Source organism: Chachezhania antarctica (assembly GCF_003646465.1).
In the GTDB taxonomy this organism is placed as follows: Bacteria; Pseudomonadota; Alphaproteobacteria; order Rhodobacterales; family Rhodobacteraceae; genus Chachezhania; species Chachezhania antarctica.
The window spans coordinates 1-55,801 of the sequence record NZ_QZEX01000016.1; the positions used below are offsets into that span (position 1 = coordinate 1).

The 55,801-nt window shown below is 65.7% G+C and carries 58 protein-coding genes (1 of these 58 cut by a window edge); 39 read left to right on the forward strand and 19 right to left on the reverse strand.

What is annotated here, in order from left to right; translation table 11 throughout:
* Positions 1–402: 402 nt before the first annotated feature.
* Positions 403–1,209 (reverse strand): phytanoyl-CoA dioxygenase family protein, encoded by an 807-nt coding sequence (locus D4754_RS21275; protein ID WP_121067873.1) that lies wholly within the window; start codon positions 1,207–1,209, stop codon positions 403–405.
* Positions 1,210–1,235: 26 nt separating this feature from the next.
* Entirely contained in the window at positions 1,236–1,655 is a 420-nt protein-coding gene (gene irrA / locus D4754_RS21280; protein WP_205589688.1) for an iron response transcriptional regulator IrrA, read from the reverse strand.
* A 578-nt stretch (positions 1,656–2,233) separates the two neighbouring features.
* On the opposite strand from irrA, the gene fabA reads away from it, so the two are divergent.
* From fabA to D4754_RS21365, 17 genes are all read left to right on the forward strand, one after another.
* Positions 2,234–2,749, forward strand: a complete 516-nt coding sequence (gene fabA, locus D4754_RS21285; protein ID WP_121067877.1) for a bifunctional 3-hydroxydecanoyl-ACP dehydratase/trans-2-decenoyl-ACP isomerase — start codon at positions 2,234–2,236, stop codon at positions 2,747–2,749.
* An 86-nt stretch (positions 2,750–2,835) separates the two neighbouring features.
* Positions 2,836–4,065, forward strand: coding sequence for a beta-ketoacyl-ACP synthase I (fabB, locus tag D4754_RS21290; protein WP_121067879.1), 1,230 nt, complete (start codon positions 2,836–2,838; stop codon positions 4,063–4,065).
* A 7-nt stretch (positions 4,066–4,072) separates the two neighbouring features.
* Positions 4,073–4,864, forward strand: a complete 792-nt coding sequence (locus D4754_RS21295; RefSeq protein ID WP_121067882.1) for an enoyl-ACP reductase FabI — start codon at positions 4,073–4,075, stop codon at positions 4,862–4,864.
* Between the two features lie 341 nt (positions 4,865–5,205).
* On the forward strand, positions 5,206–5,892 hold the full coding sequence (locus tag D4754_RS21300) for a haloacid dehalogenase type II (protein WP_121067884.1): 687 nt from the start codon (positions 5,206–5,208) through the stop codon (positions 5,890–5,892).
* Positions 5,893–5,907: 15 nt separating this feature from the next.
* Positions 5,908–6,738: an alpha/beta fold hydrolase gene (locus D4754_RS21305; RefSeq protein ID WP_121067886.1), complete on the forward strand. Its 831-nt coding sequence runs from the start codon at positions 5,908–5,910 to the stop codon at positions 6,736–6,738.
* Complete coding sequence (locus tag D4754_RS21310) at positions 6,735–7,712, forward strand: threonine ammonia-lyase (RefSeq protein ID WP_121067888.1); 978 nt, start codon at positions 6,735–6,737, stop codon at positions 7,710–7,712. The genes D4754_RS21305 and D4754_RS21310 overlap by 4 nt, the downstream gene beginning before the upstream one ends.
* Before the next feature lie 112 nt (positions 7,713–7,824).
* Positions 7,825–8,613, forward strand: a complete 789-nt coding sequence (gene pcaD / locus D4754_RS21315; RefSeq protein ID WP_121067890.1) for a 3-oxoadipate enol-lactonase — start codon at positions 7,825–7,827, stop codon at positions 8,611–8,613.
* Entirely contained in the window at positions 8,606–8,986 is a 381-nt protein-coding gene (gene pcaC / locus D4754_RS21320; protein WP_121067892.1) for a 4-carboxymuconolactone decarboxylase, read from the forward strand. Before pcaD ends, pcaC begins: the two co-directional genes overlap by 8 nt.
* Entirely contained in the window at positions 8,983–9,693 is a 711-nt protein-coding gene (pcaH, locus tag D4754_RS21325) for a protocatechuate 3,4-dioxygenase subunit beta (protein WP_121067894.1), read from the forward strand. Before pcaC ends, pcaH begins: the two co-directional genes overlap by 4 nt.
* A 1-nt stretch (position 9,694) precedes the next feature.
* Positions 9,695–10,261 (forward strand): protocatechuate 3,4-dioxygenase subunit alpha, encoded by a 567-nt coding sequence (gene pcaG, locus D4754_RS21330; protein WP_121067895.1) that lies wholly within the window; start codon positions 9,695–9,697, stop codon positions 10,259–10,261.
* Between the two features lie 32 nt (positions 10,262–10,293).
* Positions 10,294–11,010 (forward strand): alpha/beta fold hydrolase, encoded by a 717-nt coding sequence (locus tag D4754_RS21335; RefSeq protein WP_121067896.1) that lies wholly within the window; start codon positions 10,294–10,296, stop codon positions 11,008–11,010.
* Positions 11,007–12,338 carry a class-II fumarase/aspartase family protein gene (locus D4754_RS21340; protein ID WP_121067897.1) on the forward strand — a complete coding sequence of 444 codons (1,332 nt, stop codon included), beginning with the start codon at positions 11,007–11,009 and terminating at the stop codon, positions 12,336–12,338. Before D4754_RS21335 ends, D4754_RS21340 begins: the two co-directional genes overlap by 4 nt.
* Positions 12,339–12,353: 15 nt before the next feature.
* Complete coding sequence (locus D4754_RS21345; protein ID WP_121067899.1) at positions 12,354–13,562, forward strand: TCR/Tet family MFS transporter; 1,209 nt, start codon at positions 12,354–12,356, stop codon at positions 13,560–13,562.
* A gap of 77 nt (positions 13,563–13,639) precedes the next feature.
* Positions 13,640–14,725, forward strand: coding sequence for a Zn-dependent alcohol dehydrogenase (locus tag D4754_RS21350; protein ID WP_121067901.1), 1,086 nt, complete (start codon positions 13,640–13,642; stop codon positions 14,723–14,725).
* A 172-nt stretch (positions 14,726–14,897) separates the two neighbouring features.
* Positions 14,898–16,130 (forward strand): mandelate racemase/muconate lactonizing enzyme family protein, encoded by a 1,233-nt coding sequence (locus D4754_RS21355; RefSeq protein WP_121067902.1) that lies wholly within the window; start codon positions 14,898–14,900, stop codon positions 16,128–16,130.
* Positions 16,131–16,231: 101 nt separating this feature from the next.
* Positions 16,232–16,540 carry an ArsR/SmtB family transcription factor gene (locus D4754_RS21360; protein WP_121067904.1) on the forward strand — a complete coding sequence of 103 codons (309 nt, stop codon included), beginning with the start codon at positions 16,232–16,234 and terminating at the stop codon, positions 16,538–16,540.
* Complete coding sequence (locus tag D4754_RS21365; RefSeq protein ID WP_121067906.1) at positions 16,537–17,988, forward strand: amidase; 1,452 nt, start codon at positions 16,537–16,539, stop codon at positions 17,986–17,988. Before D4754_RS21360 ends, D4754_RS21365 begins: the two co-directional genes overlap by 4 nt.
* Before the next feature lie 157 nt (positions 17,989–18,145).
* Here D4754_RS21365 and D4754_RS21370 read toward each other — a convergent pair whose 3' ends face one another.
* The gene (locus tag D4754_RS21370) at positions 18,146–21,079 is read right to left on the reverse strand and encodes an ABC transporter transmembrane domain-containing protein (RefSeq protein WP_121067908.1); all 2,934 of its coding nucleotides are present in this window, start codon (positions 21,077–21,079) and stop codon (positions 18,146–18,148) included.
* 273 nt (positions 21,080–21,352) lie between these two features.
* Between D4754_RS21370 and D4754_RS21375 the strand changes: the two genes are divergently transcribed.
* Entirely contained in the window at positions 21,353–21,742 is a 390-nt protein-coding gene (locus tag D4754_RS21375) for a DUF3307 domain-containing protein (protein WP_121067910.1), read from the forward strand.
* Between the two features lie 171 nt (positions 21,743–21,913).
* Here the strand turns inward: D4754_RS21375 and D4754_RS21380 are convergent, their stop codons facing one another.
* The 4 genes from D4754_RS21380 to D4754_RS21395 form a co-directional block, all read right to left on the reverse strand.
* On the reverse strand, positions 21,914–22,120 hold the full coding sequence (locus tag D4754_RS21380; protein WP_121067912.1) for an FAD-dependent oxidoreductase: 207 nt from the start codon (positions 22,118–22,120) through the stop codon (positions 21,914–21,916).
* Between the two features lie 15 nt (positions 22,121–22,135).
* Positions 22,136–22,768 (reverse strand): glutathione S-transferase family protein, encoded by a 633-nt coding sequence (locus D4754_RS21385; protein WP_121067914.1) that lies wholly within the window; start codon positions 22,766–22,768, stop codon positions 22,136–22,138.
* Positions 22,769–23,038: 270 nt separating this feature from the next.
* Positions 23,039–24,181 carry an acetate/propionate family kinase gene (locus D4754_RS21390; RefSeq protein WP_121067916.1) on the reverse strand — a complete coding sequence of 381 codons (1,143 nt, stop codon included), beginning with the start codon at positions 24,179–24,181 and terminating at the stop codon, positions 23,039–23,041.
* Positions 24,178–25,554: a bifunctional enoyl-CoA hydratase/phosphate acetyltransferase gene (locus D4754_RS21395; RefSeq protein WP_121067918.1), complete on the reverse strand. Its 1,377-nt coding sequence runs from the start codon at positions 25,552–25,554 to the stop codon at positions 24,178–24,180. The genes D4754_RS21390 and D4754_RS21395 overlap by 4 nt, the downstream gene beginning before the upstream one ends.
* A gap of 276 nt (positions 25,555–25,830) precedes the next feature.
* Between D4754_RS21395 and D4754_RS21400 the strand changes: the two genes are divergently transcribed.
* Positions 25,831–26,193, forward strand: a complete 363-nt coding sequence (locus tag D4754_RS21400; RefSeq protein WP_121067920.1) for a lysozyme inhibitor LprI family protein — start codon at positions 25,831–25,833, stop codon at positions 26,191–26,193.
* 63 nt (positions 26,194–26,256) lie between these two features.
* Here the strand turns inward: D4754_RS21400 and D4754_RS21405 are convergent, their stop codons facing one another.
* A complete protein-coding gene (locus D4754_RS21405; protein ID WP_121067922.1) occupies positions 26,257–26,742 on the reverse strand; it encodes a class I SAM-dependent methyltransferase in 486 nt (161 codons plus the stop codon).
* Between the two features lie 231 nt (positions 26,743–26,973).
* Here D4754_RS21405 and D4754_RS21410 point away from each other — a divergent pair, with 231 nt between their 5' ends.
* The 6 genes from D4754_RS21410 to D4754_RS21435 all read left to right on the forward strand — a co-directional run bounded on the left by D4754_RS21410 (position 26,974) and on the right by D4754_RS21435 (position 34,737).
* Positions 26,974–28,746 carry an ABC transporter ATP-binding protein gene (locus D4754_RS21410; protein ID WP_121067924.1) on the forward strand — a complete coding sequence of 591 codons (1,773 nt, stop codon included), beginning with the start codon at positions 26,974–26,976 and terminating at the stop codon, positions 28,744–28,746.
* Positions 28,739–30,661, forward strand: coding sequence for an ABC transporter substrate-binding protein (locus D4754_RS21415; RefSeq protein WP_121067926.1), 1,923 nt, complete (start codon positions 28,739–28,741; stop codon positions 30,659–30,661). Before D4754_RS21410 ends, D4754_RS21415 begins: the two co-directional genes overlap by 8 nt.
* Positions 30,662–30,688: 27 nt before the next feature.
* Positions 30,689–31,717: an ABC transporter permease gene (locus D4754_RS21420; RefSeq protein WP_121067928.1), complete on the forward strand. Its 1,029-nt coding sequence runs from the start codon at positions 30,689–30,691 to the stop codon at positions 31,715–31,717.
* Positions 31,714–32,868: an ABC transporter permease gene (locus D4754_RS21425; RefSeq protein ID WP_121067930.1), complete on the forward strand. Its 1,155-nt coding sequence runs from the start codon at positions 31,714–31,716 to the stop codon at positions 32,866–32,868. The genes D4754_RS21420 and D4754_RS21425 overlap by 4 nt, the downstream gene beginning before the upstream one ends.
* 60 nt (positions 32,869–32,928) lie before the next feature.
* Positions 32,929–33,798: a glutathione-dependent disulfide-bond oxidoreductase gene (yghU, locus tag D4754_RS21430; protein ID WP_121067932.1), complete on the forward strand. Its 870-nt coding sequence runs from the start codon at positions 32,929–32,931 to the stop codon at positions 33,796–33,798.
* Positions 33,799–34,038: 240 nt separating this feature from the next.
* Positions 34,039–34,737: a PAS domain S-box protein gene (locus tag D4754_RS21435; protein ID WP_163026019.1), complete on the forward strand. Its 699-nt coding sequence runs from the start codon at positions 34,039–34,041 to the stop codon at positions 34,735–34,737.
* Between the two features lie 9 nt (positions 34,738–34,746).
* Here D4754_RS21435 and D4754_RS21440 read toward each other — a convergent pair whose 3' ends face one another.
* A complete protein-coding gene (locus D4754_RS21440; RefSeq protein ID WP_121067936.1) occupies positions 34,747–35,379 on the reverse strand; it encodes an alpha/beta family hydrolase in 633 nt (210 codons plus the stop codon).
* A 13-nt stretch (positions 35,380–35,392) separates the two neighbouring features.
* Positions 35,393–36,085, reverse strand: coding sequence for a ribulose-phosphate 3-epimerase (gene rpe / locus D4754_RS21445; RefSeq protein ID WP_121067938.1), 693 nt, complete (start codon positions 36,083–36,085; stop codon positions 35,393–35,395).
* Between the two features lie 226 nt (positions 36,086–36,311).
* On the opposite strand from rpe, the gene phnC reads away from it, so the two are divergent.
* The 5 genes from phnC (at position 36,312) to D4754_RS21470 (ending at position 41,196) form a co-directional block, all read left to right on the forward strand.
* On the forward strand, positions 36,312–37,151 hold the full coding sequence (gene phnC, locus D4754_RS21450) for a phosphonate ABC transporter ATP-binding protein (protein WP_121067940.1): 840 nt from the start codon (positions 36,312–36,314) through the stop codon (positions 37,149–37,151).
* 62 nt (positions 37,152–37,213) lie between these two features.
* The gene (gene phnD / locus D4754_RS21455; protein WP_121067942.1) at positions 37,214–38,119 is read left to right on the forward strand and encodes a phosphonate ABC transporter substrate-binding protein; all 906 of its coding nucleotides are present in this window, start codon (positions 37,214–37,216) and stop codon (positions 38,117–38,119) included.
* Between the two features lie 66 nt (positions 38,120–38,185).
* Complete coding sequence (gene phnE, locus D4754_RS21460; RefSeq protein WP_121067944.1) at positions 38,186–39,070, forward strand: phosphonate ABC transporter, permease protein PhnE; 885 nt, start codon at positions 38,186–38,188, stop codon at positions 39,068–39,070.
* Positions 39,067–40,383, forward strand: a complete 1,317-nt coding sequence (gene phnE / locus D4754_RS21465; RefSeq protein WP_121067946.1) for a phosphonate ABC transporter, permease protein PhnE — start codon at positions 39,067–39,069, stop codon at positions 40,381–40,383. The genes phnE (D4754_RS21460) and phnE (D4754_RS21465) overlap by 4 nt, the downstream gene beginning before the upstream one ends.
* Positions 40,384–40,572: 189 nt before the next feature.
* On the forward strand, positions 40,573–41,196 hold the full coding sequence (locus D4754_RS21470; RefSeq protein ID WP_121067948.1) for an LbetaH domain-containing protein: 624 nt from the start codon (positions 40,573–40,575) through the stop codon (positions 41,194–41,196).
* 3 nt (positions 41,197–41,199) lie between these two features.
* Here the strand turns inward: D4754_RS21470 and phnF are convergent, their stop codons facing one another.
* On the reverse strand, positions 41,200–41,934 hold the full coding sequence (gene phnF, locus D4754_RS21475; protein ID WP_121067950.1) for a phosphonate metabolism transcriptional regulator PhnF: 735 nt from the start codon (positions 41,932–41,934) through the stop codon (positions 41,200–41,202).
* A gap of 172 nt (positions 41,935–42,106) precedes the next feature.
* Here phnF and phnG point away from each other — a divergent pair, with 172 nt between their 5' ends.
* The 8 genes from phnG to phnN all read left to right on the forward strand — a co-directional run bounded on the left by phnG (position 42,107) and on the right by phnN (position 48,333).
* Positions 42,107–42,562 (forward strand): phosphonate C-P lyase system protein PhnG, encoded by a 456-nt coding sequence (gene phnG / locus D4754_RS21480; RefSeq protein WP_121067952.1) that lies wholly within the window; start codon positions 42,107–42,109, stop codon positions 42,560–42,562.
* The gene (phnH, locus tag D4754_RS21485; protein ID WP_121067954.1) at positions 42,559–43,155 is read left to right on the forward strand and encodes a phosphonate C-P lyase system protein PhnH; all 597 of its coding nucleotides are present in this window, start codon (positions 42,559–42,561) and stop codon (positions 43,153–43,155) included. The genes phnG and phnH overlap by 4 nt, the downstream gene beginning before the upstream one ends.
* Positions 43,146–44,270: a carbon-phosphorus lyase complex subunit gene (locus D4754_RS21490; protein WP_121067956.1), complete on the forward strand. Its 1,125-nt coding sequence runs from the start codon at positions 43,146–43,148 to the stop codon at positions 44,268–44,270. The genes phnH and D4754_RS21490 overlap by 10 nt, the downstream gene beginning before the upstream one ends.
* Complete coding sequence (locus D4754_RS21495; RefSeq protein ID WP_121067959.1) at positions 44,267–45,103, forward strand: alpha-D-ribose 1-methylphosphonate 5-phosphate C-P-lyase PhnJ; 837 nt, start codon at positions 44,267–44,269, stop codon at positions 45,101–45,103. The genes D4754_RS21490 and D4754_RS21495 overlap by 4 nt, the downstream gene beginning before the upstream one ends.
* Positions 45,100–45,870 (forward strand): phosphonate C-P lyase system protein PhnK, encoded by a 771-nt coding sequence (phnK, locus tag D4754_RS21500; RefSeq protein ID WP_121067961.1) that lies wholly within the window; start codon positions 45,100–45,102, stop codon positions 45,868–45,870. Before D4754_RS21495 ends, phnK begins: the two co-directional genes overlap by 4 nt.
* A gap of 4 nt (positions 45,871–45,874) precedes the next feature.
* Positions 45,875–46,831, forward strand: a complete 957-nt coding sequence (locus D4754_RS21505; protein ID WP_121067963.1) for a CorA family divalent cation transporter — start codon at positions 45,875–45,877, stop codon at positions 46,829–46,831.
* 264 nt (positions 46,832–47,095) lie between these two features.
* Entirely contained in the window at positions 47,096–47,779 is a 684-nt protein-coding gene (gene phnL / locus D4754_RS21510; RefSeq protein WP_121067965.1) for a phosphonate C-P lyase system protein PhnL, read from the forward strand.
* Complete coding sequence (gene phnN, locus D4754_RS21515) at positions 47,776–48,333, forward strand: phosphonate metabolism protein/1,5-bisphosphokinase (PRPP-forming) PhnN (RefSeq protein ID WP_121067967.1); 558 nt, start codon at positions 47,776–47,778, stop codon at positions 48,331–48,333. The genes phnL and phnN overlap by 4 nt, the downstream gene beginning before the upstream one ends.
* Here phnN and D4754_RS21520 read toward each other — a convergent pair.
* A complete protein-coding gene (locus D4754_RS21520) occupies positions 48,315–49,013 on the reverse strand; it encodes a DUF1045 domain-containing protein (protein WP_121067970.1) in 699 nt (232 codons plus the stop codon). The genes phnN and D4754_RS21520 overlap by 19 nt on opposite strands.
* A 95-nt stretch (positions 49,014–49,108) precedes the next feature.
* Between D4754_RS21520 and D4754_RS21525 the strand changes: the two genes are divergently transcribed.
* Positions 49,109–50,251 (forward strand): alpha-D-ribose 1-methylphosphonate 5-triphosphate diphosphatase, encoded by a 1,143-nt coding sequence (locus D4754_RS21525; RefSeq protein WP_121067972.1) that lies wholly within the window; start codon positions 49,109–49,111, stop codon positions 50,249–50,251.
* 55 nt (positions 50,252–50,306) lie between these two features.
* Here the strand turns inward: D4754_RS21525 and D4754_RS21530 are convergent, their stop codons facing one another.
* The 7 genes in view from D4754_RS21530 to D4754_RS21560 are tightly spaced (at most 8 nt apart) and all read right to left on the reverse strand, a layout consistent with a single transcriptional unit that may run on beyond the window.
* Positions 50,307–50,786 (reverse strand): class I SAM-dependent methyltransferase, encoded by a 480-nt coding sequence (locus tag D4754_RS21530; RefSeq protein ID WP_121067974.1) that lies wholly within the window; start codon positions 50,784–50,786, stop codon positions 50,307–50,309.
* The gene (locus tag D4754_RS21535; RefSeq protein ID WP_121067976.1) at positions 50,773–51,558 is read right to left on the reverse strand and encodes a polysaccharide deacetylase family protein; all 786 of its coding nucleotides are present in this window, start codon (positions 51,556–51,558) and stop codon (positions 50,773–50,775) included. The genes D4754_RS21530 and D4754_RS21535 overlap by 14 nt, the downstream gene beginning before the upstream one ends.
* A complete protein-coding gene (locus tag D4754_RS21540) occupies positions 51,555–52,682 on the reverse strand; it encodes a glycosyltransferase family protein (protein WP_121067978.1) in 1,128 nt (375 codons plus the stop codon). The genes D4754_RS21535 and D4754_RS21540 overlap by 4 nt, the downstream gene beginning before the upstream one ends.
* The gene (locus D4754_RS21545) at positions 52,679–53,269 is read right to left on the reverse strand and encodes a histidine phosphatase family protein (protein WP_121067980.1); all 591 of its coding nucleotides are present in this window, start codon (positions 53,267–53,269) and stop codon (positions 52,679–52,681) included. Before D4754_RS21545 ends, D4754_RS21540 begins: the two co-directional genes overlap by 4 nt.
* On the reverse strand, positions 53,266–54,351 hold the full coding sequence (locus D4754_RS21550) for a glycosyltransferase family 4 protein (RefSeq protein WP_121067982.1): 1,086 nt from the start codon (positions 54,349–54,351) through the stop codon (positions 53,266–53,268). Before D4754_RS21550 ends, D4754_RS21545 begins: the two co-directional genes overlap by 4 nt.
* On the reverse strand, positions 54,348–55,610 hold the full coding sequence (locus D4754_RS21555) for a glycosyltransferase family 4 protein (protein WP_240453972.1): 1,263 nt from the start codon (positions 55,608–55,610) through the stop codon (positions 54,348–54,350). Before D4754_RS21555 ends, D4754_RS21550 begins: the two co-directional genes overlap by 4 nt.
* Before the next feature lie 8 nt (positions 55,611–55,618).
* A protein-coding gene (locus tag D4754_RS21560; protein ID WP_121068014.1) for a glycosyltransferase family protein crosses the window boundary here: on the reverse strand, positions 55,619–55,801 show its final stretch. Its footprint extends 1,014 nt past the window's final position; 183 of the gene's 1,197 nt are visible here — the last part of the coding sequence; its start codon lies beyond the right edge, outside the window; it ends in the stop codon at positions 55,619–55,621.

The window sequence follows — 55,801 nt, forward strand, 5'->3', positions numbered from 1 at the left end:
CCCCGCCCGAAATGCCTCAAAATTCTCTCGCCAGAACCTCCCGAACTCCCGTCCGTTCCGCTCTGGCCGCCCCGTCGTGCGCCTCAGCGCCGCCGGTGAGGGGCTATCTACGGATTGGGGTCAGTACTCGCAAGTGCTTTTTTTCGGAATCGACGATTTTTTCGACCTTACCTTTGGGCAACCGCCCCGGATGGCCCCTTTTGGCCGGAAAATGGCCTTTTTCCGCGATGTTATCCACATGGCCTCCGGCGTTTTGCAGGTCCCAAGGGCAAAAAAGCGGGCGCGCAAAGGGAATCGCACGGGCTTCAATCGTATCGATTCCCCTGAAAGGACAGCCACGGGCGCAGATTCCCTGCTAGAAGGCTCCGAGTCCCGGTCGAATACCCTCCCGGGCCCGTCAGGTCAGGAATCGGTGCGTTCGAAGATCGTCGGGAACCAGTCTTCGCGCAGACGGTCGCCAGGTTTGTGACCGTGACCCGGGAACGGGGGTGAGGTCCGACCGGGGCGTTCGACATAGGTTGCGTCGTCGCCCACGAAGCGGACAGAGAACGCCCGGCGCCGCGTGGCGCTGGTATTGCCCCGCGCGCCATGGAGCGTGCGGAAGTGGAAGGCCACCGCATCGCCCGGCGCCATGGGATAGGAAAGCACATCCATGCCTTCCGCGTCCGGGTCCGGCACCGGGCGGTAGAGGTCGGGATCGGGGAAGAACGAGTCCTCGGACACCCAGCGGGTGGGCATCACGTCCTTGTTCCACAGATGGGAGCCCGCGACGCAGCGGAGGGATGCCTCGTCCACAGGATCCAGCGGGCACCAGAAGCTGATCGTCTGGCGGCCGGCGACAAAGTAGTAGGGGCCGTCCTGATGCCATGGCGTGGCCATCGAGGTGCCGGGCTCCTTCACCAGGACATGATCGTGGAAGATCTGGACGCGGGACGATCCCATGAGGTCGGCGGCCACTTCGGCCGCGGGGCTGTTCAGGATCGCGCTTGAGAATTCGGGGATGCGGGTCCAGTTGCAGTAGTCGTCGAAGAAGCGTCCGGTTTCGCCGGCGCGTTCATTTTCGGATGCGTAGGGACCGGGATGGCGCAGGTTGCGTTCGATGCCCGCGCGCAAGCCTTCCACATGTTCGGCGAACAGACCGCGGATCATCACCGCGCCGTCGCGTTGGAAATTGTCGATATCGGCCTGTGTGAGGAGCGGATGCGGCATGGACGGTTCTGCCCTGCCCTGTTCTACTATTTGCGCCGAAGACGGATAACGACGTCGACCGAGGCGATCTCGGCCCCGTCGGGGGCATCGGGCAGGCGGGCGATCACCAGCTGGTCGGACGGAGCGTCCGTCAGCCGTGCCTGATCCTCCCAGTAGAAGTGCGGGTGATCGTGCGTATTGGTGTCGAAATAGCTCTTGGACCCGTCGACCGTGACTTCCTGCATCAGGCCCGCATCGCAGAAGGCCCTTAGAGTATTGTATACGGTCGCCAGTGAAACGGCGGCGCCGGCGGTCTTCACGGCCTCGAAAAGGCTTTCGGCGGTGACGTGACGGTGATGGCCGTCCCCGATCAGAAGCCGGGCCAGTGCAAGCCTCTGGCGCGTGGGCCTGAGCCCGACCTTGCCAAGCCAGGCGGTGGCGCGTTCTTCTTCGGTGACGCTCGCCACATCACCGTCGATACCGTGTTCGCGGTCGAAGTCGGGTTCGTGGCAAGGGGTGTCCTTCAGGTCGACCTCGTAGACGTTCGTTGCCACATCCTGGCGGGATGCAGCATGCGCCTGCGTGGCCGTGTTCGCCCTGGTATCCTTCGCGGTCATATGTCCGACCTGTTTGCTCCGGTTCCGGCATCTGCGCACCGGACGTGGCTTGCAGAGAAATCTCTCTGGTTTCTCCACACTATAAAAACCTCCGGGCCAGAGTTTCAATGCATATTCAAGGGATATTCCTGCCTCTGCCTGCACAGTGACGCGGCGCAACACTGTCGCTGCCCAAGTTTGCATCCCCCGGACAACCTGTGCGGGCGGCTGATCGGGATACTGGGCGCGGAACGGGCGGCAGGGGTGCCCGGCACCCTTGCAGGCCCCCGACAGCCGGTGCTAGAGGAAGGGCAATCGAGAAACCGGGTGCGCGCTATGGCAGACAGCCGCCGCATAACACCCGGAAAAGACGGGACGACAGCGACGTTCCCGACGGCGACTGGCATCGCCGACCCGGGCCGCTGCCGCAGAGAGGAGACGCGCCGAATATGGGTCAGTTCCCCGACAGTTTCGACAAGGACGCCCTGCTGGCCTGTGCCCGCGGCGAGTTGTTCGGCCCCGGCAATGCGCAATTGCCCGAACCCCCGATGCTGATGATGGATCGCATCACCGAAGTGTCCGCCGACGCGGGCGAAAACGGCAAGGGCCATATCGTGGCCGAGCTGGATATCACCCCCGATCTGTGGTTCTTCCCCTGCCATTTCCCCGGGAACGAGGTCATGCCGGGCTGCCTGATGGTGGATGGCCTGTGGCAGCTGACCGGCTTCAACCTTGGCTGGCGCGGCTGGCAGGGACAGGGCTTTGCCCTGGGCGCGGGCGAGGTGAAGCTTTCGGGCATGATCCGTCCCGACCGCAAGCTGGTCACCTACGAGGTCAACTTCACCCGCGTGATCGACCGCCGCCTGAAGATGGGCGTGGCCGACGGGCGCGTGCTGGCCGACGGCGAAACGGTCTGCCAGGTCAAGGACATGAAAGTCGGCCTGTCCGCGCCGGAATCTTCCTGATAGACACGGGTCACGCTTCGCCGTCTTGACGGAACCGAACGGGTTCCGATCTGACAAGGTATTCGAGAAGGACAAGGGAGGCGCCAATGCGCCGTGTCGTGGTAACCGGGCTGGGCATCGTCTCGTCCATTGGCAACAATGCCGGGGAAGTTCTGGAGTCGCTCCGTTCCGGGTTCAGCGGCATCCGTGCCAGCGAAGAGATGACGGAACACGGGTTCCGCAGCCGTGTGGCCGGTGCGCTGAACATCGACCTCGCCGATCATATCGAAAAACGCCTGATGCGCTTCATGGGACCGGGGGCGGGCTATGCCTACCTCGCCATGCAGCAGGCCATCACCGATGCAGGGCTGGACGACAGCGATGTCGTGAACCCACGCACCGGGCTGGTGGCGGGCTCCGGCGGGCCGTCGACCTCGGCCATGTTGCAGGCGCACCAGACGGTGCTGGAAAAGGGATCGCCCAAGCGGATCGGGCCCTTCGCGGTACCAAAATGCATGTCCTCCACGATCTCGGCCAACCTTGCGACGGCTTACAAGATCAAGGGCCTGAACTATTCCATCACCTCGGCCTGCTCGACCTCGCTGCATTGCATCGGCAACGCGGCCGAACAGATCATGATGGGCAAGCAGGACGTGATGTTCGCCGGCGGCGGCGAGGAACTGGACTGGACGCTGTCCTGCCTCTTCGACGCGATGGGCGCGATGTCGTCCAAGTACAACGACACCCCCGAACGGGCGAGCCGCGCCTTCGACGCCGATCGCGACGGGTTCGTTATCTCGGGCGGCGGCGGGATCGTCGTGCTGGAAGACCTGGAACACGCCAAGGCGCGCGGCGCCAGGATCTATGCCGAGGTCACGGGCTATGCCGCGACGTCCGATGGCCACGACATGGTCGCGCCTTCCGGTGAAGGCGGCGAGCGGGCGATGCGCGTTGCGCTGTCGACCCTGCCCGAGGACCGCAAGGTCAGCTACATCAACGCGCACGGCACATCGACGCCCGTAGGCGACGTGGGCGAAGTGGAAGCGGTGCGCCGGATCTTCGGCCAGGGCTCCACCCCGCCGATCAGTTCGACCAAGTCGATGACGGGCCATGCCCAAGGCGCGGCCGGCGCGCTCGAGGCGATCTTCTGCCTCCTGATGCTGCAGAACGATTTCATCACGCCGTCGATCAATGTCGAAAACCTGGACCCGGCGCTCGATCCGGCCGAGATCGCGACGACCCGCAAGGACGACGCCGGACTCGATTCCGTGATGACGAACAGCTTCGGCTTCGGCGGCACCAACGGATCGATGATCCTTTCCAATTACAGGGACTGACGGCGACATGACGGACAGCTTGAAGGGAAAGCGCGGCCTGGTCATGGGCGTCGCAAATGAAAAGTCGATCGCCTGGGGGATCGCGCGGGCGCTCCACCAGGAAGGGGCGGAGCTGGCCTTCACCTTCCAGGGCGACGCTTTCGGCAAGCGGGTGGAGCCGCTGGCCGCGTCGGTCGGATCGGACCTGCTGGTGGATGTCGACGTCACGGATGACGCGTCGCTCGACCGCGCCTTCGCGGCACTGGCCGAGAAGTGGGAGACGATCGATTTCCTTGTCCACGCCATCGCCTATTCCGACAAGTCGGAACTGACGGGCCGCTTCCTGAATACCAGCAGGACCAACTTCAAGCATTCGCTGGAAATCAGTGCCTACTCGTTCATCGACGTGGCCCGGCGCGCCTACCCTCTGATGAAGGACAATGGCGGTTCGCTTGTAACGCTGACCTACCAGGGTTCGAACCGCGTGGTTCCGAATTACAACGTAATGGGCGTGGCCAAGGCCGCGCTGGAATCCGCCACGCGCTACCTTGCCAACGATCTGGGCCCGGACGGGATCCGCGTGAACGCGATCTCTCCCGGCCCGATGCGGACGCTGGCGGGTGCCGCCATCGGCGGCGCGCGCAAGACCTACAAGCACACCGACCAGAACGCCCCTCTGCGCAGCAACGCGACGCTGGAAGCCGTGGGCGGGACCGCCGTCTATCTCGTGTCCGACGCCGGCGCCTCGACCACGGGCGAGATCATCCGCGTTGACGGCGGGTTCCACGTGCTGGGCATGCCGCAGGCCGAACACCTGTAGTCTTCGGCGCGGGGTGAACGTCGCCTGCCCTGCGGGCATTGCGACGCGCTGACGCGCGCCGGCATTGGCGAACTGCCGATGCTGCCACCACCATTCCTTGTCGTCGGAACAATGCACCGTCGGTCTGCCTCCGGCGGAGGTATTTGGGGGCCAAAGACGTCAGGGCGAGCGCCCCTGCATTCTTCTCTTCCCAAAATACTCCGGGGGAGTCCGAGCCGCAGGCTCGGGCGGGGGCAGAGCCCCCTCGCGCACATGGGCGGCCTTGTGCCCGGCGGCGCGCTTGGGCACTGTCCTTGACAGGGAGGAGCCGTGCGGTTCCGGTCCAACAGGGGAGACCCGGCATGGCGATCACCACTTGCGTTTTCGACGCCTACGGCACGCTGTTCGATGTTGCTGCCGCCGCGCGGCAAGCCGCGGACGAACCTGATTTCCCGACGCTGAAGAAGAAGTGGGCGGCCGTGGCGACCCATTGGCGTCTGAAGCAGCTTCAGTACTCCTGGCTGCGCGCGGTCACCGGCGCGCATACCGATTTCTGGGAGGTCACGCAGAATGGGCTCGATTGGGCGCTGGAGGCGCAGGGGCTGGGCGATCAGCCTGCCCTGCGTCAGCGGCTGCTGGATCTGTATTGGGAGCTGTCCGCCTTCCCGGAAGTGCCCGACATGCTAGCCGCGCTGAAGACGGCCGGGTTTCAGACCGCGATCCTGTCCAACGGCTCGCCCGAGATGCTGGCCGGTGCTGTCGAGTCCGCCGGGATCGGGCCTTTGCTCGACGATGTGCTGTCCGTCGAAACCGTCGGAATCTTCAAGCCCGACTCGAAGGTGTACGATCTCGTCGGCGCGCGGTTCGGATGCGCTACGGACGAAGTGCTGTTCGTGTCCTCGAACGGATGGGATGCCGCGGCGGCCTCCGGGTACGGGTTTTCGACCGTCTGGGTGAACCGTGCAGGCGAACCGGTGGACCGGCTTCCATGGAAACCGACCCGGATCCTGGACGATTTGCGGGCGATCCCGGACATCGCCAAGGGCTGAAGACAAGGATTACCGATGGCCGAGTTCACGACTTCCGACGGGCTGAGGCTCTACTACGAAACCCGGGGGGAGGGCGCGCCGATCCTGTGCCTGCCGGGGCTGACCCGCAATGTGCGGGATTTCGACTTCGTGGCGCCGCATCTGGACGGGTACCGGATGATCGCGCTGGATCTGCGGGGGCGTGGGCTGTCGGCGCATGATCCCGACTACATGACCTACAACATCTTCCGCGAAGGCGAAGACGTGGTCGACCTGCTGGACCATCTCGGTCTGGACAGGGCAACCTTCCTCGGCACCTCTCGTGGCGGGCTCGTGACCATGGCGGTGGCCGCATCGCGCCCCGAACGGCTGGCAGGCGCAATCCTGAACGATGTGGGGCCCGAGGTGGGCCCCGCAGGCATCGCGCGGATCATGGGCTACCTTGGCGCCACGCCAGAGGAGCCCACCCACGACGCATGGGCCAGGGCCGCGATGGAGGCCAACGCGCCGGAATTTCCCGGCGTTCCCCTGTCGGTTTGGCGCCAGCAAGCCGAGGCGCAGTTCATCGAGACGGGTGACGGTCTGGCCCTGCGCTATGACCCGCATCTGCGCACGGCGATCCTTGAACAGGCGGCGGCCGGGGACGCCCCGGACCTGTGGCAGTTCTTCGACAACTTGCGCGGTATCCCCACTGGCGTGATCCGCGGCGCGAACTCGGACATCCTGACGCCCGAGACGCTGGCGAAGATGCGGGAGCGTCGCCCCGATTTGATGGTGGCCGAGGTGCCCGATCGCGGTCATCCTCCGTTCCTTGACGAGCGCGAGTCGCTCTCCATGATCCGCGCCGTACTGGAGGCCGCCACGTGACATCCCTTGCCCTGATCGAAGCCGCCGCCGAACGGTTGCGCGGCCATGCCCGCCACACGCCGCTTCTGTCCTCGCCCTTCCTGGACGAGATCGCGGGCCGCCCGGTCTTCGTAAAGCCCGAATGCCTGCAGCATACCGGCAGCTTCAAGTTCCGCGGAGGTTGGTCGGCGGTGTCGGCGTTGGAGCCCGAAACGCGCATGCGAGGCGTGATCGCCTATTCCAGCGGCAACCACGCACAGGGCGTGGCGGCAGCGGCGAAGGGGCATGGCATCCCGGCGGTGATCATCATGCCGGAAGACGCCCCGGCGCTGAAGATCGCCAACACGCGGGCCCTTGGCGCCGAGGTCGTGCTGTACGACCGCGCCAATGAAAGCCGCGAGGAGATCGGCGCCCGTCTGGCGGAAGAACGCGGGCTGACCCTGATCCGACCCTATGACGAACCGCAGGTCATCGCCGGCCAGGGCACGACGGGGCTGGAGATCGCCGCGCAGGCGGCCGAGGCAGGTGTGACCGAGGCCGACGTGATGGTCTGTTGCGGTGGTGGCGGGCTGACGTCGGGCATTGCGCTTGCGCTGGACGCCAAGGCGCCCGGCCTGAAGGTGCGGCCGGTGGAACCGGAGGGGTTCGACGATGTCACACGCTCGCTGGCCACGGGGCAGATTCAGTCGAACCCGTCGATGGCGGGCGGGCTGTGCGACGCGATCCTGACGCCGGCGCCCGGTGACATCACCTTCCCGATCATGCACCGCCTGTGCGGCCTTGGCATCGTCGTGAGCGATGAGGAGGCGCTGCGGGCCATGGCGCAGGCCTTCCTGCGGCTGAAGCTGGTGGCCGAACCCGGCGGTGCCGTGGCGCTGGCCGCCGCGCTCTACCACGGGGCGGAAAGCGACGCGCCGGCGGTCATCGCCGTGATCTCGGGCGGGAATGTGGATCCCGCGATCTTTGCCCGCGCGCTCGGCGCACTGGATGTGTAGCACCGGCGGGCAATAAGGTTGACGGCTCAACCATTTTCTGCGCGAAATTGGACAGCGCCGGACCAACCGGCGAGCCTGTGGCCAAGATGAGAATCAGATTGGGGAGGGAAGGATGAACATCGTCGATCTGGGCGACGTGCGCCTGCATTACCGTGTCGATGGCGATCTGGATGGCGCGCCGGTGGTCTTTGCCAATTCGCTGGGAACGGATCTGCGGCTTTGGGACCAGGTCCTGCCGCTGCTGCCTTCGGGGCTGAAGATCATCCGATACGACAAGCGCGGGCACGGGTTGTCGTCCCTGCCGCCTGGTCCCTACAAGATGGGCCAGCTAGTGACCGATGTCGAAAAACTGATGGATCATCTGGGCGTGGCGGACGCGCTGTTCGTGGGCCTCTCCATCGGCGGCATGATCGCGCAGGGGATCGCCGTCAAACGGCCCGATCTGGTGCGCGCCGTGGTCCTGTCGAACACCGGCGCCAAGATCGGCACGAAAGACATGTGGGATGATCGCGTCGCCGCGGTGAAGGCATCGGGCATCGAACCCATGGCCGACGCGGTGATGGAACGATGGTTCTCTCCCGCCTTCCGCGCCAGCCCCGAATTGGAAGCCTGGCGCAACATGCTGGTCCGCCAGCCGGCTGAAGGCTACGCCGGCTGTTCGGCGGCCATTTCCGGCACCGATTTCTACACGCCCACGTCCGGCCTGCGAATCCCCGCGCTGGGGATCGCGGGCGATGTCGACGGCTCCACCCCGCCGGATCTGGTGCGGGAGACGATTGACCTGATCCCGGGTTCGAAATTCGAGATCATACGCGGCACCGGCCACCTTCCTTGCGTGGAAGCGCCGGAGCGTTACGCGGAAATCCTGACTGCCTTCATCAAAGGAACCGGCCATGTCTGACACGTTCGAACGCGGCATGAAAACCCGGCGCGAGGTTCTGGGCGATGCCCATGTCGACCGCGCCGAAGCCGCCAAGACGGATTTCGACCTGCCCTTCCAGACGCTGATCACCGAAGGGGCATGGGGCACGGTCTGGTCGTCCGACGCGATTTCGCGCCGGGAACGGTCGATGCTGACGCTGGCCTTGCTGGCGGCGACGGGCAATTTCGAAGAAATCCCGATGCACATCCGCGCCACCGCCAACACAGGCGCGACGAAGGAAGACGTGATGGAAGTGTTCCAGCACGTCGCGATCTACGCAGGCGTGCCCAAGGCCAATCACGCGATCAAGCTGGCCAAGGCAACCTACGCCGAGATGGAGGACACCGCATGACCCTGATCCCCCGCGCCCGCGCGCAGCACCCCCTGGCCTATGCGCCCGGCTACAAGACCAGCGTACCGCGCAGCCCCAAGCTTGCGCTGATCTCGATGCCGGCCACGCCGACCGAAGATACGGGCCCGGTGTTCGGGCAATCGATGCTGGGAGAGCTCGACAACAACCTGGTCCTGAACCTGACGGGCGATCCGGCCATCGGCGAACGGGTTCTGGTCCATGGCCGCGTTCTGGACCAGTCGGGCCGCGGCGTTCCGGGAGCCTTGGTCGAAGTCTGGCAAGCCAATGCCGGCGGACGCTACCGGCACAAGAAGGATGGCTACCTTGCCCCGCTCGACCCCAATTTCGGCGGTTGCGGGCGCGCGATCACGGGGGAGGCCGGGACCTACCAGTTCCTGACCATCAAGCCCGGCGCCTATCCGTGGCCCAACGGCCCCAACGACTGGCGGCCGGCGCATATCCATTTTTCCGTCTTCGGCCATGCGTTCGGCCAGCGGCTGATCACCCAGATGTATTTCGAAGGCGATCCGCTGATCCCGCGCTGCCCGATCGTGAACACGATCCCCGATCAAAGCGCCATCGACCGGCTGGTCGCGCCCCTGGACATGAACGGCTCGAAACCGCACGATTTCCTGGCCTACAAGTTCGATATCGTCCTGCGTGGCACCCGCCAGACCCTGTTCGAAAACAAGAAGGAGGGGATGTGAGATGGTCCAGAAACTCGACACACTGGAAGAAACCCCGTCGCAGACCGCAGGGCCTTACGTCCATATCGGTGCCACGCCGAACTTCGCGGGCATCGGCGGGATCTACCCGGAAGACCTTGGGCTGAAACCCTTTCCCGACGACGCCGAAGGCGAACGCATCACGATCCGCGGCATTGTCCACGACGGCACCGGCACGCCGATGCGCGACGTGCTGGTGGAAAGCTGGCAGGCGAACGCCGATGGCCAGTACGGCCCCGGCACGCAGGGCTGGGCGCGGCTGCCCGCGGATCAGGAGAACGGCATCTGGACGCTGGAGACGATCAAACCCGGCGCCGTGGGCGCCATGGCACCGCATATCGCGCTGTGGATCGTGTCCCGGGGGATCAATATCGGGCTGCAGACCCGGATCTATTTCGACGGGGACGACCTGTCGGCCGATCCGGTGCTGGCCCGCGTCGAACACCGCAACCGCCTGCCCACGCTGATCGCGAAAAGCGACGGTCCGGGCAGCTGGCGGTTCGACATCCACCTGCAGGGCGATGCCGAGACCATCTTCTTCGACATGTAGACCGGACCCGCCCCGCGGGATAGACGGGTGCCATGACTGACTTTCTTCTCGTTCATGGCGCCTGTCACGGCGCATGGTGCTGGGCCGATCTGCTGCCCGAGCTTCTCCGGTTGGGCCACACAGCCCGCGCCATCGACCTGCCCGGCATGGGCGAGGACACGACCCCGATCGACGACATCACGCTGGCCTCGTCCGCGCAGGCCGTTGTGAGCGTCTGTTCGCCCAAGACGCTGGTCGTCGGCCACAGCTGGGGCGGGCTTGTCGCCGCCGAAGCGGCCGGGATGGCGCCGGGTTGCATGACGGGGCTCGTGCTGCTGGCAACCTACGTGCCCCTGCCCGGCCACTCGCTGGCAGATCTGCGACAGGGCAGCCCGCGGCCCGCGTCTTCGGCCGCGCTCAGGCGGTCCGAAGACAAACGGACGGTCTACGTCGGACGGGAAGACGGGCGGACACTGTTTTACAACACCTGCCGGCCCTCGGCGCAGGACTACGCGCTGGACCGGCTGTGCCCGCAGCCCGTAGTCCCGCAGCTGGAGAAGGCGGCATTGGGCGAAGGCTATGACGCCGTCCCCAAGAGCTTCATCCTGACGAAACGGGATCACACGATCCTGCCCGATTACCAGCGCCAGATGGCCGAAAGCTGGCCACCTGAACGGATGTACGAAATGGACACCGACCACTCGCCCTTCCTGTCAGATCCCGCGGGTCTCGCCGCGATCCTGCACCGCATCGCGGGGGAAGAAGCATGAGCGCATCCGTCTTCGACAGCGCGCTTTACGCGGGCCTCTTCCCGACGGGCGCAGTGCATGAACATTTCACCGAACGCGCCGAACTGGCCGCGATGCTGCGCGTCGAAGGCGCGCTGGCTGCCGCGCAGGGCGAACTGGGGATCATCCCGGCGGAAAGTGCCTCTGCCATCGCTGATGCCGCGGCCAGCGTGACGCTGGATGCCGACGCGCTGTCACCCGCCACGGGACGGAATGGCGTCGTCGTGCCCGCACTGGTCGCCGATTTCCGCGCGGCTGTCGGTCGGGCGGAGCATGCGCAATACGTCCATTGGGGCGCGACCTCTCAGGACATCATCGACACCGGGCTGATGCTGCGGATGCGCGGCGCGCTGACCGCCATCGAAACCGACCTGAAGGCCCTCCTGTCCCGCCTGGCCGACCTGGCGGCCGAACATGCCGAAACGCCCATGGCGGCGCGCACCTATGGTCAGCACGCCACGCCCACGACCTTCGGCGCCGTGGTCGCAAGCTGGGGAATGCCGCTGGTCGGGCTGCTGAATGAACTGCCGTCCTTGCGTGAAAGCTGCCTGCTGGTCTCGCTGTCCGGCGCTGCCGGGACCTCCGCCGCGCTGGGTTCGCAGGCGCCGCAGGTCCGGGCCTCCATGGCCGCCTCGCTGGGCCTCGCCGATCCGGGGCGCAGCTGGCACACCGACCGGACCCCGGTCCTGCGGCTGGCCGACTGGCTGAGCCGCATGTCCATCGCGATGGCCAAGATGGGTGAGGACGTGATCGCCCATATGCAATCGGGGTTTCAGGAGGTCCGCCTGGGTGGCGCCGGAAGTTCCTCCACCATGCCGCAGAAGCAGAACCCGGTCGCGGCATCCGTGCTGGTCGCCCTGTCCCATCAACAGACAGCCATGGAAGCCGCCCTGCGTGGAAGCGCGGCAGTCCACCGGCATCAACGGGACGGCGGCGCCTGGTTCACCGAATGGATGTGCCTGCCGCAGATCGTGCTGGGCGCGGCATCGTCGGCGCAGACGGGCCTGCACCTTGCCCGTGGGCTGGAACCCGATCCCGCACGGATGCTCGAAATGCTGAACGAAACGCTCGACCTGATCCATGCCGAGGCGCTCAGCTTCGCGCTGACCCGTTTCCTGCCCCGGCCCGAGGCGCAATCGGCGGTCAAGGTCCTGTCCCGCGAGGCGATGGAAACCGGCGTGCCGCTTCGCCAACTGGCCGCGCGGGACTGGCCCGATCTTGACACGGATAAGCTCTTCGATCCTCTGGGCCAGACCGGTACCGCGCCACAGGACGCTCGCGCCTTCGTGGACGCTGCAACCGGCCGCTGACACGAAGGACCGCCGGTGCGCCTGCCGATACTTTTCATCCTGATCACGGTGATCATCGACGCCATGGGCATCGGACTGATCATGCCGGTGATGCCCGAACTGATACAGGAGGTTCAGGGCGGCGGCCTTGGCACGGCGGCCCTCTGGGGCGGGCTGCTGGCGTCGGGCTTTGCGGTGATGCAGTTCCTGTGCGGACCCATGATCGGCGCGCTGTCGGATTCGGTCGGGCGGCGGCCGGTGCTCCTGATCTCTCTCGCCGCGATGGCGGTGGATTACCTTGTCATGGCGGTCGCCGGGTCGATCTGGCTGCTGCTGGCAGGGCGGATCTTCGGCGGGATCACGGCATCGACCTATGCCACCGCCGGGGCCTACATGGCCGACATCTCGAAACCCGAAGAGAAGGCCGCCAATTTCGGCCTGATCGGCGCGGCCTTCGGGGTGGGCTTCGTACTGGGCCCTATCGTGGGCGGATTGCTAGGCGCCTACGGCACCCGCGCGCCGTTCTATGCGGCGGCGGCACTGGCGGCGATGAATACCATCTTCGGCGCAGTGGTCATGCGCGAAACCGTGACCGACCGCATCCGCCGCGCCTTCACCTGGCGCAGGGCCAACCCGCTGGGCGCGTTCCGGTATCTTGTCGGCCTGCCCGAAATCCGGGTGCTGATGCTGGGCTTCTTCCTGTTCTCGGTCGCCTTCCATGTCTACCCCGCCGTCTGGGCCTTCTTCGCGGAAGAGCGTTTCGGCTGGGGCCCCGGCATGATCGGGCTGTCGCTGACGCTTTACGGGCTGGCGGCGGCGCTGGTGCAGGGGCTGCTGATCCGGCCGATCCTGCGGGCCGTCGGCGACTGGCGCGCCGTGCTTTACGGGCTGGCCTTCGACATGGTGGTCTTCGCGATTCTCGCCTTCGTCACCAATGGCGCGGCCGCCTTGGTGCTGACGCCCCTCACAGCGCTCGGCGGTGTGGCGATGCCCGCGTTGCAAGGGATCATGTCACGCGCGACACCGGACGACGCGCAGGGCGAGCTGCAAGGCCTGATGGCCAGTGCCACGGCGCTTGCCACCATCGTGTCACCGCTTGCGATGACAAGCGTGTTCGCCGCCTTCACCGCACCAGACACGCCCATCTACCTGCCGGGGGCTCCGTTCCTGGTCTCGCTGGTGCTCGTGGTCGCCGCGCTGGCAATATTCCGGAAAGCAACGCCCCTATCGGCGCAAGAAAAATAGGCCAGCGACCATTAGACCCTTTGAAGCCTGACGTTCATCAGGTAACGCTTCGGAAAACCACCGCGGGAGGCTTAGACATGCAAACCATCAAGGCGGCCGTGTGCCGTGAATTCGGCAAACCGCTGACCATCGAAGAGATCCAGATCGACGAACCCGGCCCCGGCCAGGTGGCCGTCGACATCGATGCCGTGGCGATCTGCCATTCCGACATCTCGCTGGCCGAAGGCGCGTGGGGCGGGCCTTTGCCGGCCGTGTTCGGCCATGAAGGCGCGGGCCGCGTGACGGCCGTGGGCGAAGGCGTGCGGACGGTCAAGCCGGGCGACAGCGTCTGCGTGACCCTGCTGGCCACCTGCGGCGAATGCCCGACCTGTTCGGCGGGTCGCCCGGCGCTGTGCGCCAACAAGGTAACGGGCGCGGGAGGGCCGGTCTACGACACCGATGGCGGCCCGATGCTGCAGGGCCTGTCCTGCGGTGCCTTTGCGCAGAAGGTCGTGGCCGTCGAGCGGCAGGTCGTGAAGATCCCCGACGATGTGCCGAAGGACAGCGCCAGCCTGATCTCGTGCGGCGTGATCACCGGCGTGGGCGCGGCCGTCGTGTCGGCCAATATCCGCCCCGGTCAGGATGTCGTTGTGATCGGTGCCGGCGGCGTCGGCCTGAACGCGATCCAGGGTGCGCGGATTGCCGGCGCACGCCGGATCGTAGCCGTCGACATGCTGCCCGAGAAGCTGGAGGTCGCCAAGGAATTCGGCGCCACGGACGGCGTGCTGGCAAGCGACGAAAAACCGTGGCGCGCGGCGATGCAGGCAATGGGCAAGGGCGCGGACGCGGTGCTGGTCACCGTCGGCGTCATCCCGGCCTACCAGACCGCGCATCGCTACCTGGATCGCGGCGGCAAGGTCTACATGGTGGGCATGCCCCATGGCGGCGCCAAGGCGGAATACGAACCCGTCGTGCTGGCCGCCACCGCGCAGGGCATGATCGGATCGTTCATGGGCGATGTCGTGATCCAGCGGGATATCCCGTGGATGGTCGACCTCTACAAGCAGGGCCGGCTGAAACTGGACGAGCTGATCTCGAAGCGCTGGAAGCTGGAAGAGATCAACGAGGCCATCGCCGACACCAACTCTGGCGCGGCCCGCCGGAACGTGATCGTCTTCGACTGACGACATCCACAGACCGGGAGCGGCTTTCGGGCCGCCCTGCGCCGACAGTGTCCACAGTCCGCCCGCCCGCGGCGCCCGACCGGTGACCCAGGGTCACCTACGCCAAGCCACGCCTTGGTGCATCGATCGCAATCCGCTACGAGTTGAACAAAGTCCCAGCGGAGACCGCGTCATGAAGCTTCAGGATCTCGACATCATCGTCACCGCGCCGCCGGCGCCCGGCTGGGGCGGGCGCTACTGGATCCTGGTGAAGGTCACCACCGATACAGGGATCACGGGCTGGGGCGAATGCTATGCCGCCGGCGTCGGGCCTGACGCGATGGCCCATGTCATCCGTGATGTCTTTTCCCGCCACATGGAGGGCGAACGCCCGGAAAACATCGAACGCATGTTCCGCCGGGCCTATTCCTCGGGCTTCACCCAGCGGCCGGATCCGACCGTGATCGGCGCCTTCTCGGGGCTGGAGATCGCCTGCTGGGACATCCTGGGCAAGGATCGCGACTGCCCGGTCCATGCGCTGCTGGGCGGGGTGATGAACGATCGCGTGCGCGCCTACAGCTATCTCTACCCCCTGCCGCAGCACGATCTGACCGAGTTCTGGACCTCTCCCGAACAGGCCGGCGAAAGCGCGGCCGATCTCGTGGCCCGTGGCTACACCGCCGTCAAGTTCGACCCGGCCGGCCCCTACACCATGCGAGGCGGACACATGCCGGCGATGTCGGACATCTCGGCCTCGGTCGCGTTCTGCAAGGCGATCCGCGAGGCGGTGGGCGACCGGGCCGACCTGCTCTTCGGGACCCACGGCCAGTTCAACGTGGCCGGCGCCATCCGGCTTGGGCAGGCGCTGGAGCCCTATTCCCCGCTGTGGTTCGAAGAGCCGATTCCGCCCGACAGCCCCGAAGACATGGCCCGCGTCGCCCGCGCGGTGCGCATTCCCATAGCGACCGGCGAGCGGCTGACGACCATGGCCGAATTCGCCGCCGTCCTGCGCAGTGGCGCGGCCGAGATCCTGCAACCCGCCCTGGGCCGCGCGGGTGGCATCTGGGAGGCGCGCAAGATCGCCGTTCTGGCCCAGGCCTTCACGGCCCAGATGGCACCGCATCTTTATGCCGGGCCGGTGGAATGGGCCGCAAACATCCAGCTGGCCGTGTCGATCCCGAATCTACTGATGGCCGAGACCATCGAGACCCCATTCCACAACGATCTGATCCGGGGCTCGATCACCGTCGAGAACGGCTTCATCCCCGCTCCCACCGCGCCGGGCCTTGGCATCGATGTCGACGAGGATCTGGCCCGCGCGCATCCCTACACGGGCAACGGCCTGCACCTCGAAATGCAGGAAGCGCCCTGCGATTACGCCAATGGGAACACCTTTCAGGGCGGCGCCCCGGCGGGCGAATCCTGACCCACGCCGAGGGGGTGACAGGCACAGCAACCTTGACGCATAGTATGTCAGCCCTACTTACCCGAGATTTTCGAACCGTGAGCCGACCGCCCGACCACCCCATGTCTCCCGCACAGCCGTCAGCCATGGCCGTGCGGGCCGCCGATGCCGCATCCTACCTGAAGACACTGGCCCATGAAGGTCGCCTGATGATACTGTGCCATCTGGGCACGGGCGAACGGTCGGTCGGCGAACTGGAGGAGCTTCTGGGCACGCGCCAGGCTGCCGTCAGCCAGATGCTGGCCCGGCTGCGCGACGAAGGCCTGGTGGACACGCGGCGCGACGGCAAGACGATCTACTATTCCCTTGCCGACCGGAACACGGAACAAGTGATCGGGCTTCTTTATTCCCTATTTTGCAGACCCGAATGACACGCCCCAGCACGACCTTCACAGGCCCCGACCTCTGCGCCCTTTCCGCCCGCGAGGCGGTGGAGCTTCTGCGCAGGGGAGACGTTTCCCCCACCGAAATGCTCGACGCCAGCGAGGCGCGGCGCGCATCAGTCGAGCCGGTGATCAATGCGATGCCCACCGCCTGCTATGATCGGGCGCGCGCCGACATGGCGAACCTGCCGGCCCGGGCCGAAGCCAATAGCGGACACCCCGCCTGGCTGGCCGGCCTGCCGCTGGCGATCAAGGACCTGACGCCGGTCAAGGGCGTGCGCACCACGATGGGCAACCCGTACTACGCCGACTGGGTGCCCGAGGCGTCGGACCTGATGGTCGAACGCCTGGAAGATCGCGGAGGGCTGGTCGTGGGCAAGACCAACACGCCGGAATTCGGTGCCGGCGGCAATTCCACCAACCGGGTGCTGGGCGCCACGCGTAACCCCTGGGACACGCGGATGAATGCGGGCGGTTCGTCGGGCGGCGCCGCGGCATCGCTCGCGGCGGGCGAGGTATGGCTGGCCCACGGATCCGACCTGATGGGCTCTCTCCGGACCCCGGCGGCGCATTGTTCCGTCCTTGGCTTGCGCGCCGCGCCGGGGCGCTGCAGCGGCGGATCGAAGAACGCGCTGCACCAGGCCGAAGGCATGCAGGGCCCCATGGCGCGCGACGTCCGCGACATGGCGCTGTTCCTCGACGCGATGACGGGCTGGGACCCGCGCGCGCCGATCTCGCTGGATGCGCCTGCGGTCCCCTTCCAGACAGCCGTGGCCCAGGCGCCCGAGCGCGCGCCACGCATCGCCTTCTCGGAAGATCAAAACGGTTTTGCCGCCGTCGAAGGCAATATCCGCACAACCCTGCGCGCCGCCATGACCGCCACCGAAAAGGCCGGCGCGACGGTCGAAGATTACTGCCCCGACCTGCCCGGGCTCAACGACAGCTACCTTGCCCTGCGCGCCGTCCATTACGGCACGACGCTGGGGCTGGAACCCGACGCGATCCGCGAGACCTTCGGCGACCGGGTCCGCGACAATGTCGCCTACGCGATGGAGATCGACGCCACCCGGATCTACGCCGGAATCCGCGGCCGGTCCGAAATCTACCGGATCATGCTGGCCTTCTTCGACACCTACGATGTACTGGCGATCCCCGTCGTGGGCATCGCGCCCCGCGCGGTAGAAGAAGAATACCCGCAGATCGTCGATGGAGAACCCATAGGCACCTACGAGACCTGGCTGCGGTTTTCCTTCCTTGCGACGACGGCCCTTCTCCCGGCGCTCTCGATGCCCGCAGGCTTCACCGAAGACGGCTTGCCCGTCGGCCTGCAGCTCATCGGCCCGCCGCGGGGCGAGGCGCAGCTGTTGCAGACCGCGCTGTTCATCGAAGAGGCGCTCGCCCTGCCCGTGGGTCCGATAGACCCGATCACCCGCTGATCCCGGCTACCGCGGTCCCGCCTGCCCCCCGCAAGCCCGGGACCGTCGCCGGGAACCGAAACCGCCAGTCTGCCGAGGGATCCGGCCGAAGGCCGGGCCCGAGACAAGGTCGTGCGCCGCAAGGCGCTCCTTTCGGGAAGGGTCGGGATCACTCGCGTCAGTTGGACACGTAGCCCGCCACGACCTGCAGGATCTTGTAGGATGTCGCCGCGTCGTTCTCGACCACGGCAAGGAACTCTTCCTCCCCGATGCGCAGGCAGGTCAGCTCGGTCTCGGCGACCATGCTCAACGCGCGGGGTTCTTTCCGGATCAGGCCCAGTTCGCCCACCAGCGCGCCGGGGCCAACGCGGGCGATCAGCTGGTCGTCCTCGTCCTCGGGCTTGGGCAGGTACAGCCCCGCCTCGCCCTCGATCAGCACATAGGCACCGTCGCGGGGCTCGTCGCCCTTCACGAACACGATCTCGCCGGTCTGCGCCTCGTACCAGTGCGAGCCGAAGGCCAGCAGGCGAAGCTGCTTCCGGTTCAGTCCGGAGAAGAGCGGGATATCCTCCAGCGCGCGCACCTTGCGCATCAGGTCGGCACTGGCTGCACTGTCTTCGGCCATCTCGGCCACCCCGTCATCGCTTACAAGCCGACCCTGCCGGATCTCGAAATAAATGTCGAACACGTCCGGATCGTCAAACGCATCGTTCAGGTAGATCACCGTCGTGTCGGGCAGCAGTTCGCGCAGGTTCCTGTGCACCTTGATCTGCGAATCGCGATCATAGCTCGCCAGCGCCCGGTCGAGGATCAGGATGTCCGGGCGCTTGATGGTGGCGCGGCTCAGCGACAGGGATTCGGCGAAGATCGCGGGCAGGTTGGACCCGCCGATCGAGATTTCCATGCCGTAGATCAGGTCGATCACGTTGGGCTGCGCGCCGCCGTCGATCAGGGCCTTGGCGACGATACGCTCCACCTCTTCGCCGCGCGTGCCCGACGACCGGATCACCTTGCCGAACAGCGCGTTCTCCAGAACCGTGATCCCGGGCGCATAGGTGTCTTCCCCGATCGGCTGGAACAGATCGCCCATCGCCTTCTGCAGGACCGGCGCATGGCTTTTCCGCAGCTCGAGGATCTGCGTCTTCATCTCGTCGGAAAAGGCCGGGCCGATCTGGTCGGCCGAGATTCGGAACGGCACGATAAGCAACGTCGCCAGGTCCTCGTCCGTCAGTGCCTGCGTGCCGCTTTCGCGGCTGCGTTCCACCAGGTCGACGGCGGCGCCATAGTTTTCCGGGTCCAGCCCGAGGTTGCGGAACAGCGGATGGTCGGTGCCGACGGGCCCGAAGATCTGGCGCAGCATCTCGATCACGTCACGGGTCAGCTTGACCAGAGGCACGTCGAGTTCCAGTTCCCGCACAAGCGCCATGAACTCGGTCTGACCTGCCAGCGCTTCCTGCGTCAGCGGCCGGCGCGGCGTCGCGAACAGCAGGTTCTCGGCGACCGGCAGCGCGCTGTTGTATTTCTCGGGATGGAAGAAGTAGACATAGCGGCCCAGCCCGGCGGCTTCGACCGCCTCCCGCGCCGCGGGGCGGAGCGCGATCACCTTCTCGGCCAGGGTCGGGTGCTCCTCGGCCTCGAACACCTGGTCAAGCCCCCGCTGGAACAGCGCCGTGCCGGACCCCATGCCATCGACCAGCTTGTGCCACCAGTCGCGCAATTCATCCATCGTCTCGAAATCGGCGCGTTTCGGGTCCAGCCAGTTGGCATGGAATGAATCCGTGCTGTTGCCCGCCTTCACCGCCTCGATCATGTCGACGTCTTCCGGATTGTCTTCCATCGGACGATAGCGCAGCGGCATCAGGATGTTTTCACCGAACGACCCCTGGAACGTCACCGGCCGCGATGTCGCCCGCCCGATTCGCGCAGCGATCACCGCGTGGTGCAGGTCCGTCAGATCGTGGCCCGCGATCTCGATCTTGCCCGACGTCGGCACCACCTCCCGCGTCAGAAGTTGAGTCAGCGCGCGGCGGTCCTCTTCGCTGGGAGCAGCAATGGCGATGACCTTGCCGGCCGGCAGCGTGGTCGAGATATCTTCCAGAACCGGGTTCCCGTCGGCATCGCGCAAGGTCACGTGATCCAGCACGATGTCCCCCTTCAGGCGCGAGAGCTCTTCGGGCTCGCCCTCGAACTGGCTGCGTTTCATCATGCCGGCCGGGGCAAAGCGTTCGGTCACCGTTTCCCAGCGGACCTGCATGTCGGCGGTCTGGTTGTAATAGGCCAGCAGTTCCTTCCAGGGCGACGCGATGTCCTTGTAGGCACCAAGCGCCGCGACCAGCGCACCCAGCGAAACGGTGCCCTGCACCACGAGGTAGCCGCCGATGGAATAGAAGAAGAAGGGCGTCAGTTGTCCGATGAAGTTGTTCAGGAACTTCATGAAGAACTTCTTGTTGTAGATCTTGAAGCGAATGTGGAAGAGCCGCCCCAGTTGATCCGTCACCAGCGCCAGCCGATACCGCCAGCCGCCGTTCAGGCGCAGCGCACTGGCGCCTGCCGCGCTTTCGCCGATGACGGACGCCATCACCCGCAGTTCCTTGACCCGTTCCTTGTTCAGCTGGTTGATCTGCCGCTGCAGGATCGGGATGATGTAGGCCTGCACCGGGATCAGCGCGACCGCCGCCAGCCCGAACCAGAAGCTTTGCACGAACAGGAAGTACAGGATCGTCAGCATCTGACCGGCCTGCATGACCGGCTGCGAGATCATGTCCCCCATCAGCCCGCCCATCGGCTCGGATTCCGAGGTGATCATCGAGACCATCTCGCCCTGGCTGACACGTTCGAAATAAGGCTGCGGAAACAGCAACATGCGCGAAATCAGGCGATACCGGAACCGGCGCAGCATGCGCTCGGCCAGGATACCCTTCATCGTGTTGATGCGCATCTTCAGCAGGCCATGGATCAGCACCGACAGAAGGTACAGACCGCACAGGATCGCAAGAAAGGTCAGTTGGGGGACCTGGTAGCCCCAGACCTCGATCATGTTGGACTGCGCACCGATCACGTCGTTGACGATCCGCTTGGGCAGTTCCAGCGTCAGGTACAGAATCGGGAACATGAAAAGGGTCACGACCAGCAGTACAAGCTGATCGCGCTTCGAATGTTTCCAGATATATCCGAAGAGTTTCTTTTCTATTGGAACTGTCCCCAGCCTCGTGCGGGCCTGCCCGCCCTGCCCTTTGCCACAGGTCTACGACAGCGCCCGCGAATTAGACAAGTGCAGACTGCGTGCCGCCACGTTCTGCACCTATTGCACTGATCTGAAACAGGACAATTGCAGAGCAGGTGCCCAACCCCTAAGCTGGCAGGCAAGGACCCCCCGGAGGCCCATTTGACCGAAACCGTTCTTACTGTCCTGCTTCTGTTCGCATTGCTTGAAACCAAGCACATGTTTGCAGACTATTTCCTGCAGACGCCCCGGATGCTCGACGGGCGCGGGGAGTATCTGCATCTGGGCCGGGCCATGCATGCCGGCGTGCATGCACTGGGATCGGCTCTTGTCTTCCTGATCATCGGCGCGCCGCTGGGCTTCATCATCGTGATCGTCGCGGTGGAATGGTTCGTCCATTTCAACATCGACTTCGGCAAGGCGATGATGTCCGACAAGATGGGCCTGGCCCCGAACCACGCCGGTTTCTGGCGCGCGGCGGGGGTCGACCAGTGGCTGCACCACATGACCTATGTCGGCATGACATGGGCCTGGGCGCAGTTCGCGATCTGACCTACAGCTAAGAACCCGACGTCGATCTCGCGCTGCAAACAGGGCAACTCGGCCGCATAGGCCATGTGCCGGACGACGTCTCCGGTCACGTCGGGCTGTATCACAAGGCGAACGGTCGGCCGGTAACGAGCCAGATCGTGACCGGAAGGCAGATCCAGATAGTCCGCCCAGTCAGGGCAGGAACGGCATCCCTCCCACGCGAAGGCGGTGCCGTCGAAAGTCGAACATTGCATCCGCACAATGGCACACGACCCGTGGCCCGGCCCCCGCGTTGCGGTCGAGAACAGGAACGTTCCGTCCCGCTCCTGCCAGTTCGAACGCGGTCGCCGCGCTGATGAGACCGCCCCCGATGACGATCACATCTGCAGTCCCGGTCATGTCTTCCGTCTTTCGCTACGCCTGCGCGCTGGGGCGTTCCGCGATCCTGTCGTGCCACGTCCATGTGGCGGTGTTGCCTTCCGGGATCCGCTTTTTCGTGACTTTTGCAAACTGCACGAACACGAAGGTCGAGATATCGGCCAGCGTCAGACGGTCCGGCAGGGCAACCCAGTCACTCTCCGCCAGCCGCTTCTCCAGCATCTCGAAGAACAGGTCGATCCGCACCAGACCGCGCTCCGCCAGTTCCGGGATCTGTTCGAAATTGGTGGTCCCGGGGATCGCCCGGCCCTTCATGTGCGGGTTGCCGTTGCGCAAGGCCTCGGCCACCGCCATGCCGCCCTGCGTCTCCGCAATCGCGTTCCACATCAGCACCAAGCCCTTTTCGTCCGGCGTCCGCCCCATCAGGTTCGGCTCCGGCTGGATCGCCTCAAGGTAGGCCGCGATGCCAAGGTTCTCGGCCAGCACGGTGCCCTCCTCCGTCACCAGCACAGGCACGGTGCCCCGGGGGTTGACGGCCAGGAAGTCAGGGTTCAGCTGATCGCCCTTGGCGATAGAAATTTCGCGGGTCTCGATGTCGAGCCCCTTTTCGACAATGAACATCCGCGCTCGCCGCGGGTTCGGCGCCGTCGCGCAATCGTAGAAGATCATGGGGCTCCCTCCCTTGAAAATTCATCCCCACGCTACCGCGCACGCGCCGCATTCGAAACGGTGGACGTGTCACCGTCCCGCAACGGAACGATGCCGATGTGGCGCCAGATACCCAAGCCGACACTCATGCCGTACATGCCGATCCGCCTCCGGCGGGAGTATTTCGAGTAGAAAGAAGACGAGGCCCTGCACCTTCTTTGGTCCACAAATACCTCGGGGAAGTCGCGCCAAAGGCGCGACGGGGCAGAGCCCCCATCCGCGCCCTGAGGCTTAGCCGCCCATTTGCCTGGCCACGGAACGCGCGATGACCCGTTCCTCGTCGGTCGGGATCACAAGGATCTTCGCCGCGCCCGCTCCGATATCCGCCGCGCTGTCCGCGTTGGCGGCCGCGTCGATTTCGAGACCCAGGAAGCCCAGCCCCTGGATCACGCGTTCACGGATCGGTGCCGCGTTCTCTCCCACGCCGCCGCAAAAGACGATACCGTCGAGCCCGCCCAGCACTGCCGCCAACGCGCCGATCTCGCGGCGGATGCGAAACACGTAGTAGTCGATGGCCTCGGCCGCTTTCGGATCTTCGCTCGCCAGCAGCACGCGCATGTCGTTGGTGTTTTCGGACATGCCCTTCAGACCGCTCTCGGTATAGAGCATCGTGGAAATCTCGGACGCCGACATGCCCTTCTGCTCCAGCAGGTACAGAAGCACGCCGGGATCGAGCTGCCCGCAGCGCGTGCCCATTGGCAGACCGTCAAGCGCCGAGAACCCCATGGTCGAACCCACGCTGCACCCGCCGTCCATCGCGCACATCGAGGCGCCGTTGCCCAGATGCGCCACGATCACCCGGCCCGCGTGCAGGTCGGGATAGTCGCGCGCCAGCACCGAATGGATGTAATCGTAGCTGAGCCCATGGAACCCGTAGCGGCGCACGCCTTCTTCGTAGAAGCGGCGCGGCAGGGCGAAGGTGTCGTTCACGAAGGGATGGCCCTTGTGAAAGGCCGTGTCGAAGCAGCCGACCTGCACGGCATCCGGGAACGCCGTCTGCGCCGCGCGTACGGCGGCCAGGTTGTGGGGCTGGTGGAGCGGCGCAAGTGGCACGAACGCCTCCAGTTGCTCCATCACGCCTGCGTCCAGCACCACGGGGGCGCCATAGCTTTTTCCGCCGTGGACGATGCGGTGACCGACACCCTTGGGCGCGCCCTTCAAAACAGGTTCAACCACGTCGAGGATCGCGCGCACGCCGGATGCATGGTCGGCATGGCCCAGATCCCGCGTTTCGCTGCCCTTGATCACCAGCTTCGCCGCCGGGCCGAGGTTGTCGATCTGGCCCACCATCAGCAATTCAGGTTCGGCCGCTTCGGAATAGACCCCGAACTTGATCGACGAACTGCCCGCGTTCAGCGTGAGGATGCCGCTCATTTGCCAAGGCCCCCCTTTTGCGCCGCGTAAAGCGCCGCGATGGCGCAGGAGGCCAGCCGCGCCTTCTCATTATCCGCGCGGCTGGTCAGGATGATCGGGCACTTGGCGCCGATCACGATTCCGCCCGCCTCGGCATGGGCGAGGAACGTCAGCTCCTTCGCGATCATGTTGCCCGCTTCGAGGTTCGGCGCCATCAGGATATCGGCCCGCCCCGCGACCAAGGACTGGATGCCCTTGATCCGCGCGGCATCCAGATCGATCGCATTGTCCATCGCCAGCGGCCCGTCGACGAGCCCGCCGCGGATCTGGCCGCGTTCGGCCATCTTCGACAGCACCGCGGCGTCGAGCGTCGAGGGGATGGCCGGGTTCACAACCTCCACCGCCGACAGGACGGCAACGCGGGGCTCCTCAATGCCCAGCGCATGGGCAAGGTCGATGGCGTTCTGGATGATGTCGACCTTGGTCGGCAGGTCGGGGGCGATGTTGATCGCGGCATCGGTGATCATCAGCAGATGCGGCAGACCGGGCACATCCATGACAAAGACATGGCTCAGCCGGCGGCCCACCCGCAGACCACCGTCCGATTTCACCACCTGTCCCAGCAGGATGTCGGTGTGCAGGTCGCCCTTCATCACTGCGTGCGCCTCGCCACTATGGATCATCGCGACGGCGCGGGCGGCGGCGGCCTTGTGGTCGGGCTCTGCGATGATGCGGAAAGCGCTGATATCGAGCCCGCCTTTCTCTGCTTCGGCGCGAATCCTGTCCGGGTCGCCGATCAGGATCGGGTCGATCAGCGTGTGTTGCGCGGCCAGGATCGGCCCCGCCAGCGCGTCGGGGCTTTCGGGCGCCACCACGGCCGTCGGGATCGGGTCCAGCACCTCGGCCATCTGCAGAAGCCGGTCGAAATGAACATGGCGTTGCACGGTCAGGCCGGGGATATCGCCACGCTCCATCGTCAGGCTTTGCGCGGGCGCGAGCACCACGGCCTCGCCCTCGACGACCCGGCCTTCGGGGCCATCGACCCAGGTTTCGAACTTCACCCGGTTGCCGTCCATCTTTTCGATCAGCTTGGCGTGGGCCGTCAGTTCCTCGCCCGCGCGGGCGCGGCCGATGAAATCCAGCGTCTGGCTGAGGTAGAGCGTTCCCGGCCCCGGCAGGCGGACGCCCAGCACGGCAGAGATCAGCGACGCGACCCACATGCTGGGCGCTGCCGCTTCGGCACGCCCATCGTCGCCCGGCAGGTTCATCGGGTTGAAGTTGCCGGACGCGTTGGCGAACACGAACAGGTCGTCGGCCCGGCAGATACGGGTTTCCTGCGCCGTCATCCCCACCGCCAGATCGTCATAGCACAGGCTGCTTATCTTGGTCGTCATCTCGGTCACGTCCTTCCCCGGCTTACCAAAAACGCCACATAATCCCATCGCGCCAAGGTCTACCGCAGGATTGCGACGGCTTCGTTGATGTCCACCCCAATGTGCCGCGCCACGGCGCAATTGCCGCGGCAGTTGCGCGATGGCCGGCGATTGGGCAGGGTTCGTAAATGTGTCGGGATGTCCGTAGGGGCAGGCCGCGGCACGGTTCACCCGGCTGCCGGACGTTCGGCGGCACAGCACTCCAACCGGCCCCGCGCCGTTGCAAGGACCCACGCCATGCGCCTACCTCTCACGCTTCCCTTTCTTCTCGCGCTCGCCCCAGCCAGCGCCGCTTTTGCACAAAGCTACAACTGCTCCAACGCCGCTACGCCGACCGAGCACGCGATCTGCAATCACCGCGATCTGGCCAACATGGATGTCGAGATGGCCACGCTTTATGGCGTGGTCGGCAAGATGCCCATGATGATGGGCGAACGCGGCGCGGAAGAGGCCGCGGCTCAGACCTTCCTGACCACACGCAATGATTGCGGCGACGATACCGCCTGCCTGAAAAGCGCCTATTCCACCCGGATCAGCGCGCTGAAATCGACAATCGACACGGGCATGTCGAACTATTGCAAGGCCATCAAACTCTGCTGAGGCAGCAAATCTCCCCCTTGAGCGGACGACAGGAATCGCAGCGCGCGATTGAAAACCAGGGCTCTAGCGGCGGTAAATGAAGCAGCGGCCCTGCACCGCGCCCGATGGCAGCGGCATTTCTTCCAGATCCTCGAAGAACATCCTGTCGGACGAAATCACCAACCCGCCGGGCGCAAGATGCGGGGCGATCAGCGGCGACATCGTCTTCGCGAATGCCACGTTCTTGGCCGCGTTGTGACCGCCCAGATCGGCGTGGATCAGGCTGGCAACGGGGCCTGCATCGGCCAGTCGCGCGGGCAGGGTTTCGGTTATCTCGCCCAGAATCGCATGATCCTCGTCCGGCGTCGAATCGGGGTGCGAAGCGATGGCGCGTTCGAAGACGAAGATCTCTCGCCCCCGGATCTTTTCCCGCAAATGGTGAAACGTCCGGCCGTTACCCAACCCAAGCTCGTAGACCGGGCCGCCCATATGCGCGGTTTCCGCGATGGCATAATCGAGGCATGCACGCTGCGAGACCATGCGGTCTATGAAGATGTCCAGTCGGCTCATGCGTAGTCTCCACTATGGTTAACGACGATTAACAACGTCGGGTCGTTCCCGCTTCATGCCAAATACGGCGCGGGAAGTGTAGGGCCCCGGGCCGCAAGTAACGCGACCGCTATGCCACAGGTGCAATTGGGGTTTGACTAGCAGGCCGCCCCCACGCGATTGTGGCGCCGACATCGGGGGACGCCGAGAAGGACCATGCCAATCCATACCGCCACAAACAGGCACGCCTGAATGAAAGATCTGTTGTCAGTAGAAGATCTTTCCATCGGCTTCGGCCGGGACCCCAGTGTTGTTGAAGGGGTCAGCTTTTCACTCAAGCCCGGAGGGACGCTGGCGCTGGTCGGCGAAAGCGGATCGGGCAAGACGATCACCTGCCGTGCGATCCTGCGGATCCTGCCCAAGGCGGCGCAGCTTCGCTCTGGCCGCGTGGTGCTGAACGGGCGCGATGGCGAACGCGTGCTCAGTTCGATGACCGAAAAGGAAATGCGCGCCGTTCGCGGCGATGCGGTGTCCATGATCTTCCAGGAACCGATGCGGTCCCTGTCGCCCCTGCACCGGATCGGCAACCAGATCTCCGAGGTGCTGTGGCTGCACCGCGGCGCGACCGAGGCGCAGGCCAAGCGCAAGGTGCTGGAAACCTTCGAACATGTGGGCTTTCCCGATCCCGAACGCGCCTACCGGTCCTATCCGTTCGAACTGTCGGGCGGCATGCGCCAGCGGGCGATGATCGCCATGGCGATGGTGGGCGAGCCGGAGCTGCTGATCGCCGACGAACCGACGACCGCGCTTGATGTCACGACCCAGGCGCAGGTGTTGGGCCTTATCCGCCAGTTGCAGGCCGATACCGGCATGGCGCTGATCCTTGTGACCCACGATCTGGGCGTCGTGGCCAACATGGCCAAGGACGTGGTGGTGATGCACAAGGGCCGCGTGATGGAATCCGGCCCGGCCGAACCCGTGCTGATGACCCCCGCACATGCCTACACGAAAAAACTTATCGCGGCGGCGCCGGCGATCCCCGAACCCACCGACGAACCCGCGCCCCCGCCGGCCGAGGTCACGGACCCGATCCTGACACTGAAGGACGTGTCCAAGACCTACACGATGCGCAGCGGCATGGGCCGGGAAACCCTGATCCACGCCTGCCAGCACGTCAGCCTCGTCCTGCCCCGCGGCAAGACACTGGCCATCGTGGGCGAAAGCGGATCGGGCAAGTCGACGGCGGCGCGGATCGCCCTTGGCGCCGAACTGCCCGATCCCGGTGGACAAGTCATGTTCACCCCCGATCCGGGCGGTGAAACCCTGAACGTCCACGCGATGGACCGGACCCAGCGCACGATGCTTCAAAGGCGCGCGCAGATGGTCTTTCAGGATCCGTATTCCTCGCTGTCCCCGCGGATGCGCATCCTTGATGCGCTGACCGAGCCGCTGGACATCCACAACATCGGCACCAAGGCCGAACGCCGCGAGCGGGCGGAAGAGATGCTGCGGCAGGTCAGCCTTGGCCCGGACATGCTGAAGCGGTTCCCGCATGCGTTTTCCGGCGGGCAGCGGCAGCGGCTGTCGATCGCCCGCGCGCTGACGCTGAACCCGGCGCTGCTGGTTTGCGACGAACCGACCTCGGCGCTGGACGTGTCGGTGCAGGAACAGATCCTGACCCTGCTGGAAGACATCCGCGACCGGCTGGGCCTGTCCTACCTGTTCATCAGCCACGATCTGGCCGTCGTGTCGCGCATTGCCGACGAAGTCGCCGTGATGCGCCGCGGGCTGATCGTGGAGCAGGCGAGACCCGAACAATTGTTCAACGATCCGCATCATCCCTACACCAAGGCGCTTATTGCAGCGCGACCCGAACCCGATATCTCCCGACCCATCGACCTGTCGCTTGTCGCGCAGGGCGCCGGATCGCCCGAGACCTGGCCGGAGGCATTCCGCATGACGAACACGGAATTCCCCGAGCTCTCAACTCTCAGCCCTGGACACAAGGTACGCTGTCATGTCTGAACACTACCGTTTCTCGATCCGGGCCGCATCGGCGGCCATCGCATTCGCCCTGACCGCCGGCACCGCGCTGGCGCAGGTCGATCTGAAGCCGGTCCCCTACTGGAAGGCCGATGTCGAGGCGGGCAAGCTGCCCCCGGTCGCCGAAAGGGTGCCGTCGGCGCCCCTGATCGTGGATCTGGAGGCCAAGGGCCGCACCATCGGCACCCCGGGCGGCACGCTGAAGACCATGGTCACCCGCGACAAGGACATCCGCCAGATGGTCGTCTACGGCTATGCGCGGCTGGTGGGCTACGACGAGAAATACAACCTTGTGCCGGACATCCTGGAAAGCGTCGAAAACATCGACGACACCAAGGTCACGCTGAAGCTGCGCCCGGGCCACAAGTGGTCGGACGGGCATCCGTTCACGTCCGAGGATTTCCGCTACTGGTGGGACGACGTGGCCAACAACGAACAGCTCCAGCCCTCCGGGCCGCCGGACTTCCTGAAGGTCGGGGGCGAACTGCCCAGCGTCACCTTCCCGGACGAAACGACGGTGGTCTTCGAATGGGTCGGGCCGAACCCGGACTTCCTGCAAAGCCTGGCCATGGCCAGCCCGACCTTCATCTATCGCCCGGCCCATTTCCTGAAGCAGTATCATGAAGATTACGCCGATGCCGACACGCTCGCCGCGGCCATCGAGGATGAACGGTCGTCCAGCTGGGCCGCGCTGCACAACAAGCTCGACAACATGTACAAGTTCGACAACCCGGACCTGCCGACGCTGCAGCCCTGGGTGAATTCGACCGACGGCAACAAGATCCGCCACCAGTTCGTGCGGAACCCCTACTATCACCGCGTCGACAGCACCGGGCAGCAACTGCCCTATATCGACACGGTCGAGATGGAGATCGTGGCCTCCGGGCTGGTTGCCGCGAAAAGCTATGCGGGCGAGACCGATCTGCAGGGCCGAGGCCTGTCGTTTTCGGATATTGCCGTCCTGAAGAAGGGCGAAAAGGAAAACGGGACCTACACCACCCTTCTGTGGCCGACGGGCGTTGCGTCGCAACTGGCGATTTACCCCAACCTGAACGTGGACGATGCCGGCTGGCAGAAGGTCCTGCGCGATGTCCGCGTCCGCCGCGCACTGTCGCTGGGGATCGACCGCGAAGGCCTGAACAAGGCACTGTTCTTCAACCTGGCCACCCCCGCCGCGATGTCGGTGCTGCCGGAAAGCCCGATGTACCAGGAAAAGTTCCGCGAGGCCTATGCCGCGCATGACGTCGCCGCCGCGAACGAGATGCTGGACGAGGCCGGGCTGGACAAGAAGGGCCCCGACGGCATCCGCCTGCTGCCCGATGGCCGCCCGATGGAGCTGATCATCGAAACCGCCGGCGAACGCCAGGAAGAAGAGAACGCACTTCAGATCATCACCGACAACTGGAAAGATATCGGTGTGAAACTGGTGATGCGTCCGCTGGACCGCGACATCCTGCGCAACCGGGTCTTTGCCGGCACGACGATGGCGTCGGTCTGGTACGGCTGGGACGACGGCCTGCCGCAGCCCTTCACCTCGCCCTCGTACCTGGCACCACGCTACCAAGACTTCCTGGCATGGCCGAAATGGGGCCAGTACTACCAGACGGGCGGCACCGCCGGTGAAAAGCCCGACCTGCCCGAAGCGATCCGCCTGATGGATCTGGCGTCTGCGTGGGAAAAAGCCACCACCACCGAAGAACGCAGCGAGATCTGGACCGAGATGCTGGCCATCCACGCAGATCAGGTCTACGGCATCGGCACGGTGAACCAGGCGCCACAGCCGATCGTGGTGTCGGACAAACTGCGCAACGTTCCGGAACGCGCCATGTGGGCGTGGGATCCGGGTGCGCATTTCGGGGTTCACCGGACCGACGAATTTTTCTTCGCGGCTGAGTAAAGTAAAAAGTAAGGGGTACGTCGGGCGATGCAGCTTCTGAGATACGCAATCTACCGGTTCGGCACCATGCTGCTTACGCTCTTGGTGGTGTCGGTCCTGGTGTTCGCGATCATCAACCTGCCGCCCGGCGACTATATCTCGAACCAGATCAACGAACTGCGCGCGACAGGGCAGGCAAGCGGGCTGGCCAAGGCCGAATTCCTGCGTCGGGAATATTCGCTCGATAAGCCACTGTGGCAGCAATACATGATCTGGATGGGCTTCATGCCCGGGGTCCACGGCTTCTCCGGCCTGATCCAGGGCAATTTCGGCTGGTCCTTCGAATTTGACGCACCGGTGGCCGAAATCGTAGGCGACACGTTATGGCTGACCGTGCTCGTCAACGTGGCTGCGGTTCTGTTCGTCTACATGGTGGCGCTGCCCTTGGGCATCTTGGCCGCGGCGCGATCCAAGACGTGGATCGACTATTCTTCGGCCTTCGTGGGCTATCTTGGCCTTGCCACGCCCAACTTCCTGCTGGCGCTGATCCTGTTCCACTACGGCAACAAGCATCTGGGCCTGCCCATCGGCGGGCTGATGGATCCGGCCTATGAAGGCGCGCCGATGTCGTGGGGCAAGGTACAGTCCATCCTCGGGCACATGATCGTTCCTACCTTCGTGATCGGTACCTCAGGGGCTGCCGCGATGATGCAGCGGCTTCGGGCCAACCTGCTCGATGAGCTGGGCAAGCCTTACGTCGAAACCGCCATCGCCAAGGGGATGAGCGAACGGCGCATGCTGATAAAATACCCGCTGCGGATGGCCTTCAACCCGTTCGTGGCCGATATCGGCAACCTGCTGCCAGCGATGGTCTCGGGCTCGGTTCTCGTGTCTGTGGTGATGGGGCTTCAGACCATCGGGCCGTCGCTTCTGATCGCGCTCAAATCGCAGGACCTGTTCCTGACCGGCTTCATCCTGATGTTCGTGGCCCTCCTGACGCTGATCGGGACGATGATCTCCGACGTGCTGCTGGTGCTTCTTGACCCCCGCATCCGCTACGAGGGCCGAGACATATGACCCAGCTTCCCGACGGCCGCTACGTCGACGACGCACCGTTCGACGCCGATGCCGGCCTGACCACGCCGGAACGCGCCGATCTCGATGCGCCCAACGCTTTGCTGGTCTGGCGCAAGTTCCGCCGCCACAAGCTGGGGCTGATATCGGGCGCGTTCCTGCTGCTGTGCTACCTGCTGCTACCCGTGGCCGGGTTCTTCGCGCCTTATGCCCCCAACGACCGGCACCCGGACCACCAGTACAAGGCGCCCGAAAGCATCCGCCTGTTCCACGAAGGCAGCTTCATCGGCCCCTACATCTATTCGGTGGAGGAGGTGCTGGACATGGAGACCTACACCTACAAGTACATTCCCGACACCGACACGCCTCTGCCGCTGAAGTTCTTCTGCCTGGGCGATCAATGGCAAGTCTTCGGGCTGATCCCGTCGAACCGGCACCTGTTCTGTTCCCCCACCGAAGATCCAATCTTCCTTTGGGGGTCCGACCAGCTGGGCCGCGACGTGTTCTCCCGGATCCTCTACGGCGCGCAGCTGTCGTTGACGGTGGGCTTGATCGGGATCTCGGTGTCGTTCTTCTTCGGCATCGGGCTGGGCTCGATCGCCGGCTATTTCGGTGGCCGGATCGACTGGGTGATCCAGCGCGTGATCGAGATCCTGCGAAGCCTGCCCGAATTGCCGCTGTGGCTTGCGCTGTCGGCGGCGGTGCCGTCGAACTGGGGGCCGGTGGCCGTGTTCTTCATCATCTCGATCATCCTCGGCATCCTCGACTGGCCCGGCATGGCGCGGGCCGTGCGGGCCAAGTTCCTGTCGCTGCGCGAGGAAGAGTTCGTGCGCGCGGCCGAAATGATGGGCGCGCCATCCGGGCGGGTGATCCGCCGGCACCTGATCCCCAACTTCTCAAGCCACCTCATCGCATCGGCCACCTTGTCGATTCCGGCGATGATCCTTGGGGAAACCGCCCTGTCCTTCCTGGGCCTTGGCCTGCGGGCACCGGCGGTATCGTGGGGCGTGATGTTGAACGACGCACAGAACCTAGCCTCTATCGAGATATACCCGTGGCTTGCGATCCCCATGATTCCGATCATCGTGGTGGTACTGGCCTTCAATTTCTTCGGCGACGGCTTACGTGACTCGCTGGATCCCTACGAAAGCTGAAGTCACTTTCGCAGAAGGCCCAAACGGAACCGACAGGACACCTGAAAGGAATCCGAACCCATGAGCGACGTTTACGAGCCCCCCAAGGTCTGGACCTGGGAAAAGGAAAGCGGCGGCAATTTCGCCAGCATCAACCGCCCCGTTTCGGGTGCCACCCACGACAAGGAACTGCCGCGCGGCGAGCATCCCCACCAGCTGCATTCGCTGGCCACGCCCAATGGCCAGAAGGTGACCATCCTGTTCGAGGAGCTTCTGGCGGCCGGCCACAAGGATGCCGAGTACGATGCCTGGCTGATCAATATCGGCGATGGCGATCAGTTCGGATCGGGCTTCGTCGAGATCAACCCGAACTCGAAGATCCCGGCGATGGTCGACTATTCGACCGAAAAGCCGACCCGCATCTTCGAAAGCGGCGCGATCCTTCTGTACCTGGCCGAAAAGTTCAACGCCTTCCTGCCGGCCGATCCGGCGAACCGGGCGGAACTGCTGTCGTGGCTGATGTGGCAGATGGGCTCGGCCCCGTTCCTGGGCGGCGGTTTCGGCCATTTCTACGCCTACGCGCCGGAGAAGTACGAATACCCGATCAACCGCTACGCGATGGAAGTGAAACGCCAGCTCGACGTGCTCGACAAGCACCTGGCCGACAAGACCTTCATGCTGGGCGACGAATACACCATCGCCGACATGGCGATCTGGCCGTGGTACGGCAACCTGTGCCTTGGCCGTGCCTACAACGCGGGCGAGTTCCTTGATGTCGCGTCCTACAAGAACGTCGTCCGGTGGGCGGAAATGCTGGATGCCCGCCCCGCCGTGAAGCGTGGCCGCATGGTCAACAAGGCCATGGGCGACCCGTCCGAGCAGCTTCACGAACGCCATGATGCGTCGGATTTCGAAACGAAGACACAGGACAAGCTGGCGGAATCGGCGTAACCGCCGCGCCGCACCTGCCCTTTTCGGCCACCGGTCATCCCGACCGGTGGCCGATTTGTTTTTCGTACAAACTGTCGCAGTAGTTGGGTTTTTACGTTACCCTTGCGTTAAGTGAGTCTTGGACTCACGTTTAAAGAGGGCCAGCCGGGAGCATGTGCCACCGAAATGGACGCCGGTTCCAGCATCCGGCAGGCACAGATCCCCGACCGCTCGGACAGCGTTGAAAGGACTGGTGTGTCGATGAGTGCCGATGACGGTGAGAACGGTTCCGGCGGGGACCAAGACCTGGACGGAACGACAAGCGACAGACACGAAGACCCCCGCACGCCCCCGGACGACGAACAACAGGATCTGGAATGGGTCCTGTCCGTATTTGACGATATCGAAGCATTCCTGCAGACGCATCGGATCCAAGCGGCGGCCTGTGAAATTGCCCATGTCCGCCGACGACTGGCCCCGATCCTGCGCCGGCCCGCCGACGCTGCGGGAGGCACTGCGCTACAGGACGGGGTGGACGGCCTGAAACAAGCTCTCCGGCAGGCGAACAACCGCGCGGCCGATGCCCGCGACGACCTTTTCGCGCTCTTCATGTCGGGTCTGCCCGGCGTCGAACGGCTGCTGTTCGACCACGCCCCTGTGATGATGCATTCCTTCGACCGGGAGGGCCGCCTCGTGCAGGTCAGCTCGTACTGGCTGGATGTCATGAAACAGTCCCGCAAGCACGTGATCGGCACGCACTCCCGCCATTTCATGACCCTGAAAAGCCAGGACAAGGCACAGGCGCTGCTGCCTGTGCTGTTCGAAAACGGCCGTATCGACGATGTGGAACTGGACCTTGTCCGCAGTGACGGAGAAGTTCTTCCCGTCACCTTCTCGGCGGCTCTGCGCCATGGCATGGGTCGTGCCGAGCCGACGTCCATCGCGCTGACACGGATCTGACCCTGCGGTTCACGCGCCCCGCGTCCACCGCGCGATGGCGTCCGCAGCCGTTGAAAGATGATCGTCCAGACCCAGCCCGGTCACCCGCTTGCACGGTTTCAGGTCATGGTCGCCGTCTTCAAGCCAGTGAAACGTGATCCGGTCGGACAAGGCGTAGCCCGCCACCTCCTCCCGCGTGCCAAAGGGGTCGCGGGTGCCCTGGCAGATGAGCGTGGGCATCTGCAGGTTTGCCAGGTGGTCCGTGCGCAACTTGTCCGGCTTGCCCTGCGGGTGGAAGGGGTAGCCAAGGCAGATCAGCCCCGCGATCCGGTCCCCCATCCCATCGGCGATCAGGCTCGCGACACGGCCGCCCATGCTCTTGCCGCCGATGAACAGCGGGCCGTCATGCGGCAGGGCATCGATGGCGGCGCGGTATTCCCCGGCCAGCAGCTCGACCTTCGGCGGCGGGCGTTTGGGTCCGCCGGTGCGGCGGTCGGCCATGTAGGCGAACTCGAACCGGGCGACGCGCAGCCCGCGATCTGCCAGCCTTTCGGCAACCAATGTCATACACGGTGTGTCCATCGCCGCACCGGCGCCATGGGCCAGCAGGAACGTAGGCCGGCCCGGCTCGTCGCCGTTCAGCAGGAAGTCGTGGCCCGGCATCGCGATGCCCCGATCAGACGTAGGTGCCGGCCACCGCCTCGCGGATCGCCTTGATGTTGGCGCCATAGGCCGACGGTTGCGTCACCGAACCGCCCCGGAACACGGCCGAGCCCGCAACCAGCACATCGGCCCCCGCCTCGACGATACCCGGCGCCGTGGTCGGGTCGACGCCGCCGTCGATCTCGATATGGATCGGACGGTCGCCGATCATCGCGCGCAATTCGCGCACCTTGGCGATCTGGCTGGCAATGAACTTTTGTCCGCCGAAGCCCGGGTTCACCGTCATCACGCAGACCAGATCGACCAGGTCCAGCACATCCGCCACGGCCGACGCCGGCGTGCCCGGGTTCAGCGCCACGCCCGCCTTGCAGCCGGCGCCGCCGATGGCCTGCAACGTCCGGTGGATATGCGGCCCGGCTTCGACATGGGCCGTCAGCCGGTCGGCACCGGCCTGCGCGAAGGCATCGATGAAGGGATCGACGGGCGCGATCATCAGGTGAACGTCCATCACCGTTTTCACATGGGGCCGGATCGCCGCGCAGGTGGTCGGCCCGAAGGTGATGTTCGGCACGAAATGCCCGTCCATCACGTCGACATGGATCCAGTCGGCGCCCTGCGCCTCGACGGCCTCGCACTCCGCCCCGAAATTGGCGAAATCGGCCGACAGAATCGACGGGGCAATCTTCAAATCTCGGTCAAAGCTCATGCGCGTGCGTCCCATGAATGGTGCGGTACCTGCTAGACAATCAAGGCGATTAGCGCAGCATTGCAAGGCAGCACCGCACGCGAAGATTGCAAATTCCGGGCAGCCCTACTCCGGAATCGCCGCGAACCGCAATCATTCCCGCCCCGTTACATAACTTTCACGAAGCTGTCGCAATTCGTTGAGACGCCCGGGATAGGCCGACGCCGCACAGTCCTGGGGGTGAACCTTGCTTCGTATCGAGAAGCTGACCAAGAAATTCGGGCAGAACACTGCCGTCGACGCCGCCTCGTTGAATGTCGAGGGCACGGCGATGATCGGTATCATCGGCCGCTCCGGCGCCGGCAAATCCACCCTGCTGCGGATGATCAACCGCCTGAGCGACGCGTCGGACGGCGTGATCGAATTCGAAGGTCGCGACGTGACCCATCTGACCGGCGCCGCCAAGCGCGCCTGGCAGTCGGATTGCGCGATGATCTTCCAGCAGTTCAACCTTGTCCCGCGCATGGACGTGGTGTCGAACGTGCTGCACGGCACGCTGAACCGCCGGTCCGCCTTCACCACGATCTTCAACCTCTATCCGCAGTCGGACATCCACCGCGCGATCGAGATACTGGATCGCCTGGGCATCGCGGACCACGCACCGAAACGGGCCGAAGCGCTTTCGGGCGGCCAGCAGCAGCGTGTCGCCATCGCGCGCGCCCTGATGCAGGACCCCAAGATCATCCTCGCGGACGAGCCCATTGCCTCGCTCGATCCGATGAACGCCCAGACCGTGATGGAGGCGCTGCGCCGCATCCACGAAGAAGACGGCCGCACCGTCATCTGCAACCTTCACACGCTCGACACGGCCCGGCGCTATTGCGACCGCGTTATCGGCATGCGCGACGGCCGGATCGTTTTCGACGGCTCGCCCGAACAGCTGACGACCAATATGGCGCGCGAGATCTACGGCGCGGGCGCCGACTTCTCGGAAGCCGCCACGTCGACCGAGATCGGGACCCTCGAACACGGCCACGCCGAAGATGCCCATATCCGCGCCCTGCGCGAGGCCGAAGCCACCGCCTGACACCATTTCCACGACTTCCGGTCAAAGTTCGGCCGGGCCTACCAACCCTCGGGAGAGACCTTATGAAAAAGATCATCGCTGCCGCCCTGGCAACCACCGCGCTGACGGCCCCGGCCTTCGCACAAGACCAGATCGAAGAATTCCGCATCGGCATCCTTGGCGGCGAAAACGCCCAGGACCGTCTGAACAACAACCAGTGCCTGGCCGATTACACCCAGGAAGCCCTGGGCGTTCCGGTCAAGTTGTTCGCGCCCGCCGACTATAACGGCGTGATCCAGGGCCTCCTGGGCGGCACCATCGACATGGCATGGCTGGGCGCAAGCGGTTACGCCAAGACCTACCTGACCGACCCCGACGTGGTCGAGCCGGTGCTGGTCAAGGTGAACACCGATGGCACCTACGGCTACCATTCCATCGGTTTTGCCCGCAAGGACAGCGGCATCACCTCGCTGGAAGATATGAAGGGCAAGACCTTCGGATTCGGCGATCCGAACTCGACCTCGGGCTACCTGATCCCGTCGATCGAAATCCCCCAGCAGACCGGTTCGACGATGGAGCCGGGTGAGTATTTCGGCGACGTCAAGTTCACCGGCGGTCACGAGCAGACCATCGTCGCAGTCTTCAACGGCGACATCGACGGCGGCGTGACCTGGGCCGACGGCCTGGGCGAATGGGAAGACGGCTACAACTCGGGCGCGCTGCGCAAGGCCGTGGATGCGGGCCTGGTCGACATGAACGACATGGTGGAAATCTGGAAGTCGAAGCCGATCCCGGAAGGCCCGGTCGTGCTGCGCACCGCCCTGCCCGCCGACGTGAAGGAAAAGATGACCGCCCTGATGGCCGGTCTGCATGAAAAAGACCAGGATTGCTTCTACGGCGTTGCCGCCGGCGAAGCCCTGCACTTTGCCCCCATCGGCCACGACGCCTACCTGTCGATCATCGACGCCCGCAAGTCGGTTTCCAACTAAGCGAAATCACTGCTCCCGAAGCCCGGCCTTCATGGCCGGGCTTCTTCACGTTCAGGGGATCCCGACATGGCCGAGACCAGCGCCTCCACCCGCGTGGACGTCATCCAGACCGATTACATGGCCCTGACCCGGCGCAAGCGATTGTACAGCCTCGTGCTGCTGATCGTCTTCGTGGCGCTGATGGTCGCGGGCTTCAACACCGCCGACAGCCGCAATGCAGGCGGGTTCTGGAACGGGATCACCCATGTCTTCGATTTCCCGGCCGAGGTCCTGGGCGAAGCCTGGGAAAACATCGCCGAACTGCCCCGCCATCTTGTCGCGCATCTGCCCGCGCTGATCGAGACGCTGAACATCGCCGCCGCCTCGACCCTGATCGGCCTGATCGCGGGCACGGTGCTGGCGCTCTTGTCAACCCGCGGGCTGGCACGCTGGCCGCGGCTGATCGGACTGTTCCGCCGGCTGATGGACATCGCCCGCGCGATCCCCGAAATCGTTATCGCCCTGGTGCTGATCTTCGTTCTGGGCGGCGGGCCGGTGCCGGCCATGATCGCCATCGCCATCCACACCACCGGCGCGCTGGGGAAACTGTTTTCCGAAGTGAACGAGAACGTCTCGCTGAAGCCTGTCGAGGGTCTGCGGTCGGTCGGCGCCACATGGGCGCAGCAGATGTACCTTGGCGTCATCCCGCAGGTGGGCCCGAACTATGTCAGCTACGCGCTGCTCAGGTTCGAAATCAACATCCGCGCCTCGGCCATCCTTGGCTTCGTGGGCGCAGGCGGCATCGGCTATGACCTGCGAAACGCGATGTCCTGGGGACAGGGCAAGTACGATCAGGCCGCGGCGATCTTCATCCTGCTGTTCCTGACCATCGTCGCGGTCGACCAAATCTCGGGCTACCTGCGCGCGCATCTGACCTACGGCACCCAAGCCCGCGAAGGAGTGCGGCCATGACCGTCGCAACCACCGATCTCGACCGGCTGAAATCTGGCGCGGACCAGCTGTTCTCGAAGAAGAAACTGGCGGGCTTCAGCATCCCCTTGGTGATCATCGCCTATCTCGTCTACATCTTCTTCGCCTTCGACGTGCCCGGGCTCTATTCCCGTGCCGACATGGACAACGCCCGCACGCTGGTGGCCGACAGCTACAGCTACAAGATGCACGTCACCCGCGATAATCGCTCGGCCGAGGTCGACATCTCCATCGAAGGCCGCCGCAACGGCACCTACCCGGAAGACGGCTCACCCGACTGGGTCACCCGCGGCGAAGAGACGGTGATCGACCTCGGGCAAGGCCACATCGCCACCTTCGGACCGGAAATCGTGACCTACACGATCCCCGGCTATGGCACCTTCCGGGCCGAACCCGGCCGCTCCGGCGTCAATGCCACCTTCCCGGATGGCGATCTGCCGGGCTGGATCAACGCCTCGAAAAACCGGGTGGCCATCACGACCGAAGCGGGCCGCTTCACCGTCACCCGCAACCGGACCGAGGTGTTCCGCTATTTCAACGGATGGGAGGCGTTCTGGTTCACGCTCGACAGCCCCTATTACGGCCTGTCCGTGGGCGAGGTCGCGGGCCGCGCGGTACAGGGCGAAGCGGGCGACATCTTCACCGCCTTCTGGACCAACTCCATGTGGCGGCATCAGGACGTGGCCTGGGCCCTGTTCGAAACCGTGCTGATGGCGTTCCTTGGGACCTTCGGCGCCGGCCTCATCGCGCTGCCGCTGGCGTTCCTTGCGGCCAAGAACTTCGCGCCCCTGATGGCGGTCCGCTTCGCAATGCGCCGGATGTTCGATTTCCTGCGCGGCGTCGATGCGCTGATCTGGACGATCATCCTGGCCCGCGCCTTCGGCCCCGGCCCCCTGACCGGCGCGCTGGCGATCCTGGTGACCGACACGGGCACCTTCGGCAAGATCTTCTCGGAAGCCTTGGAGAACGTCGACAAGGCCCCCATCGAGGGCGTGCAGTCCACCGGCGCCAGCGCGATCCAGCGCTACCGCTTCGGAGTGATCCCGCAGGTGGTGCCGGTGCTGATCTCGCAACTGCTGTACTTCCTTGAATCGAACACGCGGTCTGCCACCGTCATCGGCGCCATCACCGGCGGCGGGATCGGGCTTCTGCTGACGCAGGCGATCATCACCCAGCAGGACTGGGAGAAGGTCACCTATTTCATCGTGCTGATCGTTCTGATGGTTATGGCAATGGACTGGATTTCCGGCATCCTCCGCCGCCGCCTGATTTCCGGGGACGGCACCGGGCATTGAGGTCGGACGGGGGCGCTGCCCCCGGACCACCGAGGTATTTGGAGACCAAAGACGTCAGAAGCCCCGCCTTCTTTTCTTCTTTCTCCAAATACTCCCGCCGGAGGCAGACCGGCGGAGCCGCCGATTTCGGGGCTGGGTATCCGGGCGGTTTAGGGTCAACCTGCACGTGACAACAAAAAGAAGCGTACCATGACGGATCATCCCCTGCTCTCCCCCGACGAACCGCGCATTCACGAGGAATGCTCGATCACCGAAAGCACCTTCGGGCCCTATACCGAGATCGGGCGTTTCTCGCGCGTGGCGTATTCGTCGTTCGGGGCGTATTCCTATTGCGACCGGGCCTGCGACATCGCCAATGCCCAGGTGGGCAAGTTCGCCAACATCGCCAGCTTCGTGCGGATCGGCGCCACCGACCATCCGCTGGATCGCGCGGCGCTGCATCATTTCATGTATCGGTCGGCCTCTTACTGGGAGGATACGCCCGACGACGCCGCGTGGTTCGAAAAACGCCGCGCGCGGCGGGCGGTGATCGGGCATGACACGTGGCTGGGGCACAACGCGCAGGTGAAGCCGGAAGTCACCATCGGCCACGGGGCCGTCATAGCCTCGGGCGCCATCGTCACGAAGGATGTGGCGCCCTACACCATCGTGGCCGGCACGCCGGCGAAACCAATTCGCGAACGCCAGCCCGGGCCGGTGGCGGATCGGCTGATCGCACTGGCGTGGTGGGACTGGAATCACAATACCCTGCGTGCCCGGTTGGACGATTTCCGGCAACTGCAGGCCGAAGCCTTCCTGGAGAAGTACGAGTAGCGGTCAGAATTCCCGTTCGTCGGGCAGGTCGGCGTTGCCGATGGTCAGCGCGACCCGTTCACCGGCGAACCATGTGCGACCGAATTCGACCGGGACGCCATCGGTGTCGGTGCTGACGGACTCGGTACACAGAAGCGGTGCGTTCTGGCGGATCTGCAGGTGCCGCGCGTCGGTTGCCGTGGCCTGGACCGCCGTGACCCGGGTCGAGACCCGGATATAGTCCTTCACCCCCACCTGCCGCAGGGCCGAGGTGATCGACGGATCGGCGCGCAGGATCGCGGGCAGTTCCGGAAACCGGTCCGCGGGAAAACAGGTGCGGAAGATCGCCAGCGGCTGTTCGTCGGCCAGCGAGATGCCTTCGTAGACATGCAGCTGCGCGCCCGGTTCCAGGTTCAGCGACCGCGCCTCGTGCCCATCGGCGCCGCGCATCGTCAGCGCCAGAACCTTGCGCGACGGCAGGCGGCCGGCGGCATAGAGATTGCGGGCAAAGCGCACCCGCGTGCCAATGGGGTAATCCGTGGGCTGGGCCGCCACGAAGACGCCGGCGCCGCGGCGGGCATGGACAAGACCTTCTTCCGCAAGTTCGGCCATGGCGCGGCGGACCGTGTGACGGTTGACGCCGAACCGCGCCGCCAGCTGCGCCTCGGTCGGCAGTTTCGATCCCGGCGCGTGACGGCCTTCGGCGATGTCCGCCGTCAGTTCATCGGCGATGGATTTCCAGAGCGGCGTGCGGCTCATGCGTCCCAGGTTCCTGTCATCAAATATTCACAGCTTGCGCGTTGTGTCCGGAGGCTCATCGGGTTAGAATTTGTCGAGTTGTATAGATAGCCACGTCAACATGTCCAAGGCGGATTCGACGAAACGTCCGAGTTCCCTGGCATTATCTTCAATACTTCGGGGAAAGCCATAGATGCCAACGACCGAGCCCGCCGCATCGCGCCAACGCTGGATGTCCGTCCTTGCCCGCGCGCCCGAACGTGACCTGATCGCGCTCTGGGACGCGTTCGCCGCCAAGCCCGCCTTCGAATGGCTCCGCCGGCCCGAAACCGGGGCCGTGATGGTGCGCGGACGCATGGGCGGCACGGGCGGTCCGTTCAACCTAGGCGAAATGACCGTCACCCGCTGTTCGGTCCAGACCGATGGCGGGCTGGTGGGTCACGCCTACGTGCAGGGCCGCAGCCAGCCCAAGGCCGAGGCCGCCGCGCTGATCGACGCCCTGATGCAGGGGGGCGACGCGGCGCGGGTGGAGGCCGAGATCGTGGCCCCGCTGGAAACCGGCATGACCGAGAAGAAACAGGTGCAGGCCGCGAAGGCCGCGGCGACACGGGTGAACTTCTTCACCATGGCACGGGGGGAAGACGAATGAGCCCGACCGCAGACGGCACCCGCTTTGGCGGCGGTTTCACCGATCCCAGCCGCGATGCGGCGCGGGCCTTCCGGACGATCATGACCGTGCTGGCCCGACCGGGAGAGATCGGGACGCTGGACCAGGTCCACGCGCCCGCCCCGCTGTCTCAGGCACAGGCCGCGCTGATCCTGACGCTGTGCGACACCAACACGGGCGTCCATCTGGCGGGCGCAGCCGACGACTCCGCCGTGCGCGACTGGGTGCGGTTTCATACCGGTGCGCCACTTGTGGCCGCCGAAGATGCCGAATTCGCCGTGGGCACATGGGACGCGCTGCAACCGCTCGACCGCTTCGCCATCGGCACGTCGGAATATCCCGACCGTTCGGCGACGCTCTTTGCCGAGGTCCCGGTGTTGGCCCCCGAAGGCGCCACGCTGAAAGGCCCCGGCATCCGCAACACCGCGCGGTTGAGCCTGCCGGAGACGGGCGCCTTGCAGGATAACGCCACACTCTTCCCGCTGGGGTTCGATGTCTACTTCACTTGCGGCACCGCCCTGGCCGGTCTGCCGCGGTCCACCCAGATCACGGCGGAGGACGCCCAATGTACGTAGCCGTCAAAGGTGGCGAACAGGCCATCGACAATGCCCATGCCTGGATGGCCGAACGGCGCCGCGGCGACACCGATGTGGCCGAGCTGACCACCGACCAGATCCGCGAACAGCTGGCGTTGGCCGTCAACCGCGTGATGGCCGAAGGCTCGCTCTACGATCCCGATCTTGCCGCGCTGGCGATCAAGCAATCCCGTGGCGACCTGATCGAAGCGATCTTCCTGATCCGCGCCTACCGCACCACGCTCCCGCGTTTCGGCGCATCCGAGCCGCTGGATACCGCCGCGATGGCCTGCGACCGGCGCATTTCGGCGACGTTCAAGGACGCGCCCGGCGGGCAGATCCTTGGGCCGACCTTCGACTACACGCACCGGCTGCTGGATTTCAAACTCGCCGCCGAAGGGGGCGCGCCCCGCGCCGAAACGGCGGACAGTGACCCGGTGCCGGTGCCGCATATATCGTCGATCCTGGGCACCGAAGGCGTTCTGCAACCGGAACCCCGCACCGACACCACGCCCCGCGACCTGACGCGTGAGCCATTGTCCTTTCCCGCCGACCGCGCCGTGCGGCTGCAATCGCTGACCCGCGGCGACGAAGGTTTCCTGCTGGGCCTTGGCTATTCCACCCAGCGCGGCCATGCCCGGAACCACGCCTTCGTGGGCGAGTTGCGGATCGGCATGGTCCCCGTGGAAATGGAAATCCCGGAACTGGGCTTCGCCATCGAGATCGGCGAGATCGAGGCGACCGAATGCGAAACGGTGAACCAGTTCAAAGGCTCGAAAACCGAGCCCCCGCAATTCACCCGCGGCTACGGTCTTGTCTTCGGCCAGTCGGAGCGGAAATCCATCGCCATGGCGCTGGTCGACCGAGCCCTGCGCTGGGAAGAACTGGGCGAAGAAAATGTCGGTGCCGCCGCGCAGGACGCGGAGTTCGTGCTGAGCCATTCCGACAACATCCAGGCCACCGGTTTCGTCGAACACATCAAGCTGCCGCACTACGTCGATTTCCAGGCCGAACTCGAACTGATCCGCCGCTTGCGGCGCGAAGCGGAAGCCGCGCAGGCCCCTGCCCCCGATGCGCCCGCGGAACGGACCAAGGAACAGGAGCCAGCAGAATGAGCGGCTACAACTTCGCCTACCTGGACGAGGACACCAAGCGGATGATCCGCCGCGCAATCCTGAAAGCGCTGGCCGTGCCGGGCTATCAGGTGCCATTCGCGAGCCGCGAGATGCCGATGCCCTATGGCTGGGGCACGGGCGGCGTACAGGTTTCCGCCGCCGTGCTCGTGCCCGAGGACACGATGAAGGTCATCGACCAGGGCGCCGACGACACGACGAACGCCGTGTCCATCCGCGCCTTCTTCCAGAAGACGGCCGATGTCGCGGTGACCGAGGCCACGGGCAAGGCCACCCTGATCCAGACCCGCCACCGCATCCCAGAGGAACCGCTGACCAAAGATCAGATCCTTGTCTACCAGGTCCCGATACCGGAACCCCTGCGCTTCCTGGAACCGCGCGAAACCGAGACGCGGAAGATGCACGCGCTGGCCGAATACGGGCTGATGCATGTGAAACTGTACGAGGACATCGCGCGCCACGGCGAGATTGCGACCTCCTACGCCTATCCGGTTGAGGCCGCGGGCCGCTACGTGATGGATCCGTCGCCGATCCCGAAATTCGACAACCCGAAGCTCCATTCAGCGGCGATCCAGTTGTTCGGCGCAGGCCGCGAACAGCGCATCTACGCTCTGCCGCCCTACACGCCGGTCGTTAGCCTCGATTTCGAAGACCACCCGTTCGAGGCGCGCAAGGCCGAAGGGGCCTGCGGGCTCTGCGGGGCGGAAGACAGCTATCTCGACGAGGTCATCCTCGACGACCGGGGCGGGCGGATGTTCGTCTGTTCCGACACCGATTACTGCCGCACGCGGCGCGAGGCAGAGGAAGCGGCATGACACCTATCCTGTCCGTCCAAGATCTGGAAAAGCGCTACGGCGCGCGCATTGGCTGTACCGGCGTCAGCTTCGACCTCTGGCCGGGCGAGGTGATGGGCATCGTCGGCGAAAGCGGTTCGGGCAAGTCGACGCTGCTCGGCTGCCTTGCGGGCGGGCTGACGCCCGACAAGGGCCAGGTCATCTTCGACATGGCCGATCTGGGCCCGCAGGACGTTCTGAAACTGTCGGAACCCCGCCGCCGGATGCTGGCCCGCACCGACTGGGCCTTCGTCCACCAGAACCCGCGCGACGGGCTCCGCATGGGCGTGTCGGCCGGTGGCAACGTCGGCGAACGGCTGATGTCGGTCGGCGCGCGGCACTATGGCAATATCCGCGAAACGGCGACCGATTGGCTGGACCGCGTGGAAATCGCGCATGACCGGATCGACGACCGGCCCCGCGATTTCTCGGGCGGCATGCAGCAACGCCTGCAGATCGCGCGGAACCTCGTCACCGGCCCCCGGCTGGCCTTCATGGACGAACCGACGGGCGGGCTCGACGTCTCCGTACAGGCGCGGCTGCTGGACCTGATCCGCGGGCTTGTGCATGACATGGGGCTGTCGGCCATTGTCGTTACGCACGATCTGGCCGTGGTCCGGCTGCTAGCCGATCGGCTGATGGTGATGCGCCAGGGCCGCGTCGTGGAACAGGGTCTGACGGATCAGGTGCTTGACGACCCGCAGGATGCTTATACTCAACTTCTGGTGAGTTCGGTTCTGCAGGTCTAATCCCATGATATTCGCATACACGCTCCAGGATGGTCGCCTTGCGCTTCAGGCGCAGGGTGCCGATATGGCCGACGCGCTATGGATCGACATGTTCCGCCCGACGGACGAACAGCTGGAGCAGGTCCGGGCCCTTGGCTTCGACATCCCAAGCAAGGCCGAGATGCGCGGGCTGAAGCCGTCGAACCGGATGCACCTAACGGCGGGTATCGACTACATGACCGTGGTCATGCCCGGCCGCGACGTGCAGGGGCACCCGACCAACGGGCCGGTATCGTTCATGCTGGGGACCGAACAGCTTGTCACCGTGCGCCATCACGCGGTGCGGGCCTTCAAGACCTTCCCCGGCGTGGCCGACCAGACCGCCATCGGCTGTTCCGACGCCCGCTGCCTTCTGCTGGGCCTCCTGGGCGAAAACATCGGCGGGCTGGCCGACATGATGGAGCGGATCGGCGACCGGCTGGATGAACTGGCGCTCTGGATCTTCGACGACGACCGCAAATCGGATGCCGAGCTGGAAGAGACACTGAAACGCACCGGCCGGATGAGCGAGCTGATCGGCAAGATCCGCCTCGCACTGCTGAATCTCGACCGGCTGCTGGGGCACCTCGAGCCGATCCTGATGAAACACGAAGATGCCGCCCACCTGAAACCGATGCTGCCATCGCTCGAACGCGACGTGTCGGCGCTGGCGGTCCATTGCGATTACCTGACGGGCCGCGTGGGCTTCGCCACCGAGGCCACGATGGGCATGATCGACCTTGGCCAGAACCGCGCGGTTTCGGTGATGTCGGCGGTGACCTCGCTCTTCATCCCGCCGACGCTGATCGCCTCGATCTACGGCATGAACTTCATCGACATGCCGGAACTGCAGGATGCCTGGGGCTACGAAATCACACTTCTGGGCATGGTGGCCTCGTCGGTGCTGACCTATTTCCTGATGCGCTGGCAGAGGTGGTTGTGAAAGGATGACATCCTTCGCCTTCATGTCCCTGTCGAAGTGCCGCCTGCGGCGGCGCGGGGACGCCGTCCCCGCACCCCTGAGGTATTTGAAGACCAAAGAAGTGGGGCGCACGGTCCCGGCCGTGCCACGGCGTGCGTCCTTGGCGGGCTTCGCGTCCCCTGCTTCTTCTTTTCCAAAATACTCCCGCCGGAGGCAGACCGCCGTCGCACCCCGTGCTGCCAGATCGAATCCGGGCGGACCCGTGTTTCACGAAGGACCCAGACCATGATCCGTATCGAGAACCTCTCGAAGACCTTCACGCTCCACAACCAGGGCGGCGCCGTGATCGAGGTGCTGACCGGCGCGCATCTGCATGTGCGTCCGGGCGAATGCGTGGCGCTGACCGGGGCCTCGGGCGCCGGAAAATCCACGCTGATGCGGCTGATCTACGGCAATTATCGCGCCGCATCCGGATCGCTGAAGATCGCCGGCACCGATATCGTCACCGCCTCGCCGCGCGACATCCTGAAACTCCGGCGCGAGACGCTGGGCTATGTTTCGCAATTTCTGCGGGTCGTGCCCCGTGTACCGACGCGCGACGTGGTGGCCGAACCGCTGGTCGCACTCGGGACCCCAAGGGCCGAGGCGCGCGCGCGGGCGGAGGCGCTGCTGTCGCGGCTGAACCTGCCGGAGCCGCTCTGGGATCTCAGCCCCACGACCTTCTCGGGGGGCGAACAGCAGCGGGTGAACATCGCGCGGGGCTTCGTGCATCCCTACCCGGCGCTGCTGCTCGATGAACCGACGGCGAGCCTCGATGCCGCGAACCGCGACGTGGTTGTCAGCCTGATCGAAGAGGCCCGCGACCGTGGCGCCGGCATTGTCGGCATCTTCCACGATGCCGAGGCGCGGGGCCGCGTGGCGACGCGCGAGGTCGACGTGCGGGACTTTGCCCCGGAGCAGGCGGCATGACCGACGCCGCCCCCCTTGCCCCCGTCATCGCGATTGTCGGGCCTTCGGGCGTCGGCAAGGACAGCGTGATGGAGGCGATCAAAGCCCGCGATTCGGGCTTTGTCACCGTGCGCCGCGTGATCACCCGTGCCGCCGATGCGGGGGGCGAGGATTTCGATGCCGTCCCCGTCGATACCTTCCAGCAAATGGAGACCGACGGCGCCTTTGCTCTCAGCTGGCAGGCCCATGGTCTGCATTATGGCATCCCCGCGGGCATCGACGAGATGCGACGGACGGCGACGGGCGTTCTGGTCAACCTGTCGCGCGCCGTGCTGCCCCGGGCCGAGGACCGGTTCGGCACGCTCATCGTCCTTGCGCTGGAAGCCGACCAGGACGTTCTGGCGCAACGGCTCGCGCAACGGGGCCGCGAAGACGAGGCCGGCCGCGCCAAGCGGTTGGGCCGGGCGATGGACCTGCCCGAAGGCCTGTCCCGCGTGCATCGGATCGACAACAGCGGACCGCTGGAAAACGCCGTCCGCGCCGCGCTGGCGGCCCTTCACCCCGAAAGGGCGTAGCGATGGAGCACGTGAAACCGCCCGTCCTCTGCCTCCCCCGCCACGGCCATTGCGTCGATGGCGAAGGGCACGGGCAGAAGGGGCGACAACCGGCGGTCGAGCACGTCGGCCACGGCCGATTGTTCGGCCCCGGGCAGCGGGCCGGAGAGCGTGATGTGGAAGCGGAATTCGTCCATCACGTAAGGATAGCCCCAACGGGTCAGGTACGCGTCCTGCGCCGGGCTCAGCCTGCCGGCGCGACGCTTGGCCAGTTCCGCATCGGTCAGCGGCGCGCGCAAACCGTCCAGACCTTCGACGCAGGCGCCCGCGAGGGCATTCAGCGCGGTCTCGTCCCCGACCGGGCACAGCGCGATGAACCGGCCGATCTTGGTGACCGCGACGCCGTCCAGCACCACGGGCGCGAGCGTCGTGCACAGGCGTTCGGCTGCTGCGGCCAGATCGTCTCCGCTGACGCCATCGGCCAGCCGAAAGGGCGCCTTGATCGTGGCATGCAGCCCATATTTGCGAGGACGTTCCGTGATCTCGGCCACCGGACGCGGCAGCGGGTCGACATCCGGGTGATCAACTTCGCGCCCCGCTTCCGCGTCCCATCCCAGCCACGACGTGGCGAACTCCACCCAGGGCTCGTGGGTCCGCGGCATGAAATACAGCGCGTAGCGGCGATAGGCGGTCTTGGTCATCGGGGGCGCATCCTTTTTTCCTCTGGCCGGGCCGGACAATCGCCGCCCCGCGCCTCCGTACAACCAGACTTTACGAGCACCAAGGGCATAACAAAATGACGCAAGAGCTGATCCTGGCGAACGCGCAAATCGTCCTGAAGGACGAGGTACGGCGCGGCAGCCTGAAGATCGTGGGCGAGACGATCGAGGCGATCGATACCGGCACCACTGTCCCACAGGGCGCGGTGGATTGCGGCGGCGATTACGTGGCGCCGGGGCTGGTGGAGTTGCACACCGACAACCTGGAACAGCACCTCCATCCCCGTCCCGGGGTCGACTGGCCCCATGCGGCAGCGATCCTGGCGCATGATGCGGAGATCGCAGGCTCGGGCATCACCACGGTGTTCGATGCGATGCGGGTGGGTTTCAACCCGTCGACCCGCGCGGATTCCGCCGCCTACGCGCGTGGACTTGCCTCTGAATTGTGGGCTCTGCGCGAGGCGGATACGCTGAGGATCAGCCATTTCCTGCACCTTCGGGCCGAGATCTGTGCCGAGACGTTGATCGACGACCTGAACGAATTCGGGACCGAGGATCGCGTGGGGATCGTGTCACTGATGGATCACACGCCGGGGCAGCGCCAGTACGCGGACGTGTCGAAACTTGCCGATTACATGAAGCGGACGCAGGGCATGACCGGCGCGGCCTTCGATGAATATTGCGACCAGTTGATGGCGCAGCGGGACCGGCTGGGCGAAAAGCACGAGGCCCACGCGGTGGCCTGCGCCCGGACCTTCGGCGCGGTTCTGGCGAGCCATGACGACAGCACGCAGGCACAGGTGGATCATTCCGCAGCCTACGGCGTGCAGGTGGCCGAATTCCCCACGACCACCGAAGCTGCGAAGGCCTGCCGCGATCACGGTATCCCGGTGATGATGGGCGCGCCCAACGTCATCCGCGGCGGCTCGCATTCCGGCAATGTCGCGGCCGAGCCCCTGGCGAAGGAGGGTCTGCTGGACATCCTATCATCGGATTACGTGCCGGCGGCCCTGCTGCTGGCGGCGGTCAGGCTGGGCGAGACGTGGGACGATCTGGCCCGCGGCCTGTCCACCGTTACGGCAGCGCCTGCGCGGGCGGTGGGGCTGACCGACCGTGGCACGATCGAGACCGGCAAACGCGCCGACCTGATCCGGTTCCGCCTGCATGACGGCACGCCGATCCTGAACGGCGTCTGGTCCCGCGGCCGCCGCGCGGCCTGACGTCCCGGGACGGGGAACAGCGTCAACGGAACCGGCTTTCCAAGGCCGGTGCCGCTTACGCCGCTATGTAGAAAAGGTACCGTTCCGGCGGGATGGTGTCGGGCGCCTTGATCTGGGTGAAGCCCACCAGCGGCTGGCCGGACACCACCAGCCCACCGGGCACCATCACCCGCATCAGCGCGGGGCTGAGGCGTGCGGCCTCGGCCACGTCCTCGTCCTTCACGCCGTAGCCCAGATCGTAATGCGCCATGGCGATCTGCGCGCCCTGCCCCGCCAGCTTGTCCAGCATCGCTTCCGCTTCGCCTTCAAGGTAATCCTCCTTCGGCGGCACGCAGGAGGGATGGCAGTTCAGCGCCCGGTCCACGACCCAGATCCGCCGATCCGGCAACTGCTCGCGCAGGTGGTCGTAGGTGCGCCCGTTGCCAAGGCCAAGGTCCAGCACGTCGCCCGCAAGATCGGCAATCTGCGCCGCCCCCCAGTCGAGCCCGTCCCGCTGCGCTGCAAGGCGCCGCAACATCGAATCAAGCCGGCTCATCGACCGCCCTCCCGTTCAAGTTCCTGTCTATCCGCCAGACCCGCCCGGGCCCGGCCTGCAGCCGCGTCAGGAGTTCGGTGACGAACTCCCAGACGTCGTCGTCATGTATCAGGTGGTGGGTCAGAAGGCCCAGCGGCTCTGCCCTGTCTGCGCGCCCCTCGCGGCGGTCCGCAAGATGCGCCACCAGCCCGGCGAGCAGCACCTCGGGATCCGCCAGCGCCCGCGTCGTCTTCCATGCCACGGGATCGACATGCGTGTTGATCCGCTCCAGCCCCGGCGCGGCCCATTTTGCGTCCCTTGGCGTAAAACCCGACACGGCGCGATAGCCCACGGCCGCCAGCGCTGGTGCCAGATCGGCGCCCATGCGGTTCCACGGCGGCACGAACAGCGGCTGGAGGTCGGCCCCGAACAACTCGCGCGACCGGGAAAGCCCGTTCTGTGCATCCGTCAGCCGGTCCATCAGCGGCCGGGACGCACCGAATTCGGCCTTCTTCTCGGACTTCGACGCGTGGTTGGCGTGGGCCCAGCCATGAACGGCGGGCAACAGCCAGTCGGTGCCGCGCACGTAATCCGCCAGCGCAGGCTCGGCCCCGTCCGGGATCACCGCAAGGTGCACCGGAAGGCCGTGCACTTCGGCCAAATTCGTCATGCGCTCCAGCGCCGGGGTCACCGTCACCGCATCATCGTCCCGCCACCAGACCGGCAGCGACAGCCCCGCATCCGTCCAGCGCGCCAGCTCGGCCTCCAACTGGGTCCAGTCTGCACCTGTCACGCCATCGCCCTCGCGCGTGTGATCAGGCGGACGGTCTCGGCCGCACCGTCGAAGCGAAGGTCCAGCGCACTGCGCGGACCGTCCGACAGCACGTCGCGCAGGGCCTGCGCCAAGCGTTCGGGGGTCAGGTCTGCGGCCGGAAGGACGCGAATGCCCGGCAACCGGGCAAGGGTTTCGGCGCGCAGGGTCTGTTCGACCTCGCCGCCGTCATCGAAGGGAACGAAGACGGCGGGCACGCCCGACTGCAGCACGTCGAGCGTCGTGTTGTAGCCGCACATCGACACCAGCGCCGCCGCACCATGGAGCATCTGCCGGAAATCCGGCCGGGGCGCTTCCACGATGGCGGCGTCTCCCGCCCGGGCCTGCCACGCGGCCAGACGCTCGGCACCGCCACCGACCAGCATCCGCCAGCGCGCGGTATCCGCACCGGCCGCCGTCAGTGCCGCCGCGTAGAGCGCATCGCCCACATCGCCACCGCCCGCGCTCACCAGAACCTCGTCCTGCCCCGCGCCGTCGGGATTCGGGCTGGCGGGTGGCGGCGCGACGTAGCCCGTATAGTGCAGCTTTGCCTCCAGCGCCGGCGTGACAGGCCAGCTTGCGTCCAGCTTTGTCGCCGTGGCGTCGGAGTGAACCAGAACGCCGTCGTAAACCGTCGTCACGATCTCTTCCGTCTGCCCGGCACGGTCAGGCTTCGACGGGGGTGCAAGGATATCGCGGATCGAGGCGTAGATCAGGGGATGCGGTGAGCGCGCCCGAGCCGCGTCCAGCAAGGCCAGGAATTCGGTTCGCAGAACACGGCGGCCGAAGGGGTAGAGTTCGGTGATCAGGACGTCCGGAGCCAAGGCCGCGAAGGTCTCCAGCAGCTTCTCGGTGCGCGACTGAAGGTAGGCCGCGTCAGCCTCGGCCCCGGTGTCATCCAGCAGCGTCGTGAAGGCCGTGCCTTTCGACGCCAGTGCCGGCAATTGCACCACGTCCATCCCGCGCGCATCGAGCTGCGGGGCCGGGCGGCCGCCGGAGACGACCGTCACCTCATGCCCGGCAGCGACGAAAGCGCGGCCAAGGGTCAGGGCGCGGGACAGGTGGCCGGTGCCCAGAAGATGGGTGACGACGATCATGACCTTCATGACACGCCCTCGCGCGTGATCAGGCGGATGGGCTCGGCATCCGGTGTCAGGGTTTCCCCGTCGACCGTAAGCACGAACAGGCGGGCCCGCTTGACGCGGAAAGGGACCGGCCCGTCGAAGTTCCAGCCATGGGCATGGGCCAGCAGGACCCGCATGATGCCGATATGGCAGACGGCGACCGTGTCGCCCGTCAGGCCGGCGCACCACGGCAGCAGGCGCGCGCGCAGGTCGGCCGGGCTTTCGCCGCCGGGCGGGCGGTATTCCCAGCCCCAGTCCTCGATATGGCGATAGTCCGTGGCGGGATCGGCCAGCAGGTCGGCGCCCTTCTGCCCTTCCCAGTCGCCCCAGTTCATCTCGGTCAATGCGTCCGAGACCTGCGGCGCGCGGCCTGCCACCAGTTCCGCCGTTTCCCGTGCGCGGGAGAGCGGGCTAGACCAGAGCGCGGCCCGGTCCCACGGCGCAGGCAGGGCCAGACGGCGCAGGTCGGCGCGCGCGTCCGCATCGAGCGGGATGTCGCTTCGGCCCTGGATCCGGCCCGCGCGGTTCCATTCGGTGGGGCCGTGGCGCAGCAGGGCAAGGCGGATCATTGCGCGGCCTCCGTCAGGGCCGCGATGCCGGTCGACAGGGTCGCCGCGGCGGCGGGGAGCAGGTGCCGGTCGGTGACCGTTCGGCGTGCCTCGGCCCCGCGACGAAGGCGAAGGGCGTCATCTGTCGTCAGGAGGTCCAGCGCCCGGGCCATGCCGGCGGGGCCTTCTGCGACGGGAACAAGCTGGGCTTCGGGCACCACTTCCTGCACGCCCGGACCGCTCTGTGCCACCACCGGCAATCCGGCGGCCTGCGCTTCGAGATAGGCCATGCCGTAAGCCTCGTTCACGCCCGGCCAGAAGAAGATGTCGTGCGCGCAATAGATGGGTTCCAGATCCGCGCGGTCGAGCCTGCCAAGGAAGGTGACATGGGGCGCAAAGCGGGCCATCTCGTCTTCGATCTGCGTCCGCGCCGGGCCGTCGCCCACAAGGGTCAGGTGCCAGTCAGCCGTCTTCAGACGCGGCAGCGTCTGCGCGATGAGCCCGTAGGACAGGCGTTTGACGTCGTCGCGCATCATGGCGACGGTCAGGATGCGCTTGCCGGTGCCGGGCTTCGCCGCAATGCCCGGATCGTCGCGTTGCAGGAAGGGCGCCAGATGGATCAGGCGCTGGCCCGGGGCGCGGTCGCGTTCCAGCGTCTCACCGTCCAGCCGGGTCAGGTAGAAGATCAGGCCGGCCGCGTCGCTGGCCGCTTCCGCGGCTTCGGCGAACCGTGCCCAGGGGCCGGTCAGCCGCGACCGCGCGCGGGAGGTTTCGATCTGGACGTAAGGTACGCCCATCTTGCGCGCCACAGCCGGGCCGATCAGGTCCGGCGACTTGTAGTAGTTGTGATAAGTGATCCACAGATCGCATTTGCCGGTCAGCAGCGGCACCAGACGCGCGATCTCGGCCCGGGCCTGCGCCATCAGGTCCGTCTGGCGGGCGGCATCGCCCTTGCCGTCGTAAAGGCGCAGGTGGGAAACGGTCTTGGACTCGATCCCCCCGTGGGCCAGTGCGGCCAGCAACGCCCGGGCCATCTCGCGGTCGCCCGAGGGCACCGGGTGGTCCGGCGCCTTGAGTGGGGCGTAGAAGGCGGCGCGGGTCATGCGGCGGTCTCGGCGGGCCGCGGCGCGCCCGCCAGGTCTGACAGGAGGCCCGACAAAGTTTCGATCCCCGGCGCCATCGCGAAATCCTTCAGCAGCCGGTCACGCGCCGCTTCGGCCATCGCCGCGGCGCGAGCAGGGTCGCGGGCCAGATCGGTGATGGCGGTGGACAGCGCGTCGGGGCTGTCTTCGACCAGCAGGCCGTGAGTGCCGCTGTCGATGAATTCGGGGATCGCCGCGACGGGGGTGGACAGGATCGGCAGGCGTTGCGAGGCGGCCTCCATCAGCACGTTGGGCAGGCCATCACGGTCACCGCTTTCGGCCACGCGCGAGGGCAGGATGAACAGGTCGGCGGCGCGGAGGGCGGCCACGACCTCGTCCTGCGGCAGCGCGCCAAGCCAGGTGATCCGGTCGGCAACGCCAGCGGTCGCGGCCTGCGCCTTCAGCGCGTCGCCCAGTTCGCCGCCGCCGATATGGGTCCAGTGCCAGTCGAGATCGTCCGGCAGCAGCGCAAGCGCCGCGATCAGCCGGTCGAAGCCCTTCTTCTCCACCAGCCGCCCGACCGATATCAGGCGCATCGGATCGTCGGACCCACGGTCACGTGGCCGGGGCGGCGCCGGGAATCGATCCAGATCCAGCCCATGATACAGCAGCCGCACCCGCGACGGATCGCTGGCGAGCGAGCGGAGCCGCTGGGCGCCGTAGGCCGTGCAGGTCACGCCGAACTGGGCGCCGTAGGTACCGGGGCCGAGCTTTTCCGAGATCTCCCAGTCGGGCGAGGTCCAGATGTCCTTGGCATGGGCCGAATAGGACCACGGCAGATCGCACAGGATCGCGGCGTAACGCGCGACCGAGGAGGGCGTGTGCAGGAAATGGGCATAAAACGCGGTGATGCTGCCCGCTTTTTCATGCGCCAGAACGCAGGCCTGCCCGAACCGGCGGATGCGGTTGCGGGTGCGGTCACGGGCATAATCGGCGCGGAAGGCGGCCAGTGCCTTACCAAAGCCGGGCATCCGCGCGGTCGCGGCCATGGCGCGTGTCACGCGGGCCGGTTCGTCGCGCAAGTATTCCGGCAGGTAGAAGACGCGCGCCTGCAGCCTGTCATGCAGGGCATGCCGGCGCGTATCGGTGGGGTGGCGCAGGGACCAGACGTCGAAGCTGTGCCCGGCGTCCTCCAGCGCAACCAGCTCCTGCGCGATGAAGGTTTCCGACAGTCGCGGCCAGCCTTTGACAAGGATGGCAAGCCGGGGGGCGTTCGCCATGCGGTCCGTCATCCCTGCGCGGCGCTCGCCCGGTTGCCCAGCACGTCGGCCATCCGTTCGGTCACCCTGTCCAGACCGTCGAGCAGCCGGTCGGGCATCACCTCGGACGGGCGTTTCTGGGTGGGCAGGGCGCGGATCGCCTCGATCATCGCGCCCGTCGTCAGACCGTCGCGGCGTTCGTCCAGCATGCG

Coding starts and splice junctions, on each gene's coding strand:
- phnH (WP_121067954.1), top strand. CDS start 42,559: ATGAGCCCGACCGCAGACGGCACCCGCTTTGGCGGCGGTTTCACCGAT.
- phnK (WP_121067961.1), top strand. CDS start 45,100: ATGACACCTATCCTGTCCGTCCAAGATCTGGAAAAGCGCTACGGCGCG.
- D4754_RS21360 (WP_121067904.1), top strand. CDS start 16,232: ATGTCTCCCGCACAGCCGTCAGCCATGGCCGTGCGGGCCGCCGATGCC.
- D4754_RS21555 (WP_240453972.1), bottom strand. CDS start 55,610: ATGGCGAACGCCCCCCGGCTTGCCATCCTTGTCAAAGGCTGGCCGCGA.
- D4754_RS21405 (WP_121067922.1), bottom strand. CDS start 26,742: ATGAGCCGACTGGACATCTTCATAGACCGCATGGTCTCGCAGCGTGCA.
- pcaD (WP_121067890.1), top strand. CDS start 7,825: ATGAACATCGTCGATCTGGGCGACGTGCGCCTGCATTACCGTGTCGAT.
- D4754_RS21295 (WP_121067882.1), top strand. CDS start 4,073: ATGACGGACAGCTTGAAGGGAAAGCGCGGCCTGGTCATGGGCGTCGCA.
- D4754_RS21390 (WP_121067916.1), bottom strand. CDS start 24,181: ATGAGCGGCATCCTCACGCTGAACGCGGGCAGTTCGTCGATCAAGTTC.
- D4754_RS21490 (WP_121067956.1), top strand. CDS start 43,146: ATGTACGTAGCCGTCAAAGGTGGCGAACAGGCCATCGACAATGCCCAT.
- D4754_RS21550 (WP_121067982.1), bottom strand. CDS start 54,351: ATGACCCGCGCCGCCTTCTACGCCCCACTCAAGGCGCCGGACCACCCG.
- phnE (WP_121067946.1), top strand. CDS start 39,067: ATGACCGTCGCAACCACCGATCTCGACCGGCTGAAATCTGGCGCGGAC.
- phnG (WP_121067952.1), top strand. CDS start 42,107: ATGCCAACGACCGAGCCCGCCGCATCGCGCCAACGCTGGATGTCCGTC.
- pcaG (WP_121067895.1), top strand. CDS start 9,695: ATGGTCCAGAAACTCGACACACTGGAAGAAACCCCGTCGCAGACCGCA.
- phnD (WP_121067942.1), top strand. CDS start 37,214: ATGAAAAAGATCATCGCTGCCGCCCTGGCAACCACCGCGCTGACGGCC.
- pcaH (WP_121067894.1), top strand. CDS start 8,983: ATGACCCTGATCCCCCGCGCCCGCGCGCAGCACCCCCTGGCCTATGCG.
- D4754_RS21300 (WP_121067884.1), top strand. CDS start 5,206: ATGGCGATCACCACTTGCGTTTTCGACGCCTACGGCACGCTGTTCGAT.
- D4754_RS21380 (WP_121067912.1), bottom strand. CDS start 22,120: ATGACCGGGACTGCAGATGTGATCGTCATCGGGGGCGGTCTCATCAGC.
- fabA (WP_121067877.1), top strand. CDS start 2,234: ATGGGTCAGTTCCCCGACAGTTTCGACAAGGACGCCCTGCTGGCCTGT.
- rpe (WP_121067938.1), bottom strand. CDS start 36,085: ATGAGCTTTGACCGAGATTTGAAGATTGCCCCGTCGATTCTGTCGGCC.
- D4754_RS21305 (WP_121067886.1), top strand. CDS start 5,908: ATGGCCGAGTTCACGACTTCCGACGGGCTGAGGCTCTACTACGAAACC.
- D4754_RS21525 (WP_121067972.1), top strand. CDS start 49,109: ATGACGCAAGAGCTGATCCTGGCGAACGCGCAAATCGTCCTGAAGGAC.
- D4754_RS21365 (WP_121067906.1), top strand. CDS start 16,537: ATGACACGCCCCAGCACGACCTTCACAGGCCCCGACCTCTGCGCCCTT.
- D4754_RS21420 (WP_121067928.1), top strand. CDS start 30,689: ATGCAGCTTCTGAGATACGCAATCTACCGGTTCGGCACCATGCTGCTT.
- D4754_RS21530 (WP_121067974.1), bottom strand. CDS start 50,786: ATGAGCCGGCTTGATTCGATGTTGCGGCGCCTTGCAGCGCAGCGGGAC.
- fabB (WP_121067879.1), top strand. CDS start 2,836: ATGCGCCGTGTCGTGGTAACCGGGCTGGGCATCGTCTCGTCCATTGGC.
- D4754_RS21470 (WP_121067948.1), top strand. CDS start 40,573: ATGACGGATCATCCCCTGCTCTCCCCCGACGAACCGCGCATTCACGAG.
- yghU (WP_121067932.1), top strand. CDS start 32,929: ATGAGCGACGTTTACGAGCCCCCCAAGGTCTGGACCTGGGAAAAGGAA.
- D4754_RS21385 (WP_121067914.1), bottom strand. CDS start 22,768: ATGATCTTCTACGATTGCGCGACGGCGCCGAACCCGCGGCGAGCGCGG.
- D4754_RS21275 (WP_121067873.1), bottom strand. CDS start 1,209: ATGCCGCATCCGCTCCTCACACAGGCCGATATCGACAATTTCCAACGC.
- D4754_RS21335 (WP_121067896.1), top strand. CDS start 10,294: ATGACTGACTTTCTTCTCGTTCATGGCGCCTGTCACGGCGCATGGTGC.
- D4754_RS21540 (WP_121067978.1), bottom strand. CDS start 52,682: ATGAAGGTCATGATCGTCGTCACCCATCTTCTGGGCACCGGCCACCTG.
- D4754_RS21350 (WP_121067901.1), top strand. CDS start 13,640: ATGCAAACCATCAAGGCGGCCGTGTGCCGTGAATTCGGCAAACCGCTG.
- D4754_RS21355 (WP_121067902.1), top strand. CDS start 14,898: ATGAAGCTTCAGGATCTCGACATCATCGTCACCGCGCCGCCGGCGCCC.
- D4754_RS21545 (WP_121067980.1), bottom strand. CDS start 53,269: ATGATCCGCCTTGCCCTGCTGCGCCACGGCCCCACCGAATGGAACCGC.
- phnN (WP_121067967.1), top strand. CDS start 47,776: ATGACCGACGCCGCCCCCCTTGCCCCCGTCATCGCGATTGTCGGGCCT.
- D4754_RS21415 (WP_121067926.1), top strand. CDS start 28,739: ATGTCTGAACACTACCGTTTCTCGATCCGGGCCGCATCGGCGGCCATC.
- phnL (WP_121067965.1), top strand. CDS start 47,096: ATGATCCGTATCGAGAACCTCTCGAAGACCTTCACGCTCCACAACCAG.
- D4754_RS21520 (WP_121067970.1), bottom strand. CDS start 49,013: ATGACCAAGACCGCCTATCGCCGCTACGCGCTGTATTTCATGCCGCGG.
- pcaC (WP_121067892.1), top strand. CDS start 8,606: ATGTCTGACACGTTCGAACGCGGCATGAAAACCCGGCGCGAGGTTCTG.
- D4754_RS21495 (WP_121067959.1), top strand. CDS start 44,267: ATGAGCGGCTACAACTTCGCCTACCTGGACGAGGACACCAAGCGGATG.
- D4754_RS21435 (WP_163026019.1), top strand. CDS start 34,039: ATGAGTGCCGATGACGGTGAGAACGGTTCCGGCGGGGACCAAGACCTG.
- D4754_RS21400 (WP_121067920.1), top strand. CDS start 25,831: ATGCGCCTACCTCTCACGCTTCCCTTTCTTCTCGCGCTCGCCCCAGCC.
- D4754_RS21370 (WP_121067908.1), bottom strand. CDS start 21,079: ATGTTCCCGATTCTGTACCTGACGCTGGAACTGCCCAAGCGGATCGTC.
- D4754_RS21395 (WP_121067918.1), bottom strand. CDS start 25,554: ATGACGACCAAGATAAGCAGCCTGTGCTATGACGATCTGGCGGTGGGG.
- D4754_RS21440 (WP_121067936.1), bottom strand. CDS start 35,379: ATGCCGGGCCACGACTTCCTGCTGAACGGCGACGAGCCGGGCCGGCCT.
- phnE (WP_121067944.1), top strand. CDS start 38,186: ATGGCCGAGACCAGCGCCTCCACCCGCGTGGACGTCATCCAGACCGAT.
- D4754_RS21410 (WP_121067924.1), top strand. CDS start 26,974: ATGAAAGATCTGTTGTCAGTAGAAGATCTTTCCATCGGCTTCGGCCGG.
- phnF (WP_121067950.1), bottom strand. CDS start 41,934: ATGAGCCGCACGCCGCTCTGGAAATCCATCGCCGATGAACTGACGGCG.
- D4754_RS21425 (WP_121067930.1), top strand. CDS start 31,714: ATGACCCAGCTTCCCGACGGCCGCTACGTCGACGACGCACCGTTCGAC.
- D4754_RS21505 (WP_121067963.1), top strand. CDS start 45,875: ATGATATTCGCATACACGCTCCAGGATGGTCGCCTTGCGCTTCAGGCG.
- D4754_RS21340 (WP_121067897.1), top strand. CDS start 11,007: ATGAGCGCATCCGTCTTCGACAGCGCGCTTTACGCGGGCCTCTTCCCG.